At 72.6% G+C, this 57,671-nt stretch carries 45 protein-coding genes (2 of these 45 running past the window's edge); 36 read left to right on the top strand and 9 right to left on the bottom strand.

Features of this window, described 5'->3' with window-relative positions; translation table 11 throughout:
- On the top strand, nt 1-770 hold the 3' portion of the coding sequence (locus ACIGFK_RS31120; protein WP_376660174.1) for an ATP-binding protein. Its footprint begins 643 nt before the window's first position; only the last 770 of its 1,413 coding nucleotides appear in the window; its start codon lies beyond the left edge, outside the window; its stop codon occupies nt 768-770.
- A 187-nt stretch (nt 771-957) separates the two neighbouring features.
- The gene (locus ACIGFK_RS31115) at nt 958-1,941 is read left to right on the top strand and encodes an ROK family protein (protein WP_376660187.1); all 984 of its coding nucleotides are present in this window, start codon (nt 958-960) and stop codon (nt 1,939-1,941) included.
- Nucleotides 1,942-1,970: 29 nt separating this feature from the next.
- On the opposite strand, the gene ACIGFK_RS31110 is transcribed toward ACIGFK_RS31115, so the two are convergent.
- The gene (locus tag ACIGFK_RS31110) at nt 1,971-2,966 is read right to left on the bottom strand and encodes a TAXI family TRAP transporter solute-binding subunit (protein ID WP_376660175.1); all 996 of its coding nucleotides are present in this window, start codon (nt 2,964-2,966) and stop codon (nt 1,971-1,973) included.
- Between the two features lie 152 nt (nt 2,967-3,118).
- Here ACIGFK_RS31110 and miaB point away from each other — a divergent pair, with 152 nt between their 5' ends.
- Both miaB and ACIGFK_RS31100 read left to right on the top strand, forming a co-directional pair.
- Nucleotides 3,119-4,639 carry a tRNA (N6-isopentenyl adenosine(37)-C2)-methylthiotransferase MiaB gene (miaB, locus tag ACIGFK_RS31105; protein WP_400054498.1) on the top strand — a complete coding sequence of 507 codons (1,521 nt, stop codon included), beginning with the start codon at nt 3,119-3,121 and terminating at the stop codon, nt 4,637-4,639.
- Nucleotides 4,640-4,798: 159 nt separating this feature from the next.
- Nucleotides 4,799-5,509, top strand: coding sequence for a hypothetical protein (locus ACIGFK_RS31100; protein WP_386466354.1), 711 nt, complete (start codon nt 4,799-4,801; stop codon nt 5,507-5,509).
- Nucleotides 5,510-5,589: 80 nt separating this feature from the next.
- Here the strand turns inward: ACIGFK_RS31100 and ACIGFK_RS31095 are convergent, their stop codons facing one another.
- Both ACIGFK_RS31095 and ACIGFK_RS31090 read right to left on the bottom strand, forming a co-directional pair.
- A complete protein-coding gene (locus tag ACIGFK_RS31095) occupies nt 5,590-5,838 on the bottom strand; it encodes an antitoxin (protein WP_376660178.1) in 249 nt (82 codons plus the stop codon).
- A gap of 23 nt (nt 5,839-5,861) precedes the next feature.
- Complete coding sequence (locus ACIGFK_RS31090; protein WP_386466351.1) at nt 5,862-6,086, bottom strand: hypothetical protein; 225 nt, start codon at nt 6,084-6,086, stop codon at nt 5,862-5,864.
- Between the two features lie 198 nt (nt 6,087-6,284).
- Here ACIGFK_RS31090 and miaA point away from each other — a divergent pair, with 198 nt between their 5' ends.
- The 6 genes from miaA to hflX all read left to right on the top strand — a co-directional run bounded on the left by miaA (nt 6,285) and on the right by hflX (nt 14,295).
- A complete protein-coding gene (gene miaA, locus ACIGFK_RS31085) occupies nt 6,285-7,223 on the top strand; it encodes a tRNA (adenosine(37)-N6)-dimethylallyltransferase MiaA (RefSeq protein ID WP_376660180.1) in 939 nt (312 codons plus the stop codon).
- Nucleotides 7,224-7,348: 125 nt separating this feature from the next.
- Nucleotides 7,349-7,903, top strand: coding sequence for a hypothetical protein (locus tag ACIGFK_RS31080; RefSeq protein ID WP_376660181.1), 555 nt, complete (start codon nt 7,349-7,351; stop codon nt 7,901-7,903).
- Nucleotides 7,904-7,979: 76 nt separating this feature from the next.
- Nucleotides 7,980-8,855 carry a diaminopimelate epimerase gene (gene dapF, locus ACIGFK_RS31075; RefSeq protein ID WP_376660182.1) on the top strand — a complete coding sequence of 292 codons (876 nt, stop codon included), beginning with the start codon at nt 7,980-7,982 and terminating at the stop codon, nt 8,853-8,855.
- Between the two features lie 140 nt (nt 8,856-8,995).
- Nucleotides 8,996-11,080 carry a RelA/SpoT family protein gene (locus tag ACIGFK_RS31070; protein WP_376660183.1) on the top strand — a complete coding sequence of 695 codons (2,085 nt, stop codon included), beginning with the start codon at nt 8,996-8,998 and terminating at the stop codon, nt 11,078-11,080.
- 133 nt (nt 11,081-11,213) lie between these two features.
- Complete coding sequence (locus ACIGFK_RS31065; protein WP_376660184.1) at nt 11,214-12,656, top strand: M1 family metallopeptidase; 1,443 nt, start codon at nt 11,214-11,216, stop codon at nt 12,654-12,656.
- Nucleotides 12,657-12,789: 133 nt separating this feature from the next.
- Nucleotides 12,790-14,295 (top strand): GTPase HflX, encoded by a 1,506-nt coding sequence (hflX, locus tag ACIGFK_RS31060; RefSeq protein WP_376660185.1) that lies wholly within the window; start codon nt 12,790-12,792, stop codon nt 14,293-14,295.
- A gap of 124 nt (nt 14,296-14,419) precedes the next feature.
- Here the strand turns inward: hflX and ACIGFK_RS31055 are convergent, their stop codons facing one another.
- Complete coding sequence (locus tag ACIGFK_RS31055) at nt 14,420-15,595, bottom strand: trypsin-like serine peptidase (protein WP_376660186.1); 1,176 nt, start codon at nt 15,593-15,595, stop codon at nt 14,420-14,422.
- Between the two features lie 200 nt (nt 15,596-15,795).
- Here ACIGFK_RS31055 and ACIGFK_RS31050 point away from each other — a divergent pair, with 200 nt between their 5' ends.
- The 5 genes from ACIGFK_RS31050 (at nt 15,796) to ACIGFK_RS31030 (ending at nt 24,588) form a co-directional block, all read left to right on the top strand.
- A complete protein-coding gene (locus tag ACIGFK_RS31050) occupies nt 15,796-17,259 on the top strand; it encodes a diaminobutyrate--2-oxoglutarate transaminase family protein (protein ID WP_400054492.1) in 1,464 nt (487 codons plus the stop codon).
- A gap of 678 nt (nt 17,260-17,937) precedes the next feature.
- Complete coding sequence (locus tag ACIGFK_RS31045; RefSeq protein WP_400054523.1) at nt 17,938-19,881, top strand: IucA/IucC family protein; 1,944 nt, start codon at nt 17,938-17,940, stop codon at nt 19,879-19,881.
- A 31-nt stretch (nt 19,882-19,912) separates the two neighbouring features.
- A complete protein-coding gene (locus ACIGFK_RS31040) occupies nt 19,913-20,611 on the top strand; it encodes a GNAT family N-acetyltransferase (RefSeq protein ID WP_400054490.1) in 699 nt (232 codons plus the stop codon).
- A gap of 97 nt (nt 20,612-20,708) precedes the next feature.
- A complete protein-coding gene (locus tag ACIGFK_RS31035; protein WP_376660147.1) occupies nt 20,709-22,565 on the top strand; it encodes an IucA/IucC family protein in 1,857 nt (618 codons plus the stop codon).
- A gap of 52 nt (nt 22,566-22,617) precedes the next feature.
- Nucleotides 22,618-24,588 carry an ATP-dependent DNA helicase gene (locus ACIGFK_RS31030; RefSeq protein ID WP_376660148.1) on the top strand — a complete coding sequence of 657 codons (1,971 nt, stop codon included), beginning with the start codon at nt 22,618-22,620 and terminating at the stop codon, nt 24,586-24,588.
- Between the two features lie 115 nt (nt 24,589-24,703).
- Here the strand turns inward: ACIGFK_RS31030 and lexA are convergent, their stop codons facing one another.
- On the bottom strand, nt 24,704-25,498 hold the full coding sequence (gene lexA / locus ACIGFK_RS31025) for a transcriptional repressor LexA (protein WP_365173116.1): 795 nt from the start codon (nt 25,496-25,498) through the stop codon (nt 24,704-24,706).
- 467 nt (nt 25,499-25,965) lie between these two features.
- Between lexA and nrdR the strand changes: the two genes are divergently transcribed.
- From nrdR to ACIGFK_RS30985, 8 genes are all read left to right on the top strand, one after another.
- The gene (gene nrdR, locus ACIGFK_RS31020; protein WP_326476651.1) at nt 25,966-26,478 is read left to right on the top strand and encodes a transcriptional regulator NrdR; all 513 of its coding nucleotides are present in this window, start codon (nt 25,966-25,968) and stop codon (nt 26,476-26,478) included.
- 140 nt (nt 26,479-26,618) lie between these two features.
- Nucleotides 26,619-29,510 (top strand): vitamin B12-dependent ribonucleotide reductase, encoded by a 2,892-nt coding sequence (locus ACIGFK_RS31015; RefSeq protein ID WP_376660149.1) that lies wholly within the window; start codon nt 26,619-26,621, stop codon nt 29,508-29,510.
- A 177-nt stretch (nt 29,511-29,687) separates the two neighbouring features.
- Nucleotides 29,688-30,083 (top strand): DUF6215 domain-containing protein, encoded by a 396-nt coding sequence (locus tag ACIGFK_RS31010; protein ID WP_386466332.1) that lies wholly within the window; start codon nt 29,688-29,690, stop codon nt 30,081-30,083.
- 50 nt (nt 30,084-30,133) lie between these two features.
- Complete coding sequence (locus ACIGFK_RS31005; RefSeq protein WP_400054521.1) at nt 30,134-30,973, top strand: arylamine N-acetyltransferase; 840 nt, start codon at nt 30,134-30,136, stop codon at nt 30,971-30,973.
- Nucleotides 30,974-31,005: 32 nt separating this feature from the next.
- Entirely contained in the window at nt 31,006-31,611 is a 606-nt protein-coding gene (locus tag ACIGFK_RS31000) for a YdbC family protein (RefSeq protein WP_030713338.1), read from the top strand.
- A gap of 153 nt (nt 31,612-31,764) precedes the next feature.
- On the top strand, nt 31,765-32,424 hold the full coding sequence (locus ACIGFK_RS30995) for a histidine phosphatase family protein (RefSeq protein WP_376660151.1): 660 nt from the start codon (nt 31,765-31,767) through the stop codon (nt 32,422-32,424).
- An 11-nt stretch (nt 32,425-32,435) separates the two neighbouring features.
- Nucleotides 32,436-33,353 (top strand): ADP-ribosylglycohydrolase family protein, encoded by a 918-nt coding sequence (locus ACIGFK_RS30990; RefSeq protein ID WP_376660152.1) that lies wholly within the window; start codon nt 32,436-32,438, stop codon nt 33,351-33,353.
- A 171-nt stretch (nt 33,354-33,524) separates the two neighbouring features.
- A complete protein-coding gene (locus ACIGFK_RS30985; RefSeq protein WP_376660153.1) occupies nt 33,525-35,363 on the top strand; it encodes a DUF4153 domain-containing protein in 1,839 nt (612 codons plus the stop codon).
- Nucleotides 35,364-35,433: 70 nt separating this feature from the next.
- Here the strand turns inward: ACIGFK_RS30985 and ACIGFK_RS30980 are convergent, their stop codons facing one another.
- Nucleotides 35,434-36,987, bottom strand: coding sequence for an MFS transporter (locus tag ACIGFK_RS30980; protein ID WP_376660526.1), 1,554 nt, complete (start codon nt 36,985-36,987; stop codon nt 35,434-35,436).
- Between the two features lie 153 nt (nt 36,988-37,140).
- On the opposite strand from ACIGFK_RS30980, the gene ACIGFK_RS30975 reads away from it, so the two are divergent.
- The 3 genes from ACIGFK_RS30975 to ACIGFK_RS30965 all read left to right on the top strand — a co-directional run bounded on the left by ACIGFK_RS30975 (nt 37,141) and on the right by ACIGFK_RS30965 (nt 39,403).
- Nucleotides 37,141-37,743 (top strand): TetR/AcrR family transcriptional regulator, encoded by a 603-nt coding sequence (locus tag ACIGFK_RS30975; RefSeq protein ID WP_386466390.1) that lies wholly within the window; start codon nt 37,141-37,143, stop codon nt 37,741-37,743.
- Nucleotides 37,744-38,002: 259 nt separating this feature from the next.
- A complete protein-coding gene (locus ACIGFK_RS30970) occupies nt 38,003-38,713 on the top strand; it encodes a ribonuclease HII (RefSeq protein WP_376660527.1) in 711 nt (236 codons plus the stop codon).
- A 51-nt stretch (nt 38,714-38,764) separates the two neighbouring features.
- Nucleotides 38,765-39,403 (top strand): hypothetical protein, encoded by a 639-nt coding sequence (locus ACIGFK_RS30965; protein WP_376660538.1) that lies wholly within the window; start codon nt 38,765-38,767, stop codon nt 39,401-39,403.
- 185 nt (nt 39,404-39,588) lie between these two features.
- On the opposite strand, the gene ACIGFK_RS30960 is transcribed toward ACIGFK_RS30965, so the two are convergent.
- Both ACIGFK_RS30960 and ACIGFK_RS30955 read right to left on the bottom strand, forming a co-directional pair.
- Nucleotides 39,589-40,218 carry a hypothetical protein gene (locus ACIGFK_RS30960; protein WP_376660528.1) on the bottom strand — a complete coding sequence of 210 codons (630 nt, stop codon included), beginning with the start codon at nt 40,216-40,218 and terminating at the stop codon, nt 39,589-39,591.
- A 214-nt stretch (nt 40,219-40,432) separates the two neighbouring features.
- Nucleotides 40,433-42,592 carry a RecQ family ATP-dependent DNA helicase gene (locus tag ACIGFK_RS30955; protein WP_376660529.1) on the bottom strand — a complete coding sequence of 720 codons (2,160 nt, stop codon included), beginning with the start codon at nt 42,590-42,592 and terminating at the stop codon, nt 40,433-40,435.
- A 124-nt stretch (nt 42,593-42,716) separates the two neighbouring features.
- Here ACIGFK_RS30955 and ACIGFK_RS30950 point away from each other — a divergent pair, with 124 nt between their 5' ends.
- From ACIGFK_RS30950 to ACIGFK_RS30920, 7 genes are all read left to right on the top strand, one after another.
- Entirely contained in the window at nt 42,717-43,982 is a 1,266-nt protein-coding gene (locus ACIGFK_RS30950) for a DUF4192 domain-containing protein (RefSeq protein WP_386466319.1), read from the top strand.
- A 236-nt stretch (nt 43,983-44,218) separates the two neighbouring features.
- A complete protein-coding gene (locus ACIGFK_RS30945) occupies nt 44,219-46,207 on the top strand; it encodes a glycogen debranching N-terminal domain-containing protein (RefSeq protein ID WP_386466316.1) in 1,989 nt (662 codons plus the stop codon).
- Nucleotides 46,208-46,276: 69 nt separating this feature from the next.
- Nucleotides 46,277-47,023: an NUDIX domain-containing protein gene (locus ACIGFK_RS30940; protein ID WP_376660532.1), complete on the top strand. Its 747-nt coding sequence runs from the start codon at nt 46,277-46,279 to the stop codon at nt 47,021-47,023.
- Nucleotides 47,024-47,125: 102 nt separating this feature from the next.
- Nucleotides 47,126-48,985 (top strand): ATP-binding cassette domain-containing protein, encoded by a 1,860-nt coding sequence (locus ACIGFK_RS30935; RefSeq protein WP_400054483.1) that lies wholly within the window; start codon nt 47,126-47,128, stop codon nt 48,983-48,985.
- Nucleotides 48,986-49,176: 191 nt separating this feature from the next.
- On the top strand, nt 49,177-50,064 hold the full coding sequence (locus ACIGFK_RS30930) for a FadR/GntR family transcriptional regulator (protein ID WP_376660534.1): 888 nt from the start codon (nt 49,177-49,179) through the stop codon (nt 50,062-50,064).
- A gap of 354 nt (nt 50,065-50,418) precedes the next feature.
- Nucleotides 50,419-52,011 (top strand): RNA polymerase sigma factor, encoded by a 1,593-nt coding sequence (locus ACIGFK_RS30925; protein ID WP_376660535.1) that lies wholly within the window; start codon nt 50,419-50,421, stop codon nt 52,009-52,011.
- Nucleotides 52,012-52,120: 109 nt separating this feature from the next.
- A complete protein-coding gene (locus ACIGFK_RS30920) occupies nt 52,121-53,086 on the top strand; it encodes a S1 family peptidase (RefSeq protein WP_400054480.1) in 966 nt (321 codons plus the stop codon).
- 132 nt (nt 53,087-53,218) lie between these two features.
- On the opposite strand, the gene ACIGFK_RS30915 is transcribed toward ACIGFK_RS30920, so the two are convergent.
- Nucleotides 53,219-53,452 (bottom strand): hypothetical protein, encoded by a 234-nt coding sequence (locus tag ACIGFK_RS30915; protein ID WP_243631750.1) that lies wholly within the window; start codon nt 53,450-53,452, stop codon nt 53,219-53,221.
- 447 nt (nt 53,453-53,899) lie between these two features.
- Between ACIGFK_RS30915 and ACIGFK_RS30910 the strand changes: the two genes are divergently transcribed.
- The 3 genes from ACIGFK_RS30910 to ACIGFK_RS30900 all read left to right on the top strand — a co-directional run.
- A complete protein-coding gene (locus ACIGFK_RS30910; RefSeq protein WP_400054478.1) occupies nt 53,900-56,020 on the top strand; it encodes a type IIA DNA topoisomerase subunit B in 2,121 nt (706 codons plus the stop codon).
- Between the two features lie 147 nt (nt 56,021-56,167).
- Nucleotides 56,168-56,647 (top strand): DUF485 domain-containing protein, encoded by a 480-nt coding sequence (locus ACIGFK_RS30905; protein ID WP_376656747.1) that lies wholly within the window; start codon nt 56,168-56,170, stop codon nt 56,645-56,647.
- Nucleotides 56,644-57,671 carry the 5' portion of a cation acetate symporter gene (locus ACIGFK_RS30900; protein ID WP_376656746.1) on the top strand. The gene runs 565 nt beyond the window's last position, so the window shows 1,028 of its 1,593 coding nt (coding positions 1-1,028); it begins with the start codon at nt 56,644-56,646; the stop codon falls past the right edge of the window. The genes ACIGFK_RS30905 and ACIGFK_RS30900 overlap by 4 nt, the downstream gene beginning before the upstream one ends.

The raw sequence follows: 57,671 nt of genomic DNA, 5'->3' as shown, positions 1-57,671 counted from the left end.
GCCGCATGCAGTCCAGGGTCGCGGCCGCCGGCGGACCTCCGGAACTCCAGCGCCTGGCCCACTCGTTCAACGAGATGGCGGACAACGTCGAAGAGGTGCTGGAGCAGCAGCGGGCGTTCGTCGCCGACGCCTCCCACCAGCTGCGCAACCCCCTCGCGGCGCTGCTCCTGCGGATCGAGCTGCTCGCCCTCGAACTGCCCGAGGGCAACGAGGAGATCGCCTCCGTGCGCACCGAGGGCAAGCGCCTGACCCGGGTGCTGGACGACCTGCTGGACCTGGCGCTGGCCGAGCACGCCTCCGCCGAGATCAGCCTCACCGACGTCGGCGCGCTCACGGCCGAACGGGTGACGGCGTGGCGCCCGTACGCGGAGGAGAAGGGCGTCCGGCTCACCGGCACGGGCCTCAGCGCCGTCACCGGCTGGGCGGACCCCGTCGCCCTGTCCAGCGCCCTCGACGCCGTCATCGACAACGCCCTGAAGTTCACGCCCGCGGACGAGGAGGTCGAGGTGTCGGTCGCCGCGGCCGGGAGCTTCGTCCGGGTGGTCGTCGCCGACCGCGGGCCGGGCCTCACCGAGGAGGAGCTGCTCCGCGTCGGCGACCGGTTCTGGCGCAGCGGCCGCCACCAGAACGTGAAGGGCTCCGGGCTCGGGCTGTCCATCTCCCGCGCGCTGCTCGCCGCCGGCGGCGGATCCCTCGCGTACGAGACGAACCCGCCGCACGGGCTGCGGGTGACGGTCAGCGTCCCGCGCACCGAACCGCACGGCGGCTGAGCCGTCCGGTCCGGGTGTGCAGGGGCGGCCCGCGGGGAGGCTCTCCTCGCCGTACGCACCGTGCCCGCCGCGTCCGGGCCGCCCCGGGCCCGGACGGGAGGGCGCCCGTGGGCAGAGCCGCGCGGGAGTACGGCGCCGCCGTCCGGCGCATACTGAATCCTGACCCCTTCCTGGAGCCGCCACAGTGATCATCCCCACCGCCCCGTTCCCCGCACCGCGAGCCGCCGCGGCGGCCGCTGGCCTGACGGTGGCCATCGACATCGGCGGTACGAAGATCGCAGGGGCGCTCGTGCACCCCGACGGCACCATGACGGCCACGACCCGCCGCCCGACCCCGCGCGGGACCGACGCGGAGGCGGTCATGGCGGCCGTGACCGAGGTCGTCGCGGAGCTGTCGGAGTCGCCGCTGTGGCCCACGGCGGTCCGCTGCGGGATCGGCAGCGCCGGCCCCGTGGACACCTCGCGGGGCACGGTCAGCCCGGTCAACATCGGCGCCTGGCGCCAGTTCCCCGTGCAGGCCCGGGTCGAGGCGGAGCTCGCGGCGCGCGGGGCCGGGCTGCCGACGGTGCTCGCCGGGGACGGCGTGGCCATGACAGCCGCCGAACACTGGCTGGGCGCCGCCCAGGGGCACCCGAACGCGCTGTGCATGGTCGTCTCCACGGGCGTGGGCGGCGGCCTCATCCTGAACAACCAGCTCCACCCCGGCCCCACGGGCAACGCGGGCCACATCGGCCACATCAGCGTGGCCTTCGACGGAGAGCCGTGCGCCTGCGGCGGTCACGGCTGCGTGGAATCCATCGCCTCCGGCACGGCCATCGCCCGCTGGGCGCTGGCACAGGGCTGGACCCCGGCCGAGGACGCCTCCGCCGCGGGAGTGGCCGTCGCCGCCCGGGCCGGAGACCCGGTCGCGCTGGCGGCCTTCGACCGTGCGGGCCGCGCCCTGGCCGCCGCGATCGCGGCCACGGCCACGCTGGTCGAGACGGACATCGCGGTCGTCGGCGGCGGGGTCGCCGCCAGCGGGGACACCCTGTTCGAGCCGATCCGGCGGCATCTGGCCTCGTACGCGGCCCTGTCCTTCGTCCAGGACCTCGAGGTGGTCCCGGCCGCCCTCGGCACCCACGCGGGGCTGATCGGCGCGGCCGCGGCGGCGACGATGCTGCTGCCGTCCTGAGCCCGGAACCCGGAGCCCTGAGCCCGGAGCTAGGGCTTCACGGACCGGTAGTACCGGCGCGCGCCCTCGTGCAGGTCCAGCGGATCGGTGTAGATGGCCGTCCGGAGGTCCACCAGCTGCGCCGCGTGCACCTCGTGCCCGATGCGGTCACGGCTGAGGATCACGGTCCGGGTGAACTGCTCCGTCAGCTCGGGGTCCATGCCCTCGGTGGTGACCAGCAGGTTCGGCACCGCCAGGGTCGCCACCGAGCTGGTGTTCCGCGCCCGCGTGTACGCGTCCTGCGGCATCACCGCCGCCCGGTAGTAGCGCGCCGGGCTTCCGCTGCCCTGCAGCTGCTCCACGAGGTCGCCGAGCTGTACGAGCCGGATCTCGAAGCGCTCTGACAGCTCGCGCACCGCGTTGGTCGGCAGGCCGCCCGACCAGAAGAACGCGTCGATCCGCCCGGCCTCCAGCTCGGCCGGCATGGTGTCGATGCCGATGGACACGGCGGTGACGTCGCGCGCCGGGTTCAGCTTGGCCGCTGCCAGCAGCCGCTCCGATATCAGCCGCACCCCGGAACCGGGCTGGCCGACCGCGACCCGCTTGCCCCGCAGGTCCCGTGCCGACTGCACCGGCGAGCCGGCCGGCACCACCAGCTGCACGTAGTCGTCGTAGAGGCGGGCGCACCCGCGCAGGTAGGCCGCGCCGGGCTTCCCGTCGAGCTGGTACTTGGCGACCGCGTCGGCCGTCGCCACCGTGAAGTCCGCCTCACCGGCGGCCACCCGCTGGAGGTTCTGCTGCGAGCCCTCGCTGGGCTCCAGCCGCACCTTCACCCCGGGCATGTCCCGCTTCAGGGCCTGCTCCAGCAGTTCCCCGTAGAGGTGGTAGACGCCGGTCCGGACACCGGTGCTGAGGGTCAGCTCGCCCTTGAGCTCGGGCTCTCCGAAGGGCCGCAGCCACCACACGAGGACCCCGAGCACGGCAAGTACGGCCACCAGGGCCCGCAGGGCGTGGCGCCTGCTGATCCGGGGCGGTACGAGAGGCATGCCGGCGATCCTGCCACCCCCCTGCCGCCCTGTCACGCCCCGGCCGTCCCACCCGCCCCGGCCTGCGGCTCCGCGACCCGGCTCCGCGGCCGGGCGCCGGCCCCGCCCCACGGCGGACCGGAGGGCTCTCCGGCACCGCCTACCCTTGTTGCATGACCAGCAGCGACCGGAGCCAGGCAGTGGACGTGAAGCGAAGCTACGAGGTGCGCACCTACGGGTGCCAGATGAACGTGCACGACTCGGAGCGGCTCTCCGGTCTGCTGGAGGACGCCGGGTACGTCCGGGCGCCCGAGGGCTCCGACGGCGATGCCGACGTCGTCGTCTTCAACACCTGCGCGGTCCGCGAGAACGCCGACAACAAGCTCTACGGCAACCTCGGCCGGCTGGCGCCGATGAAGACGAAGCGCCCCGGCATGCAGATCGCCGTCGGCGGCTGCCTCGCCCAGAAGGACCGCGAGACCATCGTCAAGAAGGCCCCCTGGGTCGACGTCGTCTTCGGTACGCACAACATCGGCAAGCTGCCCGTGCTGCTGGAGCGCGCCCGCATCCAGGAAGAGGCGCAGGTCGAGATCGCCGAGTCGCTGGAGGCGTTCCCCTCCGCGCTCCCGACCCGCCGCGAGTCCGCCTACGCCGCCTGGGTCTCGATCTCCGTCGGCTGCAACAACACCTGCACCTTCTGCATCGTCCCGGCGCTGCGCGGCAAGGAGGAGGACCGCCGCCCCGGCGACATCCTCGCGGAGGTGGAGGCCCTGGTCGGCGAGGGCGTCTCCGAGATCACCCTGCTCGGCCAGAACGTGAACGCGTACGGTTCCGACCTCGGTGACCGCGAGGCCTTCAGCAAGCTGCTGCGCGCCTGCGGCGAGATCGAGGGCCTGGAGCGGGTCCGCTTCACCTCCCCGCACCCGAAGGACTTCACCGACGACGTCATCGCCGCCATGGCCGAGACCCCGAACGTGATGCCGCAGCTGCACATGCCGCTGCAGTCCGGCTCGGACCCGATCCTGCGGGCGATGCGCCGGTCCTACCGGCAGGAGCGTTTCCTCGGGATCATCGAGAAGGTCCGCGCCTCCATCCCGCACGCCGCGATCTCCACCGACATCATCGTGGGCTTCCCCGGCGAGACGGAGGAGGACTTCCAGCAGACGATGCACGTGGTCCGCGAGGCCCGCTTCGCCAGCGCCTTCACCTTCCAGTACTCCAAGCGCCCCGGCACCCCGGCGGCCGAGATGGAGGGGCAGATCCCCAAGGAGGTCGTGCAGGACCGCTACATGCGCCTGGTCGCCCTCCAGGAGGAGATCTCCTGGGAGGAGAACAAGAAGCAGGTCGGCCGCACCCTCGAGGTCATGGTCGCGGAGGGCGAGGGCCGCAAGGACGGCGCGACGCACCGCCTGTCCGGCCGCGCCGCCGACAACCGCCTGGTGCACTTCACGAAGCCGGAGGCGGAGGTCCGCCCGGGTGACGTGGTCACCGTGGACATCACCTACGCGGCCCCGCACCACCTGCTGGCCGAGGGCCCGACCACGGCCGTACGCCGCACCCGTGCCGGCGACGCGTGGGAGAAGCGCAACGCCGCCCCGGCCCAGCCGGCGGGCGTGATGCTGGGCATCCCGACCCTGGGCGTTCCGGCCCCCCTCCCCGCGGCAACGTCGGGCTGCGCGGCCCCGCAGGGCTGAGGGCAGTCCCAGCCCCGCCGGCGTTCGAGGCGCGGGCTCCGGGGCGGAGCCCCGGGTCCTGAACCGGCACCCGCGCCACACTCGCACGGCCCCCGCGCGAGCGGCACCGGCACCCGCACACCCCCGGCCCGGAGCGCGCTTGGCGCTAGGCTGCGGATCATGCTCGTAGCCGCTGCCGTCTGCCCCGCCCCGCCGCTTCTCGTGCCGGAGGTCGCCGCGGGGGCCGCCGCCGAACTCGGCGACGCCCGTACCGCCTGCTCCGACGCGCTGGCGGTGCTCGCCGCGTCCCGGCCCGACCTGCTCGTCGTCGTCGGAGCCGCCGACCGGGACCACGGCGGGCCCTACCCGCAGGGCGCCCGCGGCAGCTTCCGCGGATTCGGGGTCGAGGCCGACGTACAGCTGGGCGAGGGCGACGAGGGGCCGCGCATGCTGCCGGCCCCGCTCGCCGTCGGCGCCTGGCTGCTGGACCACGCGCGGTGGGGCGCCGCCCCCGTCGAGGGGTTCGGGATCGCGGAGCCGCTGGACGACACCGCGCACTGCCTGCAGGCCGGCCGGGAACTCGCCGCACGGCACGAGCGGGTCGCCCTGCTCGTGATGGGTGACGGCAGTGCCAAGCGGACCCTGAAGGCGCCCGGCTACCTCGACGAGCGGGCCGCCGCCTTCGACGCGGCCGCCGGCCGCGCGCTCGCCGCCGCCGACGTCGCCGCGCTCGCCGCGCTGGACCCCGCGCTCGCCGCCGAACTCCAGGCCGCCGGCCGGGCCCCCTGGCAGGTGCTGGCCGGCGCCGCCGAGGGCGCGGGCCTCGACGGCCGGCTGCTGTACGAGGACGCGCCGTACGGCGTCGGCTACTTCGTCGCCGCCTGGTCCTGAAACGCGCAGGGCGCCGCGCAGACGAGGAAGGGGCGCGGGACCGGCCGTACGCCGGTGCCGCGCCCCTTTCCGCTACCGCGTCAGGAAGCCGTCGGCGGCTTCGGCCCGCCGCCGGGAGCGTCCTTGTGCGCGATCTTGCCCAGGGCGTCCTTCGCCTTGCCCGTCCCGCTCGTGATCCGGTCGCTGTACTTGCCATGGGTCTTGGCGTCCACGGCCCTGGCCATCTTGTCCAGACTCCCGGTGATCTTGCCTTCGTTCCGCTGGGCGAGGTCGCCGACCTTCTCCTTCGCCGGCGCGAGCTTGGCCTTCAGATTGTCCAGCAGGCCCATGGGTCACCTTCCATTGGCGATCGCTACGTACGGGCGCCCTCGCCGGCCTCGCTGTCCACGGCCGGTTCGGCCGACTGCTGCTTGGGGATCTCCACGGCTTCCGCCGCCGGGGCCTCCGCTGCAGCCGCCCCGGCCTCGGTCTCCTCGGTCTCCTCGGCCGCACCGGACTCCGCCGTCGCGGCTTCGGCGGCGACCTCCTCGGTCACGACCGCGCCCTTACGGCGGAAAAGCCGATCAAAAACGCCCATTTCTCCTCCTATAACGTTACTCGTGTGAGTGAAGTTCCGCCTTGGCCGATCAGGCCTCGGCAAGGGCCTCTGCCAGCGCCTCCGCAGGCGCCTCCGCCGGGCTGAACCACGTCAGGGCAACGACCCCGCCCCCACGCCGTCACGTCCCCCGATCGGGTACATGGCCGCGTCTTGACCAGGGGCTGAGAGACTGGGGCGGTGAGGAAAGCAGCCCCCGCCCAGCGGGTCATCGCCGTCGTCGGTCCCACCGCGGCCGGAAAGTCCGACCTGGGCGTCGCCCTGGCCCGCCATTTCGACGGCGAGGTCGTCAACGCCGACTCCATGCAGCTGTACCGGGGGATGGACATCGGTACCGCCAAGCTGACGACCGAGGAACGCGGCGGGGTCCCGCACCACCTCCTCGACATCTGGGACGTCACCGACACGGCCAACGTGGCCGAGTACCAGCGCCTGGCCCGCGCCGAGATCGACAAACTGCTCGCCGAGGGCCGCACCCCGGTCCTCGTCGGCGGCTCCGGCCTCTACGTCAGGGGCGCCCTGGACGTCATGGAGTTCCCCGGCACCGACCCCGAGGTCCGCGCCCGGCTGGAGGCCGAGCTCGCCCTGGGCGGCTCCGGCGCCCTGCACGTCCGCCTCGCCGCCGCCGACCCGGCCGCCGCCGCCGCGATCCTGCCCAGCAACGGCCGCCGGATCGTGCGCGCGCTGGAGGTCATCGAGATCACCGGCCGCCCCTTCACCGCCAACCTCCCCGGCCACGAGTCCGTCTACGACACCGTCCAGATCGGCGTCGACGTGGCCAGGCCGGAGCTCGACGAGCGGATCGCGCTGCGCGTGGACCGGATGTGGGAAGCCGGACTCGTGGACGAGGTCCGCGAGCTGGAGGCCCGCGGACTGCGTGACGGAATCACCGCCTCCAGGGCGCTCGGCTACCAGCAGGTGCTCGCCGCGCTGGCCGGCGAGTGCACCGAGGACGAGGCCAGGGCCGAGACCGTCCGGGCGACCAAGCGCTTCGCCCGCCGCCAGGACTCCTGGTTCCGGCGCGACCCGCGCGTCCACTGGCTCAGCGGGGCCGTCGCCGACCGCGGGGAACTCACCGGACTCGCGCAGTCGTTGGTCGAACGAGCGGTCACAGCCTGATCACGTGATGGCATCGGGACGCCCCGCGGGCCCGTCCGGGGCCTGGGGGCGTGCCATCATCAAACTCCAGCGGGTGCGTCACCCGCAGTGAATGGCGGCGTACTGAATCCGAGTGGGGAGGGCGCGTGGCGATGGAGGCCGGCCCTCGTGACACCGGGCGGGACGACACCCGGCGGGAAGCGGACCCGACGCTTCTCGACCCGCCGGCCGGACCCGGCGGACCGCAGCGGTCCGACGGCCCGGACGTCCCCGGCGCCCTCGGGCTGCCCTCGGGCCCCGCGCGGCTGACCCCCGACGGCCCGGACACCCCGGATTCCACGGAGGCCGAGGCCGCCGCCGGACCCGAGGTCGAGGTCGAGCTGCGCCCCCAGCGGCGCCTGCGCGTGTGGCAGATCATCCCCATCGCGGTGCTGGCCGCCGCCGGTTCGCTCATGTTCGCCTTCCCGCTCGCCTTCGAGTTCGGCGACGGCGGAGCCGTGGTCGCCATGCTCGGGTTCCTCATCAGCTGCTGCGCCGGCGGCTGGGGGATGATGGCCGCCCGCCGCGTCGGCTACAGCTGGCCCGGGCTCCCGGCCCGCGGGAGCGGCCGCCGCCCCGACTGGCGCATGGCCGCGCTGTACGCCGCGGTCGCGCTGGCCGTCGTAGCGCTCGCCGTGTACCGGGTGGCCCGGCTCCGCTAGGCCGTCCGGCAGCCGCCCGCCGACCGCCCCTCGGACAGCCCCGCACCCCTGACCAGGGGATCGGTACGATGGGCCCGTGACGCAGACCACCCTCCCCTTCCTCAAGGGCCACGGCACCGAGAACGACTTCGTGATCGTCCCGGACCCGGACAACGCCATCGAGCTGCCGGCGGCCGCCGTCGCGAAGCTGTGCGACCGGCGGGCCGGGATCGGTGCGGACGGCGTCCTGCACGTCGTCCGGTCCGCCGCGCACCCCGAGGCGGCCCACCTGGCCGACGAGGCGGAGTGGTTCATGGACTACCGCAACAGCGACGGCTCCATCGCCGAGATGTGCGGCAACGGCGTACGCGTCTTCGCCCGCTACCTCCAGCACGCCGGCCACGTCGAGGCGGGCGACCTCGCCGTCGCCACCCGGGGCGGCGTCAAGCGCGTCCACCTCGACAAGGCGGGCGACGTCACGGTCTCCATGGGCCGCGCCGAACTCCCGGAGGGGGAGGTCACCGTCGCCGTCGGCGCCAAGAGCTGGCCCGCGCGGAACGTCAACATGGGGAACCCGCACGCGGTGGCGTTCGTTGAAAGCCTCGACGACGCCGGGAAGCTGTACGACGCCCCCGACTTCAGCCCGGCGTCCGCCTACCCGACGGGAGTCAACGTCGAGTTCGTCGTCGACCGCGGCCCCCGGCACGTCGCCATGCGCGTCCACGAGCGCGGCTCCGGCGAGACCCGATCCTGCGGCACCGGTGCCTGCGCCGTCGCCGTGGCCGCCATCCGCCGCGAGGGCGTGGACCCGGCCGCCACCGGCGAACCGGCCACTTACACCGTCGACCTCCCGGGCGGAACGCTCGTCATCACGGAACACCCCGACGGCCGGATCGAGATGACCGGGCCGGCCGTGATCGTGGCCGCGGGAGAGTTCGATGCGGCCTGGCTCACCGAAACGGTTTTCGCCTGAAGCTTCCCTCTAATGGGTGATCCGTTTCACGCTCGGCGAGAGGTGGACTGCGCCACGTGGTGGGGTCGGTAACATCAGGCACCGGCCCTGAGGGCTCACCCCATGCCCGCCACCGCCGGTCGAAGCCGCCGGAGGTGCCCATGAGTGCAGAGGCCACGAACCCCGAAGCACACCCCGAAGTGCGCCCTGAGCTCCGCAGACGTGGCCGGACCAGGCTCGATCTGCGCCGGCTCGGCCGAGCGGCGCTGCTCGGGCCGACGTCCCGCGACCGCCTCCCGGACGCCATCGGGCACGTCGCCGAGGCGCACCGCGCCCACCATCCGGACGCCGATCTGTCCGTTTTGCGGCGGGCGTATCTGCTCGCGGAGACCTCGCACCGCGGTCAGATGCGAAAAAGTGGTGAGCCGTACATCACACATCCGCTCGCCGTCACCCTGATCCTCGCCGAACTGGGCGCCGAGACAACGACCCTGACGGCCTCTCTCCTCCACGACACCGTCGAGGACACCGATGTGACCCTCGATCAGGTCCGCGCCGAGTTCGGCGACGAGGTCTGCTTCATCGTCGACGGCGTCACGAAGGTGGAGAAGATCGACTACGGTGCCGCCGCCGAACCCGAGACCTTCCGCAAGATGCTCGTCGCCACCGGCAACGACGTCCGCGTGATGTCCATCAAGCTCGCCGACCGGCTGCACAACATGCGCACCCTCGGCGTGATGCGCCCCGAGAAACAGGCCCGCATCGCCAAGGTCACCCGCGACGTCCTCATCCCGCTCGCCGAGCGGCTCGGCGTCCAGGCCCTCAAGACCGAGCTGGAAGACCTCGTCTTCGCGATCCTGCACCCCGAGGAGTACGAGCACACCCGCGCGCTCATCGCGGCCCACGCCGGCGAGAACGACCCGCTGCCCGCCATCGCCGACTCCGTACGGACCGTGCTGCGCGAGGCGGGCATCGCCGCCGAGGTACAGGTACGCCCCCGGCACTTCGTCTCCGTCCACCGCGTCGCCCTCAAACGAGGCGAACTGCGCGGCTCCGACTTCGGACGCGTCCTCGTCCTCGTCGGCGAGAACGCCGACTGCTACGCCGTGCTGGGCGAGCTGCACACCTGCTTCACCCCGGTCGTATCGGAGTTCAAGGACTTCATCGCCGCCCCCAAGTTCAACCTCTACCAGTCCCTGCACACCGCCGTCGCCACCCCCGAGGGGTACGTCGCCGAGGTCATCGTGCGGACCCGGCAGATGCACCGCGTCGCGGAGGCGGGCGTCGTCGCCCTCGGCAACCCGTACGCCACCGCCACCGCCGCGGCCGACGCCGCCGAAGCCGACGAGGAGCGGGTGGACCCGACCCGCCCCGGCTGGCTGTCCCGGCTGCTCGACTGGCAGCAGTCCGCGCCCGACCCGGACACCTTCTGGAGCGTGCTCCGTGCGGAGCTGGCCCAGGACAGGGAGATCACCGTCTTCCGCGCGGACGGCGGCACGCTGGGCCTGCCGGCCGGCGCCAGCTGTATCGACGCCGCCTACGCGCAGCACGGCGAGGCGGCCCACGGCTGTATCGGCGCCCGGGTCAACGGGCGCCTCACCTCCCTCTCCTCCCCGCTCGCCGACGGCGACACCGTGCAGTTGCTGCTCGCGCAGGACGCTTCCTCGGGCCCGGCTGCCGAGTGGCTCGACCACGCGAAGACCCCCGCCGCCCGGATCGCCATCAGCAGCTGGCTCGAAGCCCACCCCGACCGGGCCCTGTCCACCACCTCCGCCGCGCGGGCGCCCCTGTCGGTGGTCGGCGCCCGGGGCGGCGGGGCCAACGCGGTCGCCGACCTGCCGGACGCCCCCGTACGGCTGGCCGGGTGCTGCACGCCGGTGCCGCCGGACGCCGTCGCGGGATTCGTGGTCCGCGGCGGGGCCGTCACCGTGCACCGCATCCACTGCGCGGCGGTGGCACAGATGCGTGCCGTGGGGCGCACCTCGGTCGCCGTGCACTGGCGGGCCACCGCGGACTGCCGGGTCACCCTGGTCGCCGAATCGTTCGGCCGCCCGCATCTGCTGGCCGACCTGACCGAGGCCATCGCCCGCGAGGGCGTCGAGGTGGTCTCCGCGACCGTGGAACCCCCGGTCGAGCAGCGTGTCCGGCACACCTACACCCTCCAGCTGCCCGACGCGGGAGGCCTGCCCGCACTGATGCGCGCGATGCGGGACGTGCCCGGCGTCTACGACGTCAGCCGCGCCTAGCGCACAGGCCGTCTCTGCCGCCGGGCCGGAGGCTCTCCCGGCGTGTCAGCGGGCGGGCCCGGAAGGTCCCGTTCGGGTGGCCCCGTCGCGCGTCGCGGGCGGTCGTGCGGCGGGCGCTGGTAAGCGGTGGTGGATGCAGCTCACCTCCCCGCGCCTGCGCGCCGCCCTGCTCGCCGCGGCCTCCCTCACCCTCGTCGCAGCCGTCCTGCCCCCGCCGAAGCCGCTCGGCATCGGCGACCGGCTGTTCCCGGAGCTCGGGAACCCCGGGTACGACGTGCTCTCGTACGACCTGTCGTTCACGTACAAGGACAACAAGAGCCCGCTCGACGCGGTCACCGTCATCGATGCGCGCGCCCTGCGGCCGCTGGAGCTGATCAACCTCGACTTCACCCACGGCAAGGTGGCGTCCGTCGAGGTCAACGGGGAGCCGGCCCGGTTCGAGAGCGCGGGCGAGGACCTCGTACTGACCCCCGCGCGCCCCGTCGCGGCGCACGTGCCGCTGCACATCACCGTCCGGCACACCAGCGACCCGCGCGGCCGCGCGGACGGCGGCTGGGTGCCCACGACGGACGGCCTGGCCATGGCCAACCAGGCGGACGCCGCCCACCGGGTCTTCCCCTGCAACGACCACCCCGCCGACAAGGCGTTCTTCACCTTCCGGGTCACCGCCCCGGCGGGGCTCACGGTCGTCGCCAACGGGGTGCCCGGCGCATTGCCCGTCCCCGGCGCGGCCGGCGCGACGACCTGGACGTACCGGACCCTGCACCCCATGGCCACCGAGCTGGCCCAGGTCTCCGTCGGCAGCTCCGCGGTCGTCCACGGGACCGGACCGCACGGGCTGCCGCTGCGCGACGTGGTGCCCGCGGCCGACCGGGAGCGACTGGCCCCCTGGCTGAAGAAGACCGCCGGCCACGTCGCGTGGATGGAGGAGAGGGTCGGCCGCTACCCCTTCGAGAACTACGGGGTCCTGATCGCGCGGGCGACCACCGGTTTCGAGCTGGAGACACAGACCCTCTCCCTGTTCGAGAACAGCCTGTTCTCCGGCGAGGGCTACCCCGAGTGGTACGTGGAATCCGTGATGGTGCACGAGCTCGCCCACCAGTGGTTCGGCGACAGCGTCAGCCCCCGGACCTGGTCCGACCTGTGGCTGAACGAGGGCCACGCCACCTGGTACGAGGCCCTGTACGCGGACGGGCTCGGCAAGTACTCCCTGGAGCGGCGCATGCGCGAGGCGTACCAGCGCTCCGACCAGTGGCGGGCCGCGGGCGGACCCCCGGCCGCCCCGAAGGCCGCCGCCCCCGGCGAGAAGATCGGACTGTTCCGGCCGGTGGTCTACGACGGGTCTGCGCTGATCCTCTACGCACTGCGCCAGGAGATCGGCGTCCAGGCCTTCGACCGGCTCGAGCGGCGCTGGGTTTCCGAGCACCGGGACTCCGTCGCGGGCACCGCGGACTTCGTCCGCCTGGCCTCGCAGGAGGCGGGCCGGGACCTCACCGCCTTCCTGGAGCCGTGGCTGTACGGGAAGACGACTCCGGCGATGCCGGGGCACCCGGAGTGGAGCGGGAAAAGCGTGTGACCCCGGCGGAACGGGCATGTCACCATCGACGGGTCCCTCCGGGGAATCCCCGGGCGGTGTGACACGTTGGACGTGACAGCTAACGTGTCCCTGCTGGGCGTGACACTGCTATTCGAATCGACGTAAGGATCCAATGACCTCCTCTTCTTCCCCTTCCCAGGACGAGCGGGACGCACGGGACGTGCGGGACTCGCAGAGCTTCACCGAGAGCCTTCGGGCCGATGCCCTGATGGAAGAGGACGTCGCCTGGAGCCACGAGATCGACGGAGACCGGGACGGCGAGCAGTTCGAACGCTCCGAGCGCGCGGCCCTGCGCCGCGTGGCCGGCCTCTCCACCGAACTCGAAGACGTCACCGAGGTCGAGTACCGACAGCTCCGCCTGGAGCGCGTCGTACTCGTCGGTGTCTGGACCTCCGGCACGGTGAACGACGCGGAGAACTCGCTCGCGGAGCTCGCGGCGCTCGCCGAGACGGCAGGTGCTCTCGTACTCGACGGCGTGATCCAGCGCCGCGACAAGCCGGACCCGGCCACCTTCATCGGTTCGGGCAAGGCGCGCGAGCTGCGTGACATCGTCATGGAGAGCGGCGCCGACACGGTCGTGTGCGACGGCGAGCTCAGCCCCGGCCAGCTCATCGCGCTCGAAGACGTCGTCAAGGTGAAGGTGGTCGACCGGACCGCCCTCATCCTCGACATCTTCGCCCAGCACGCCAAGTCCCGAGAGGGCAAGGCGCAGGTCGCGCTCGCGCAGATGCAGTACATGCTGCCGCGACTGCGAGGCTGGGGTCAGTCGCTGTCCCGCCAGATGGGTGGCGGCGGCGGTGGCGGCATGGCCACCCGAGGCCCCGGTGAGACCAAGATCGAGACCGACCGGCGCCGGATCCGCGAGAAGATGGCGAAGATGCGCCGGGAGATCGCGGAGATGAAGACCGGCCGCGACATCAAGCGGCAGGAACGGCGCCGCAACAAGGTGCCCTCGGTCGCCATCGCCGGTTACACCAACGCCGGAAAGTCCTCCCTGCTCAACCGCCTCACGGGCGCGGGCGTGCTGGTGGAGAACGCACTGTTCGCCACCCTCGACCCGACCGTGCGCCGGGCCGAGACCCCCAGCGGCCGGATCTACACCCTGGCCGACACGGTCGGCTTCGTCCGGCACCTGCCCCACCACCTCGTCGAGGCGTTCCGCTCCACGATGGAGGAGGTCGGTGACTCCGACCTCATCCTGCACATCGTGGACGGCTCGCACCCGGCGCCGGAGGAGCAGCTGGCGGCGGTGCGCGAGGTGATCCGCGAGGTCGGCGCGGTCAACGTGCCCGAGATCGTCGTGATCAACAAGGCGGATGCGGCGGACCCGCTCGTCCTGCAGCGGCTGCTGCGGATCGAGCGGCACTCCATCGCCGTCTCGGCGCGGACCGGCATCGGCATCGACGAGCTGCTCGCACTCATCGACGCCGAGCTGCCGCGGCCCGAGGTCGAGGTGGAGGCCCTGGTGCCCTACACGCTCGGCTCGCTGGTGGCCAAGGCGCACGCCGAGGGCGAGGTGATCTCCGAGGAGCACACGGCCGAGGGGACCCTGCTCAAGGCCCGCGTCCACCAGGAACTGGCGGCGGACCTGGCTCCGTACGTGCTCGCGAAGAGCTGAACCGCCCGGACGCCGGTCCGGCGTTCTGAACTGAACGTCGGACCGGCGCGCCGAACGACCGAGGGCCCCCTGCGCCATGTGCAGGGGGCCCTCCGTCATCCGCTCGTACCCACTTCGGCTCGGGCTACTTGAACTTGCCGCTCACGGCGTCGAAGACACCCTTCGCCTCGGGCCCCAGCCGGGGACCGGCCAGCCAGCCCGCCTTCGACGGGCCGATCGAGGTGTTCGACACCAGCGCCGGCTTGCCGTCGGCGCCCGACGCGACCCAGCCGCCGCCGGAGGCGCCACCGGTCATGGTGCAGCCGATGCGGTACATCACCGGGTCGCTCGCGTTCAGCGAGAGACGGCCCGGCTTGTCCGCGCACTGGTAGGCCTTCTGGCCGTCGAAGGGAGGCGCCGCCGGGTATCCGGTCGCGGTGATGCCCGCCACCTTCGGCACGGCCGGAGCGTTGAACTCCACCGGGAGCGCCGAACCGACCGTCTCCTCCAGCGACTTCCCGCCGCCCTGCTCGGGCGTCACGTGCAGCACCGCGAAGTCGTACGGGGCACCCGCACCGCCGGTCGGACCGCCCGTCGCGATCCACTGGTCGGAGGTCTGCGCCCAGTCGCTCCACCACACGCCGTACGGGGCCACCTGCTCGCGCGGTGCGCCCTTGAGCTGCGCCGTCGGCTTGCCCGCGTTGTTGTAGGACGGCACGAACGCGATGTTGCGGTACCAGCCGCCGGACTTGCCCGCGTGCACGCAGTGGCCCGCAGTCCAGACCATGTTGGACTTGCCGGGGTGCGCCGGGTCCTTCACCACCGTCGCCGAGCAGACCATCGAACCCTCGGGCCCGTCGAAGAAGACCTTGCCGGAAGTCGGAACACTCTGGTGGTAGGGCGGGGCCGCCGCCTTGGCCGTCACCGGAGCCGGGGTCGGGTCGGTCACGCCCTGGTCCTTGCCCGCGTCCGGGTCGACGGCCGGCTGCTTCGGCTGCTCGGCGTCACGCATGCGGTCGGGGTCCCACAGGCCCTCGATGATCGGGTTGATGTAGTCGCCCGCCTCGCGGAGCCAGTCCTCCTTCTTCCAGTTCTTCCACGCACCCCCCTTCCACTTCTCCATGTCGATGCCGTGTTCCTTGAGCTTGTCCTTGAGGTGGTCGGGGATCTTGAGCCCGCCCGAGCCCGGGACCGGACTGGCCTGGGCCACGGTCGGCTTGGCGTCGCCGCCGGCCTCGTCGTCGCCGGGGCCGCACGCGGCGGCGGTCAGCGCGAGCGCGGCTGCGCACAGGATCGCAGTGACCGGTCGGTTCGGTCGCATGTCGGTTCGTCCCCCTGGTGGATTCGAGGCGTCGAGTGCAGCAACCCACTATGCCGTCGAGGTTGGGGACGGCACAGCCGGGGTCGTGGTTCCTGGTCCGGGCGGTGTCTCTCCTCCCGACGGGCAAGGATCTTGCGCCCACCCGTGATCCGGCGGCGTCACCGTCGTTGGTACGTACGGGGGATGGGGGAGCAGCGTTCATGTTCGAGGCGCAATCCGGAAGAGCAATCAGTGCGGGAGGTCCGACACTCGTGGCTTTGACCGAGCCGGCTGCGGCGGAGGATGCCGCATCCGCCGCAGCCGAGGCACAGGTACCGCCCCAGGGGAGCCGGGCACGACGGCCCGGCTCCCCCGATGTCCCCGGTGCCCCCGTCTCCGCCGCAGGGATCCTGCGCAGGCAGTCCCAACGGGAGTCCGCCGCACGGACGTACGCCCGCTCGCTGCCCATCGTCCCCGTGCGGGCCCGCGGGTTGACCATCGAGGGCGCCGACGGGCGGCGCTACCTCGACTGCCTCTCCGGTGCCGGCACCCTCGCCCTCGGGCACAACCACCCCGTGGTGCTCGAAGCCGTCCGGAGCGTGCTCGACTCCGGGGCGCCGTTGCACGTGCTGGACCTCGCGACGCCGGTCAAGGACGCCTTCACCACCGAGCTGTTCGCCAACCTGCCGCCGGAGCTGGCCGCCGACGCCCGGATCCAGTTCTGCGGGCCGGCCGGGACGGACGCGGTGGAGGCGGCCCTCAAACTGGTCCGCACCGCCACCGGGCGATCCGGGCTGCTCGCCTTCACCGGGGCCTACCACGGGATGACCGCCGGCGCCCTGGACGCCTCGGGCGGAGCGGCGGACGTACGGGTGACCCGGCTGCCGTACCCGCAGGACTTCCGCTGCCCGTTCGGCGTCGGCGGCGCCGAGGGAGCCGAGCTGGGCGCCCGCTGGACCGAGAACCTCCTGGACGACCCCAAGGGCGGGGTCCCCGCGCCCGCAGGGATGATCGTCGAACCCGTCCAGGGCGAGGGTGGTGTCCTCCCGGCACCCGACGGCTGGCTGCGGCGGATGCGGGAGATCACCGAGGCGCGGGGGATCCCGCTGATCGCGGACGAAGTGCAGACGGGCGTGGGCCGGACCGGCGCCTTCTGGGGAGTGGGCCATGCCGGGGTGGTGCCCGACGTGCTGGTCCTGTCCAAGGCGATCGGCGGCAGCCTGCCCCTCGCGGTGATCGTGTACCGGGCGGGCCTCGACGTCTGGGCCCCCGGGGCGCATGCCGGGACCTTCCGCGGGAACCAGCTGGCCATGGCGGCCGGCACCGCCACCCTCGCCTACGTCCGCGAGAACCGGCTGGCCGAGCGTGCCGCCGTCCTGGGCGAACGGATGCTCACGGCCTTGCGCGGCCTTGCCTCCGACCACCCCTGCATCGGGGACGTACGGGGCCGGGGCCTGATGATCGGCGTCGAACTCGTCGACCCCGAGACCGGGGACAGCGCCCCCGCCCTCGCCGCGGCCGTCCGCCAGGAGTGCCTGGACCGCGGGCTGATCGTCGAACTCGGCGGCCGCCATTCCGCCGTCGTCCGCCTGCTACCCCCGCTGACCCTGACCGACGAACAGGCCGGAGCGGTCCTCGACCGCCTGGCCGACGCCATCCCGGCAGCCGCCCGCCGGCCCCACTGACCCGTACCCCGAGGACCCGCGATGCCCGACGCGCACCATTCCACCCCCACCCCCGGCTCCGGCGGGGACGACCGGCTGCGACCGGCCCTGCCCCCCAGGGCACAGCAGCAACCGCCCGCCCCCACCGGGCACCCGACAGCGCCCCAGGCCTCCACCGGGCACCCGACGGCGCCCCAGGCCGCCACCGCCGACCCTGCCGACAGCGCCGACCCCGGGGGCCTCGACTCCGCCGAGCACCGCGCGCCGGAGCCCCGCCCCGCCCAGGCCTACCGGCCGGCCACCCCCGCGCCGACACCCCTCACCCGGCCGTGGGCCGCCCCCCTCGGGCCCGACCACCCGCAGGTCACGCCCCCCGAAGCCGCCCAGCTCTGGACCGCCCCTGCCGAGCCGCCCCGCCCCCAGCCCGCGCCCCCGGCACCCGCCCAGCCCTGGGCGGCCCCTGCCGAGCCGGCCCGTCCGCAGCCCGCGCCCGCACCTGCGGCGCCGGCCCAGCCCAGGGCCACGTCCCTCGGGCCCGACCATCCGCAGCCATCGCCCACCGACCCCGCCCGGCCCTGGGGCGCGCCCGCGCACCCGCAGCCCACGCACCCGGGGCCGGCGCAACCCTGGGCCGCGCCTGGCGAGCCCTCCCAGCCCCGGGCCGCGTCCCCCGAGCCCGCGGCCGCACGCCCCGAGGCCGTGTCGGGCGACGGGGCCGACGGGGTGTGCGCCCCCTCCGGCGAACCGGCTCACCGGGCCCCGGAGCCCGAGGACCCGGCGCCGCAGAGCCCGCCGGCGGCCACCGTGCCGCGGCAGAAGGACGGCACGGCCGCGCCCCGCGCAGGCCGCAGAGACATGGCCCGGCCGGAGCAGGCCGGGCCGCCCGAGCTCCTGGACCACCCCGACCCAACGGCCGCAGCCGAGGCCGCGACGGTCGAGAACCTGCTCCGCTGCTGGGTCCGCGAAGCCGGACTCCGCCGCCCCGACGGTCCCGCCGGGACGCCGCTGCGCATCCCCCTTCCCGCTTCCGGCGCCGCCCTGACCGTCGCCGTCCGCCACTGGTCCCCGGCCGGCTGGCACCGCTTCGGCCCGGCGCGACTGGAAGCCGCGCCCACCACTGCCCCCGCCCTCGACGCCGTCACGCTCGCCGCCCTCCTCGCCCGCGAAGGCACTCGTACGCGCACCTCCACCGGCGACGACCACGACCACGGCTCCGCCGACCTGGTGGCCCGGGTGGCCGACTCGGTCCGCCGCACCGCCGAGTTCATCGCCGACCGGCGTGAACGCCCCACCGCCCCGGCCCCCGTCAGCGCGGACCGCTTCCTCACCGCCGAACAGTCCCTCCTCCTGGGCCACCCCCTCCAACCGGACCCGAAGAGCCGCGAAGGACTCTCGGAGACCGAACTCCGCCGCTACTCACCCGAACTGCACGGCTCCTTCCCCCTGCACTGGTTCGCGGTCGCACCCGCCGCCCTCGCCACCCAATCGGCCTGGACGGAACGGGGCCGCCCCGTCTCCGCCGCCCGGCTCCTCGGCCGCCTCGCCCCGGACCTGCCGGTGCCCGACGGCGCCACCCCCCTTCCCCTGCACCCCTGGCAGGCCCGCGACCTGCTTCAACGCCCCGCCGTCGCCGCCCTCCGCGAAGCTGGACTCCTCCACGACCTGGGCCCCCACGGCGCCCCCTGGTACCCCACCTCCTCCGTCCGGACCGTCCACCGACCCGGTGCGCCCGCGATGCTCAAGCTCTCCCTGGGCCTGCGCATCACCAACTCCCGCCGTGAGAACCTCCGCAAGGAACTCCACCGCGGCGTCGAGGTCCACCGGCTGCTGCGCACCGGTCTCGCCGAGCAGTGGCAGACGGGCCACCCCGGCTTCGACATCGTCCGCGACCCCGCCTGGGTCGCCGTCGACGCCCCGGACGGAACCCCCGTCCCCGGACTCGACGCCCTGCTGCGCCACAACCCCTTCCGCTCCTCCGACGACGCCGTCTGCGTCGCCGCTCTGACCTCGCCCCGCCCGTGGCCCGGCCGGACCGGGATGACCTCCCGGCTCGCCGAGACCGTTTCCCGCCTCGCCGCCGACACCGGACGCCCCACCTCCGCCGTCGCCGCCGAGTGGTTCCTGCGCTACCTCGACCACGTGGTCCTGCCGGTCCTCGCCTTCGACGCGCTCGCCGGCATCGCCCTCGAAGCCCACCAGCAGAACACCCTGGTCCTCCTCGACCCGGCCGGCTGGCCGGTCGGCGGCCGGTTCCGCGACAACCAGGGCTACTACTTCCGCGCATCCCGCCGCGCGGAACTGGAACACCGGCTCCCGGGCATCGGCAGCGTCAGCGACACCTTCGTCTCCGACGCCGTCACCGACGAACGCTTCGCCTACTACCTCGGCATCAACAACGTGCTCGGCCTCATCGGCGCCTTCGGCTCCCAGCGCCTCGCCGACGAGCGCGTACTGCTCGCCGCCTTCCGCCGGTTCCTGGGCAAGGCGGCCCACCTCGGCCCGCTCCCCACGCGACTCCTCGACTCACCCACCCTGCGCTGCAAGGCGAATCTGCTCACCCGCCTGGGCGGCCTCGACGAGCTGGTCGGTCCCGTCGACACCCAGTCCGTCTACGTCACCATCGCCAACCCCCTCCACGACTGACACGCCAGCGCCGAGACGGAGAAGAGCCCCGATGCCCTCCACCGAAACCCCTGCCGATCCCGCAGGCTCCGCAACCCGTGCGTTCGGCAGCCTCCGCACCCTCGGCGACACGGTCGAACTACGGCTTCCCGTGCACCGGTTGCCCCTGCTCGCCGAGGCGGACCTGCTCGATTCCCCGGCACTCTGGGGCAGCACGGACACACCCGTCGGCACCTTCCGCCTCGACCCCGTGCGACCCGAGCGGGACCTGGGCCTGCTCACAGGCTGGATGAACGATCCCGAGGTCGACGCCTACTGGGAACTCGCCGGCCCCGAAACCGTCACCGAAGCCCATCTGCGGGCCCAGCTCGACGCCGACGGACGCAGCATCCCCTGCCTCGGCCTACTCGACGGCACCCCGATGAGCTACTGGGAGATCTACCGGGCCGATCTCGACCCGCTGTCCCGGCACTACCCGGCGCGCCCCCACGACACGGGTATCCACCTGCTGATCGGAGACGGAACGAACCGCGGCCGGGGCCTGGGCACCACACTGCTGCGCGCCGTCGCCGACCTGGTGCTCGACAACCGACCTCGCTGCACACGCGTCATCGCCGAACCGGACATCCGAAACACCCCCTCCGTATCAGCCTTCCTGGGCTCGGGTTTCCGCTGTTTCGCGGAAATCGACCTTCCGGAGAAGCGCGCCGCCCTGATGATCCGGGAGCGGGCGCTGCGCAATCTCCTCTGACTGCCGCCCCGCAGGCCCCGACCGCCCCGCCGCTTCGCACCTCTCCCTTCGAAAACTCCGCGCCACGCGGCAAAGTTCCCGAGCTCCGAGGAGACCCGTGCAGAATTTCCCGACGCCCCACGACGCCACGGAACCGCCCGTGCCGCCCTCGCCCCAGCACCCCTGTACGCCCCCCGAACTCAACCGCTCGACCTGGGACTTCGCGGCCCGCCGACTGCTCGCCAAGATGCTCGCCGAGTTCGCGTACGAGGAGATCATCAGCCCCGTCCCGGCCCCTGCCCCGGCGGGCGACGCATGGACCCTCACCCTCGACGACGGCAGCAGCCTCGGCTTCCGCGCCCGCCGCCGCGTCTACGGCAGCTGGCACGTCACCCCGGACACCATCACCCTCACCCCGGCGCCGCCCTCCACCGAGCCGCCCGTCGCCTTCGGGGACCCGTACGCCTTCCTCGTCCGTGCCCGAACCCTCCTCGGACTCGACGGGGCCACCCTCGGCCACCTGATCCGCGAGCTCAGCGCCACCCTCGCCGCCGACGCCAGGATCGACCACACCGCGCTGACCGCCGACGTCCTCGCGGATCTGGACTACGCCTCCCTGGAAGGCCACCAGACGGGGCACCCCTGGCTCGTCCTCAACAAGGGCCGCATCGGACTCTCCGCCGCCGACACCACGGCCTGGGCCCCCGAGGCCCGCACCCGCCAGCGGCTGCCCTGGCTCGCCGCCCACACCTCGCTCGCCGTCTACCGGGGCACCGCCGGCCTGGAGGATCCCGCGCGCCTCTACTCCGCGGAGCTCGATCCCGTCACCCGCGCCGCCTTCGACCAGAGCCTGCGCGACCGGGGCCTGGACCCGCTCGGCTACCTCTACTTCCCGGTCCACCCCTGGCAGTGGGACGAGGTGGTGCTCCCGCTCTTCGCCCCGGCCCTCGCCGCGGGCACCCTCGTCCCGCTGCCCGCCGACCCCGACGTGCGGCTGCCCCAGCAGTCGATCCGCACCTTCCTCAACCTCACCCGACCCGACCGGCACAGCGTCAAGCTGCCGCTCTCCGTCTTCAACACCATGGTCTGGCGCGGCCTGCCCTCCGACCTCGCCCTGGCCGCCCCCGCCGTCACCGCCTGGATCCACTCGCTGCGCGACGGCGACCCCTTCCTCCGCGACGAATGCGGGGTGATCCTCCTCGGCGAAGTCGCCTCCGTCACCGTCCGCCATCCCGTCTACGACGAGCTCCCCGAGGTCCCGTACCAGTACAAGGAGCTCCTCGGCGCGATCTGGCGCGAGCCCCTGACCGGCCGCCTCGCCCCCGGCGAGCGCGCCCGCACGCTGGCCTCCCTCCTGCACACCGACGCCCGGGGCCGTTCCTTCACCGCCGAACTCGTGGCCCGGTCCGGTCTGGCCCCGGAGGTCTGGCTCCAGCGCCTCTTCGCCGCCGTGCTGCCCCCACTGCTCCACTTCCTCTACCGCTACGGCACCGTCTTCTCCCCGCACGGGGAGAACGCCGTCGTGATCTTCGACGAGCACGAGGTGCCGGTCCGGCTGGCGGTGAAGGACTTCGTGGACGACATCAACATCAGCGACGAGCCGCTCCCCGAGCTGGCCTCGCTGCCGGACGAGGTCCGGGCCGTCCTGCTGACGGAGCCCGCCGACTTCCTGCCCCAGTTCATCCACTCAGGTCTCTTCGTGGGCGTCTTCCGCTACCTCTCCGCCCTCTGCGAGGACCGCCTGGACGTCCCGGAGCGCGAGTTCTGGTCCCTCGTACGGGCGGAGATCGTGCGCCACCAGGCCCGCTTCCCCGAGCTGAAGGACCGCTACGAGCTCTTCGACCTGCTCGGAGAACGCATCGGACGGCTCTGCCTGAACCGGAACCGGCTCTACGAGGACGGCTACCGCGACCGCCCCGACCGCCCGCACGCCGTGCAGCACGGCACCGTACCCAACCCCTTGTACCGGCCGTGATTCCTCGCCGGTGCGCTCACTGTCGGTGCGGACCCGTAGGGTTGGCAGTGCTATGACGAAGCCCTCCCTCCCCGACCTGCTGCACGCCGCCGTCTCCGCCGTCGGCGGTACGGAGCGCCCCGGCCAGGTGGCCATGGCCGAAGCCGTCGCCGAAGCGATCGACGACAACTCCCACCGGCTCATCCAGGCCGGCACCGGCACCGGCAAGTCCCTCGGCTACCTGGTGCCGGCCCTCGCCCACGGGGAGCGCGTGGTCGTGGCCACCGCGACCCTGGCCCTCCAGCGGCAGCTCGTCGAGCGCGACCTGCCGCGGACGGTGGAGGCGCTGCACCCGCAGCTGCGCCGCCGCCCGCAGTTCGCCATGCTCAAGGGCCGGTCCAATTACCTGTGCCTGCACCGCCTGCACGAGGGTGCGCCGCAGGACGAGGAGGAGGGCCTCTTCGACCAGTTCGAGGCGGCCACCCCCACGAGCAAGCTCGGCAAGGACCTGCTGCGCCTGCGCGACTGGGCCGACGAGACGGAGACCGGCGACCGCGACGATCTGACCCCGGGCGTCTCCGACAAGGCCTGGGGGCAGATCTCCGTCTCCTCCCGCGAGTGCCTGGGCGCGACGAAGTGCGCGTACGGGGCCGAGTGCTTCGCCGAGGCCGCCCGCGAGCGGGCCAAGCTCGCGGACGTGGTCGTCACCAACCACGCGCTGCTCGCCATCGACGCCATCGAGGGCGCCCCGGTGCTGCCCCAGCACGAGGTGCTGATCGTGGACGAGGCGCACGAGCTGGTCTCCCGCGTGACCGGGGTCGCCACCGGCGAGCTCACCCCGGGGCAGGTCAACCGGGCCGTGAAGCGTGCGGCCAAGCTGGTCGACGAGAAGATCGCGGACTCCCTGCAGACGGCTGCGGAGACCTTCGAACGGGTCATGGAGCTGGCGCTCCCGGGCCGCCTCGAAGTGATCCCCGAGGACCTCGGCTACGCGCTGATGGCCCTGCGGGACGCCTCGCGCAACGTCATCTCCGCGATCGGCGCGACCCGCGACAAGTCCGTCCACGACGAGGACGCGGTCCGCAAGCAGGCCCTCGCCGGCGTGGAAGGCATCCACACGGTGGCGGAGCGGATCACCAACGGCTCCGAGTACGACGTCGTCTGGTACGAGCGCCATGACCGCTTCGGCGCCACCGTCCGGGTCGCCCCGCTGTCGGTGTCCGGCCTGCTCCGCGAGAAGCTGTTCGAGGACCGCTCCGTGGTCCTGACCTCGGCCACCCTCAAGCTCGGCGGCGACTTCAACGGCGTCGCGGCCTCGCTGGGGCTCTCCCCCGAGGGGGTCGAGGGGGACGACGTACCGGCCTGGAAGGGCCTGGACGTCGGCTCGCCCTTCGACTACCCGAAGCAGGGCATCCTCTACGTCGCCAAACACCTGGCCACGCCGGGCCGGGAGGGCACCCGCGGCGACATGATGGACGAGCTCGCCGAGCTGATCGAGGCGGCCGGAGGCCGCACGCTCGGGCTGTTCTCCTCCATGCGGGGCGCCAAGGCGGCTGCCGAGGAGCTGCGCGGCCGGCTCGACAACCCGATCCTGCTCCAGGGCGAGGAGACGCTCGGCGAGCTGATCAAGTCTTTCGCGGCCGATCCGAAGACCTGCCTGTTCGGGACGCTGTCGCTCTGGCAGGGCGTGGACGTGCCCGGTCCGAGTTGCCAGCTCGTGGTGATGGACCGGATCCCCTTCCCTCGCCCCGACGACCCGCTGATGAGCGCCCGCCAGAAGTCGGTGGAGGAGCACGGGGGCAACGGCTTCATGGCCGTCGCGGCCACGCACGCCGCCCTGCTGATGGCACAGGGCGCCGGTCGCCTCGTACGGGCCGGCGGCGACCGCGGGGTCGTCGCCGTACTGGACCCCCGGCTGGCCACGGCCCGCTACGGGAGCTTCCTGCGGGCCACGCTGCCGGACTTCTGGTACACCACGGACCGCAACCAGGTCCGCCGCTCCTTGGCCGCCATCGACGCCTCGGCACAGGCCGAAGGCAAGTAGCCCTCCGGGAGCACGAGAGGCACGGAGCGGCAGCGGCTCAGCCGCGGAAAACGGCATACAGCAACCCCCGGGACCGGCGCAGTGGGTCCCGGGGGCTGGATGGAGGCGGCGGGCGTCAGACCCGACGCAGTACTGCGACGACCTTGCCGAGGATGGTCGCCTCGTCACCGGGAATCGGCTGGTAGGCGGAGTTGTGCGGGAGGAGCCAGACATGGCCGTCCTCGCGCTTGAAGCGCTTGACGGTGGCCTCGCCGTCCAGCATCGCGGCGACGATGTCGCCGTTCTCCGCGACGGGCTGTCGACGCACCGTGACCCAGTCGCCGTCGCAGATGGCGGCCTCGATCATCGAGTCGCCGACGACCTTGAGGACGAACAGCTCACCGTCTCCGACGAGCTGGCGGGGGAGCGGGAACACGTCCTCGACCGATTCCTCGGCGAGGATCGGGCCGCCGGCCGCGATCCGGCCGACCAGGGGAACGTACGACGCGGCGGGCTTGCCCGTGGTGTCCGTGGGCTGCGAGCTCGGCTGGTCGGAGCCGCGCACCTCGTACGCGCGGGGGCGGTGCGGGTCGCGCCGCAGGAAGCCCTTCCGCTCCAGGGCCATCAGCTGGTGGGCGACGGACGACGTGCTCGACAGACCGACGGCCTGGCCGATCTCCCGCATCGACGGCGGGTAACCCCGGCGCTGCACGGAGTCGCGGATGACCTCGATGACCCGCCGCTGCCGGTCCGTGAGCCCGGAGCTGTCGGCGCGGATGCCTGGAGGTCGACCTGGCAGCGAGCGTGCGGGGCGTACGACGGGCTCCGCCTCCGGATTCAGGTTTGCGTCGTTCATGGCATGCACCGGCTCGAGTCGGCTCTGGGAGCGGTTCTGGGCAGTGATGGTGGCACTGTCTGCGGTCGTGGTCACGTCGGCCCCTCTCGAAATGTTCTCCCTAGCTGGACAACGGTAGTAGCTTTCGAAAGGTTGCGCCAAACACACGTTCGAGTGAAAAAACGCAGATCGTCCCGCGTGGGCATTTCAAGAGGTGTATAGACGCTCGGTCGGCCGAACGCGGGTTCGGCTCGGCATCCGCTGCTTACGGTACCCTTCCCGGTCGGGTCGCCGCCGGTGGGGCTGTCCCCAGTGTGGCACCGCGGAGCCCCGTATCCGGCTATCGGACGGTGCGACACGCGGAGTGGGGTGAATCCACCCCAACCCAAGATCTAGTGGTTGGATGGGCGCTGCCACCCAGAAGTTGTGGTCCTCGGTCTGCCGGGGGTCTCGGCATCGCATATGCTTGTGGCTGCTTCGCGGGCCCCCGACAGAGCTTGTCCCTGTCGTTCAGGGGCTCCGTGGGGTGATTCAGTCGTGCCAAAAGGGAGGGTGAGGGAACCATGCACTGCCCCTTCTGCAGGCACCCCGACAGCCGCGTCGTCGACAGCCGCACCACGGACGACGGCACGTCGATCCGCAGGCGCCGTCAGTGCCCCGACTGCTCCCGTCGTTTCACGACGGTGGAGACGGCCTCGCTGATGGTGATCAAGCGCAGCGGGGTGACCGAACCCTTCAGTCGTACCAAGGTCATCTCCGGCGTGCGCAAGGCGTGCCAGGGACGGCCGGTCACCGAGGACGCCCTCGCCAAGCTCGGCCAGCGGGTCGAGGAGGCGGTGCGCGCCACCGGGAGTGCCGAGCTGACCACCCACGACGTGGGTCTGGCCATCCTCGGCCCGTTGCAGGAGCTCGACCTGGTCGCGTACCTGCGGTTCGCATCCGTTTACAAAGCTTTCGACACCCTTGAAGACTTCGAGACCGCCATCGCGGAACTGCGCGAGCCGCGGCCTCATCCCGAAGAGTGCGAGCACGGGGGGACCGGTTCGGTCCCCGTGCCCGCCTCCGCCGCCGACTGACCGGACGGCCCTCGCCGCGGAGCCCAGGCGTCGCGGTGTGGCCGGTCAGTCGAGCGAAGAGACGTAGATACAGATACACAGCACCGTGCCGCGGAATAGCGCTGGCACTTTAGGGCGTTTTGCCCGCATTGGGAGGCGGCATGACAGAGACGGCGAGCAGCTCGGCACGTGGTTCCCGCGCCAAGGGGACCAAGGCCGCCAAGGGCGGCCTGCGTATCGAGCGCATCCACACCACCCCCGGCGTGCACCCTTACGACGAGGTGAGCTGGGAGCGTCGTGACGTCGTCATGACCAACTGGCGCGACGGCTCGGTCAACTTCGAGCAGCGCGGCGTCGAGTTCCCCGACTTCTGGTCGGTGAACGCGGTCAACATCGTCACCAGCAAGTACTTCCGCGGCGCGGTCGGCACCCCGCAGCGCGAGACCGGTCTGAAGCAGCTGATCGACCGGATCGTGAAGACCTACACGAAGGCCGGCGAGGACTACGACTACTTCTCGTCGCCCGCCGACGCGGAGATCTTCGAGCACGAGCTGACCTACGCCCTCCTGCACCAGATCTTCAGCTTCAACTCCCCGGTGTGGTTCAACGTCGGCACCCCCCAGCCGCAGCAGGTCTCCGCCTGCTTCATCCTGGCCGTCGACGACTCCATGGAGTCGATCCTCGACTGGTACAAGGAAGAGGGAATGATCTTCAAGGGCGGCTCCGGCGCCGGCCTGAACCTCTCCCGCATCCGCTCCTCCAAGGAGCTCCTCTCCTCCGGCGGCAACGCCTCGGGTCCGGTCTCCTTCATGCGAGGCGCCGACGCGTCCGCAGGAACGATCAAGTCGGGCGGCGCCACCCGCCGCGCGGCCAAGATGGTCGTCCTGGACGTGGACCACCCGGACGTCGAGGCCTTCATCGAGACCAAGGTGAAGGAAGAGGAGAAGATCCGCGCCCTGCGCGACGCGGGCTTCGACATGGACCTGGGCGGCGACGACATCACGTCCGTCCAGTACCAGAACGCCAACAACTCCGTCCGCGTGAACGACGAGTTCATGACGGCCGTCGAGAACGGCACCGAGTTCGGCCTGCGCGCCCGCATGACCGGTGAGGTCATCGAGAAGGTCGACGCCAAGGCGCTCTTCCGCAAGCTGGCCGAGGCCGCGTGGGCGTGCGCCGACCCGGGCATCCAGTACGACGGTGTGATCAACAACTGGCACACCTGCCCCGAGTCCGGCCGCATCACCGCGTCCAACCCCTGCAGCGAGTACATGCACCTGGACAACACGTCCTGCAACCTCGCCTCGCTCAACCTGATGAAGTTCCTGAACGACGACGGCAAGGGCAACCAGTCCTTCGACGCCGAGCGCTTCGCCAAGGTCGTCGAGCTCGTCATCACCGCGATGGACATCTCCATCTGCTTCGCGGACTTCCCGACGCAGAAGATCGGCGAGAACACCCGCGCCTTCCGCCAGCTGGGCATCGGCTACGCCAACCTCGGCGCCCTGCTGATGGCCACCGGCCACGCGTACGACTCGGACGGCGGCCGCACCCTCGCCGCGTCGATCACCTCCCTCATGACCGGTACGGCGTACAAGCGCTCCGCCGAGCTGGCCGCGATCGTCGGCCCGTACGACGGCTACGCCCGCAACGCCGAGTCGCACAAGCGCGTCATGAAGCAGCACGCCGACGCCAACACCGCAGCCCCGCGCACCGAGGACCTGGACAACGCGATCTGGGCCGCGGCCACCGAGGCCTGGCAGGACGTCCTGCGCCTCGGCGAGAAGAACGGCTTCCGCAACTCCCAGGCCTCCGTCCTCGCGCCGACCGGCACCATCGGTCTCGCGATGTCCTGCGACACCACCGGTGTCGAGCCGGACCTGGCCCTGGTCAAGTTCAAGAAGCTCGTCGGCGGCGGCTCGATGCAGATCGTCAACGGCACCGTTCCGCAGGCCCTGCGCCGCCTGGGCTACCAGGAGGAGCAGATCGAGGCGATCGTCGCCCACATCGCCGAGCACGGCGTGGTCGTCGACGCCCCGGGCCTGAAGACCGAGCACTACGAGGTCTTCGACTGCGCCATGGGCGAGCGTTCCATCTCCGCGATGGGCCACGTCCGCATGATGGCCGCGATCCAGCCCTGGATCTCCGGCGCGATCTCGAAGACGGTCAACATGCCGGAGACGGCGACCGTCGAGGAGATCGAGGAGATCTACTTCGAGGCGTGGAAGATGGGCGTCAAGGCGCTCGCGATCTACCGCGACAACTGCAAGGTCGGTCAGCCCCTCTCCGCCAAGAAGAAGGAGGAGGAGAAGGAGGAGGTCACCGCCAAGACGGAGGAGACCATCCGCGCCGCCGTCGAGAAGGTCATCGAATACCGCCCCGTCCGCAAGCGCCTCCCCAAGGGCCGCCCGGGCATCACCACCTCCTTCACGGTGGGTGGCGCCGAGGGCTACATGACCGCCAACTCCTACCCGGACGACGGTCTCGGCGAGGTCTTCCTGAAGATGTCCAAGCAGGGCTCGACGCTCGCGGGCATGATGGACGCCTTCTCGATCGCCGTCTCCGTCGGCCTCCAGTACGGCGTGCCGCTGGAGACCTACGTCTCGAAGTTCACCAACATGCGCTTCGAGCCGGCCGGTATGACGGACGACCCGGACGTGCGGATGGCGCAGTCGATCGTCGACTACATCTTCCGCCGCCTGGCGCTGGACTTCCTGCCCTTCGAGACCCGCTCGGCCCTCGGCATCCACACCGCCGAGGAGCGTCAGCGCCACCTGGAGACCGGCTCCTACGAGCCGCTCGACGAGGAGCTGGACACCGAGTCGCTGGCCCAGTCGGCCCCGCTCGCCGCGGTGCCTTCGGCCCCGAAGCCGGCCGCGGTCACCGTTCCGGTCCCGGCTCCGAAGACGGCGCACAGCAACGCCGAACTGGTCGAGATGCAGCTCGGCGTCTCCGCCGACGCCCCGCTCTGCTTCTCCTGCGGTACGAAGATGCAGCGCGCCGGCTCCTGCTACATCTGCGAGGGCTGCGGCTCCACCAGCGGCTGCAGCTGACGCCAGTAGGCCGGTAGCCCCCAGGGGCTGCTGACCAGCAGTGCAACGAAGGGGACCGGCCGGTGGCCGGTCCCCTTCGGCATGTCCGCACCCGGGGCCGGATACTCGTTTCCCGCTCAAACGATCACCGGTTAGTCTCCAGCCCGCACGTGTGATCAGCGGGGGAAGGGCGGGGGCGTGGCCGGGAACGGGGCCGGATCCGGGGCGGGTGTGAACGCGGCGGCGCAGGCCGTCATGGCGGTGGTGCTGGTCGGAGGGCTGGCCGCTGCGGCATGGGTGACCAGGGACTCCTTCGATACGAAGGCCGCGGACCGGGAGCCGGCGGTCTGCCCGGCCGGGGAGGAGGGCGGGCCGGAGGCGGAGCGGACCGGGGCGCAGCTGTGCCGTGCCCTCAACCGGCCGGACCTGCCGGCGCTCCTGGGGACTCCGCAGGACATGGTGCGCAACGCCTCGGGGAAGGGCGGCGAGTTCACCCGTACCGACGGCAGGAAGACCGTCTCCCCCGAGGACGCGGCACTGTTCCGCGTCGCGGAGCAGGTGCTGCCCGCGGCCCCGGGGTGGGCCGCCGGATGAGGCCGGACCAGGCCGGGACGCGATCGAGGGTGGAAGCGGAAGTGGGAGCCATGTGGAGCGGTGACGAGCTGGATCTGGACGCGTACCTGGCGCGGATCGGAGTGCGGCCGGATCCGGACGGGAGCGGGGAACTTCGGCCGGACCTTGCGACGTTGTACGAGGTGCACCGCGCCCACACCGCCGCCATCACCTTCGAGAACCTGGACATCCTGCTCGGCCGCCCCGTCGAGCTGGACGTGAAGGCGATCGAGGGCAAGCTCGTGCACGCACGCCGCGGCGGGTACTGCTACGAGCAGAACTCGCTGCTGGCCGCTGCCCTGGAGCGGATCGGCTTCGAGGTCTCCGGGCGGGGTGCCCGCAACCGGACCCGGGGAGACTCCCTGACGGCCGTGACGCACGCCGTCCTCGTCGTCACGGTCGAGGGCGAACCGTGGCTGTGCGACGCCGGGTTCGGCTACCAGGGGCCCTGCGAGCCCGTCCCGCTCGCGCGGCCCGGTGCCGAGGTGCGGCAGGGGGAGTGGACCTACCGCGTCCGGGAGGAGGCGGAGGGCGTCCTCGTGCTGTGCGTCCTGCGCGGGGGAGTCTGGCGGGACTTGTACGCCTTCTCCCCGCAGCGCTACCACCCCGTCGACTACGTGGTGCTCAACCACTACAGCTCCACGCACCCCCGCTCCGCCTTCGTCTCCCGCGTCATCGCGCAGCGGCCGGGCGACGAGGTCCGCACGGCGCTGGTCGGGCGGGAGCTCACCCGGCTCACTCCGGACGGGCGGACCGAGCGGCAGAACGTGGGGCCGCAGGAGCTGATCGCGGTGCTCGACAGGGAGTTCGGGCTTCGGCTGTCCGGGCGGGACGAGGCGGAAGTGGTTCGGATCCACCGCGCCGGGGACTGACCCGGGCGGCGCCGGGACCGTACGATGGCTCGGTGCTGGTCAAGTGGATTCGCTGCACGGTGACGGACCGACGGGGGTTCGAGCGCGGTCAGCGAAAATGGGCGGGGCTGCCTGGTGAGCCGGGATTCCGGGGGCAGGGCGGCGGCTGGAGCCGGGGCCGGCAGGGGGTCGCGCATGTCTTCGCGTTCTGGGAGAGCCGTTCCTTCTACGACTCCTTCATGGCCCGCAGCCATGACCGGCTGGCCGCTTCGCAGAACGGTACCTACACCGACCTGCGCGTCACCCTGTTCGACCACCGCTTCGACGTGAAGACGGGGTTCGAGCCCCGGTTCACCGACGCCGACGTCGTGCGCGTCGCGCACACGAGGGTCCGCGAGGGCCGGGTCGACCACTTCGCCCTCATGCAGGAGAAGGTGTGGAACCCGGCCATGGCGGGCTCGCCCGGGATGATCCGGGGCCTCTTCGGAGAGGCCCCCGGCCGGGAGTTCCTGGTGCTGTCGATGTGGCACGCGGCGGCCGAGCACGGCAAGTACCGCCAGGAGCGTGTGGAGCGGCTCTCCTTGCGCGCCCAGATCCAGGCCGACGTCGAGGCCCTCACCGGTGACGTCGTCGACCTGGAACCGTCCTGGACGGTGTGACGCGTGCTCGCCTGATCGTGTGCTCGTCTGATCGTGTGCAGGCCCGGCGGCAGGCCGGTACGGCGGTACGGAAATGCGATGATCGCCTGACCGGCGGAGCCCTGACCGGCGTGCCCGTCGTTCGGCCCGCCGGTGGCCGAATAGGGTCGTGGGATGTCTCGACCACGTCGCATCGTCCTTGTCCGGCACGGGGAATCGGAGGGCAACACCGACGACTCGGTGTACGAGCGCGAGCCCGACCACGCGCTGCGGCTGACCAAGAAGGGCCACGAACAGGGCGCGGCGGCCGGGGAGCGGCTGCGTGAGCTCTTCGGCGACGAGACGATCAGCGCGTACGTCTCCCCCTACCGGCGGACCCTGCAGACCTTCCGGGAACTGCGGCTGGACCCGACCCGCGTCCGGATGCGCGAAGAGCCGAGGCTGCGCGAGCAGGACTGGGGGAACTGGCAGGACCGGGAGGACGTACGGCTCCAGAAGGCGTACCGGGACGCGTACGGGCACTTCTTCTACCGCTTCGCGCAGGGGGAGTCGGGCGCCGACGTCTACGACCGGGTCGGGTCCTTCCTGGAGAGCCTCTACCGCAGTTTCGAGGCCCCGGACCACCCAGAGAACGTGCTCCTCGTGACGCACGGGCTGACGATGCGGCTGTTCTGCATGCGGTGGTTCCACTGGTCGGTCGCCGAGTTCGAGTCACTGTCCAATCCCGGCAACGGCGAATTCCGCGTCCTCATGCGCGGCCCGGACGGCCGGTACCGGATGGACCGCCCGTTTGAGCGGTGGACCACACCCGAGCCTTACGACCTCGACGGCTAGAGTGGCCCGCAATGACCCCTGACTCCACTCCCGAACGGCGCTATGCACGCGCCATGTCCAGCCTCAGAGGGCTGGCTCTGGGTGACGCCCTGGGCTCCCAGTACTTCGTCCCCGTGAATTACCCGCTGCTCAAGCGGCGTGAACTGCCCGCCGGTACCGAGACGTGGCAGTGGACCGACGACACCGAGATGGCCTGCTCGGTCGTGGCCGTGCTGGCCGAGCACGGCCGCATCGACCAGGACGCGCTAGCCGGCTCCTTCGCGCACCACCACGACTTCGACCGGGGCTACGGGCCCGCGGTGAACCGGATGCTGCGGCTGATCCGGGAGGGCGAGGACTGGCGCACGCTGGCCGCCGAGCTGTTCAACGGGCAGGGCTCCTGGGGCAACGGCGCCGCCATGCGGATCGCCCCGCTCGGCGCCTGGTACGCGGACGACCCCGAGCAGGCCACGCATCAGGCGGAGATCTCCGCCTACACCACCCACCAGCACCGCGAGGCGGTGTGCGGGGCCATGGCCGTGGCCGCGGCGGCCGCGCTCGCGGCGGCCCCGGCCGGCCCGCCGAAGGCCTCCGACCTGCTGGACGGGGTGATCGCCCTGGTGCCGCGCAGCGCGGTGGGTGCCGGGCTGCGGCGGGCGCGGGACATGCTGGACTACGGCGACGCGACCACGGTCGCGGCGGTCCTGGGCTGCGGGCGGCGCACGAGCGCCCACGACACGGTGCCCTTCGCCCTGTGGTCGGCGGCGCGTTCGCTGGAGGACTACGAGCGGGCGTTCTGGACCACCGCGCAGGTGGGCGGCGACGTCGACACGACCTGTGCCATCGTCGGCGGCGTGCTCGGCGCCCGCGGCGACGAGGTGCTGCCCGCCGCGTGGCTGGCGCGCACCGAGGCCCTGCCGGCGTGGCTGCCGGAGGCTGCCGCGAGCTAGGTCCTGACCGAGTCGGGCCGGGGGCACCCCCGTTGGGGTGCCCCTTCCGTTTGTCACGGTCCTGACACAGGCTCTTTTGATCCTGTTCAAAACCTCTCTGCCCCGGCCTACGCTGTCCGCTCAGCCGCCCCGAACCGAAATGCCGGGGAGGCCTGCAGGGAGGGGAACCCGATGCCAGAGAACACCGACGGCGTGGATGAAACCGCGTCCGAGTCCGCCGGTGGGGCGGCGAAGCCGGGCGGAGCTCCGGCTCCGGCGACCGGTCCGCAGGCCGGGGCGGGGCCCGGTGCCCCGGTTCCGGGCGCCTCGGGGTCCGGTGCCCCGGCGCCTGGTGACGCGGCGCCCGGCACTCCGGCGCCCGGCGCTCCGGTTCCCGGTGCCCCGTCAGGGGCGCGGCCCGGTGCCGTCGGCGCGCCGGCAGGGCCGCAGCCCGGGATGTCCCCCGAGGCCGCCGCGCAGATGGTCTGGCAGACGCACCAGCAGCGGGCGCGCGCAGCAGCCCTCGCCAAGGCCTCCGGCCCGCCCGCGTGGGCCGTACGGATACGCCCCGCCGAAGCCGCTCCCGTGCGGGCCGCGACGCTCGTCGCCGCCCTCGTGGCCGGCCTCGCCACCGCGCTGCTGCTCGGCGACGGCCTCGGCCCCGGCCTGCCCCTCGCGGTGCTGCCCGCGGTCGTCGCCGCGTACTTCGCCGCCCGCGCTGCGGGCCGGGCGCCCCGCCCCTGGACCCTGGTCTGGGCGGTCGGCTGCCTCGCGCTCCTCGTCGTACCGGCCCTGCGCGACTCCGCCTGGCCGGCCACGCTCGCGATCCTGGCCGCCGTCCTGCTCGGCGCACTCGCCCTGCACGGCAGCCGCACCTGGCACGGGGTGCTGCTCAGCCCGCTCGGCCTCTTCGGGTCCGCCGTGACCGGCACCGGCTGGGCCTGGGCGGGCCTGCGGTCGCGCAGCGGGGGCATCAGCAAGGAGCGCTGGCTGCCCGTGCTGAAGGCGACCGTCGTCGCCGCCGCACTGCTGGTGCTCTTCGGCACGCTCTTCGCCTCCGCCGACGCGGCCTTCGCCGATCTGGTGGGTGACCTCATGCCCGACGTTTCCGTCGGGGAGGGCCCCTTCCGGACCGTGCTCTTCGTCCTCGGCGCCGTCCTCGCGCTCGCCGCCGCCCGCACCGCCGCGGCCCCGCTGCGCTGGGACCGGATCGAGGTCGCCCCGGGCAAGCCGCGCTCCCGCGTCGAATGGGCGCTCCCGCTCATCGTGCTCGACCTGCTCTTCGCAGGCTTCAACGCCGTCCAGCTGGCCGTCCTGTTCGGAGGCTACGACAAGGTCCTGAGCAGCACCGGGCTCACCTACTCGGAGTACGCCCGGCAGGGCTTCTGGCAGCTGCTCTGGGCCACCGTGCTCACCCTCGTCGTGATCGCGCTCGCCCTGCGCTGGGCCCCGCGCGACGGAGCGGGCGACCGCCGCTTCGTGCGCGCCGTCCTCGGGGTGCTGTGCGCGATGACGCTGGTGGTCGTGGCCTCCGCGCTGCGCCGCATGGACCTCTACGTGGACGCGTACGGGCTGACCAGGCTGCGCGTGTCGGTCTCCGCGATGGAGCTGTGGCTCGGGCTGGTCATCGTACTGATCATGGCGGCAGGGGTGTTCGGTGCCCGTTGGCTGCCGCGCGCGGTCGCGGGGAGTGCCGCCGCAGGCGTCCTGGCCTTCGGCCTGCTGTCTCCGGACGGGATGGTCGCCGAGAGCAACGTGGCCCGCTACAAGGCCGACGGCAAGATCGACCTCGCCTACTTCCAGTCCCTGTCGGCGGACGCGGTGCCCGCCCTCGACGGGCTGCCCGAACCGCAGCGGTCCTGCGCCCTGCGGGGGATCAACGACGAGATGTCGAGGGCCGGAGACGTCCCTTGGTACGCGATGAGCCTGGGCGAGTACCGCGCCCGGAAGATCCTGCGGGAGCGGCCGGTGACCGCTTCGTACGCGGAGTGCTCGCGGCTCGGCGCCTTCGGCAGCCGGATCGAGTACTAGGAGCCGGTGTTACGAGGGCCCGGGCGCGGGAGCGATCCCGCGCCCGGGCCCTCGTACGGCCGGGCGGTGCTCAGGCGGCCGGACCGGCCTTCTGGGCCGCGCCGTTCAGGGCGTCCAGGTCGCTCTTGCGCACCCGGATCACCAGCAGGGCGGTGGCCAGGGCCAGACCCGCCATCGCCACGGCGGCGAAGAACGCGGTGGAGATGCCGTGGGCGAGCACGAGGTCGCCCCAGGGGTCGGGCAGCCGGCCGGACTCCTTGGCCGCGGCCAGCTGACCGGGATCGGCCTGCGCGATGAAGGCCTGCGTCTGCTTGCCGGCCTCCTCGCGGGTGGCCGTGCCGAAGACGGTGACCAGGATGGACAGGCCGAGGGAGCCGCCGACCTGCTGGCTGGCGTTGAGCAGCCCGGAGGCCGCACCGGCCTCCCTGGGTGCGACGCCCGAGACGGCGGTGAGGGTGAGCGTCACGAAGTTGAGGCCCATGCCGAAGCCGAACAGCAGCATGGGCCCGAGGACCCCGGAGACGTACGAGGAGTCCGTCCGGATGAAGGTCAGCCAGGCCAGACCGGTACCGACGAGGGCCGTGCCGGTGACCATGAACGGCTTGGGGCCGAGGCGCGGAAGGAAGCGCTGCGAGAGGCCGGCCGCCGTGATGATGGCCGCGGTCACGGGCAGGAAGCCGAGCCCGGACTGGATCGGGGTGAAGCCCAGCACGTTCTGCACGAACTGGACGATGAAGAAGAACATGCCGAACATCGCCGCGGCGAGGCTGAGCATGATCAGGTAGGTGCCGGCGCGGTTGCGGTCGGCGAACATCCGCAGCGGGATGATCGGTTCGCGGGCCTTGGACTCGATGGCCACGAACAGCGTGAGCAGGACGACGGCCGCGAAGAACGAGCCGAGGGTGAGCGAGTCGCGCCAGCCGTCCTCGGAGGCGCGGATGAATCCGTAGACGAGCGAGGCCATGCCGCCGGTGGAGGTGAGTGCTCCGGCGACGTCGAAACGTCCGGGGTGGCGCTCGGACTCGTTGATGTAGAGCGGGGCGAGCACCGCGATCAGCACACCGATCGGCACGTTGACGAAGAGCACCCAGCGCCAGTCGAGCCACTCGGTCAGCATGCCGCCCGCGAGCAGGCCGATCGCGCCGCCGCCGGCCGAGACGGCGGCGAACACCCCGAAGGCCCTGTTGCGTTCGGGTCCTTCAGGGAAGGTGGTGGTGATCAGTGCGAGCGAGGTCGGCGAGGCGATGGCACCGCCGACGCCCTGGAGGGCGCGCGCGGCGAGCAGGTGCCAGGGCTCCTGGGCGAATCCGCCGAGGAGCGAGGCCAGCGTGAAGAGCAGGATTCCGGCCATGAAGACGCGGCGCCGGCCCAGGATGTCGCCGGCCCGGCCGCCCAGCAGGAGGAGGCCGCCGAAGGTCAGGGTGTAGGCGCTGAGCACCCACGAGAGGTCGGTCGTGCTGAACTCGAGGGCGGTCTGGATGTGCGGGAGTGCGATGTTCACGATGGTCGCGTCGAGGACGACCATCAGCTGACAGGCGGCGATGACGGTGAGCGCCACTCCGGGGCGCCCTTCGCGGCGGGCCGCTCCCGGTATTCGGGGTGTGGCGAGTTGAGAACTTGTCACTGAGGATCCCCCACCAAAGTGAAATAGTGAACGCATTCGTTCACTTCGGCCTACGGTAGGAGTCCAGCCTTAGGGAACGCAAGCGTTCACTAAGGCTGAAAATGCGTGCGAGGGGCGCGCGATGGGCGTGCAGGCCGGTGGGAGGTTCGGATGATGGTGGGTTCGCGCTGGTCGGAGGCGCCATCGGGGCGCAGGCGTGGTCCCGAACTCGAACGGGCGATTCTCGACGCCGCGTTGGAGCAGCTGAGCACGGTCGGCTGGAACGCGCTCACGATGGAGGGCGTCGCGGCGGGTGCGCAGACGGGCAAGGCCGCGGTCTACCGGCGCTGGGCCTCGAAGGCGGACCTGGTGGCCGATGTCCTGCGGTCCGGCCTGCCGCCCATCGGTGTGATTCCCGACCGCGGATCGATCCGGGAGGACCTCTTCCTCCTGTGCGTGCGGATGCGCGACGTCATGGCCTCGCGGGCCGGCCTGGCCCTGCGGTCGGTGCTTCACGAATGTGACCACGCGCATGCCGGACGCTTCCAGGGAGTCATCCAGTCGGGGCTGCACGAGCCGGCGCAGCAGCTGATCAGGGAGCTTCTGGCGCGCGGCATCGAGCGGGGCGACGTCCGGCCGGACGCGATCAGTCCGTACGTCGTGGACGTCATCCCGGCGCTGCTGATGTACGGGGCAAAGATGCGCGGCAGCGAATGGAGTGACCCGGACATCGGGGCGATGATCGACGAGGTGATGGTGCCGGCGCTCAGAGTGTGAGACGGGGCGCGAGGTGCGGAGGAGGAGCGGAAACGGCGCGGGAGCCGCGCGGAAGGGGCACGGGAGCGGCCGGAAGTGCCCCGGGAGCGAGGCGGGGCCTGGGCGGAAGCGCCCTGGTGGGCGGCCTCCCGGCGCCCTCGCGATGGTCCGGGAGGGGGTCGCGCGGCGGCCCGGAACGGGTCCCTCCGCGGGCCGCGCCGGAGCGGGAGGCGGGCCGGGGTGTGCAGGCGGCGCGGGGCGGCGTAACCTTGCTGGCGCCATGCCGTACGAAGCACCCACCCACACCGTTGAACGCTCCCTCCGTGCAACCACCGGCGCCAAGGTCATCGCCGGGGTCGACGAAGTCGGACGAGGGGCCTGGGCCGGTCCCGTCACCGTGTGCGCGGCGGTCACCGGTCTGCGTCGGCCGCCCGCGGGGCTCACCGACTCCAAACTGCTCACGCCCAAGCGGCGCGACGCCCTCCTCGAGGTCCTGGAGGGCTGGGTCACGGCGTACGCCCTCGGGGACGCCTCCCCGGAGGAGATCGACGAGCTGGGCATGACCGCGGCCCTGAGGCTGGCGGCGGAGCGGGCCCTGGAGGCCCTCCCCGTACGGCCCGACGCGGTGATACTCGACGGCAAGCACGACTATCTCGGCCCGCCCTGGCGGGTTCGGACGGTGATCAAGGGCGACCAGTCCTGCGTCGCCGTCGCGGCGGCCTCGGTCATCGCCAAGGTGAGGCGTGACCGGATGATGGCCGAACTCGGCCAACAGGGTGACGGAATCGCAGACTTCGGTTTCGCCGCCAACGCCGGATATCCCTCGCCCGTACACCGGGCGGCACTTGAGGAACGGGGGCCCACCCCGTACCACCGGCTCTCGTGGTCGTACCTCGACGCGCTGCCCCGGTGGCGTCACTTGAAGAAGGTGCGACGCAGCGAGGAAGCGATGGAGCTGGAAAACGGAGGCCAACTCGGCTTCGATTTCTGATCGCACCCATGTGCCACCAGCCGGTACGTTTCGTACCGGTGTTTGATAGACATCAACTCGCCTCTCACACCCGCCATCGAGGAGCCTCAGATTCACGAGAGTGCCCAGGGTCCCCGCGTCACGCCGGCCGCCAGCCGCACCGCGCCGACCCCCCGTCCCGTACCTGGTCCGCGTCCCGTAGCCGTCCCGCGGCCCGGACGCCCCGGTCCCGTCCGGCCCGCACCGCCCGCGCAGCGCGCCCCGCAGGCCACCCCCGGACCCGTTCCCGCAGCCCCCGCCGCTCCGTCCGTCTCGGCCGCGGTGCCGCAGGTCCAGCTGATCCCGGCCTCCGCCGAGGGTGCGCTGGACGCGGCCGAAGAGGCCGTCGACCTGCTGCTCGACACCGGGCGTGCGCCCGGCGACATCCTGGTGCTCACGACCGGCGACCCGCACCCGTGGGCCGCGCACGAGCTGTCCTTCGGCGAGGCCGCGTACTGGGCCCTCCACGACGCCGGGGACGACGTCTTCTACGCGGACGCGGCGCAGGTCCAGCGCGCCGCCGGACGCCCCGTCGTGGTCCTCGCGGCCAACGGCGGAGCGGACGGCGTGCTCGCCGGAACCCTGCCGGTCGCGCTCGCGCGGGCCGGTGCGCTGCTGATCGTGTGCGGCGACCCGCAGCAGATCAACTCCGTTCTGGGTGCGGGCGTCTGACGCCCCGTACCCGGGTACGGGCGTGGGGCGGGGCGGGGCGTGAGCCCGCCCCGCTGAAGCCCGAGGCCTGATCCGCCGTACGCCCGCTCCAGGGTGTACGGCCGTTAGGCCTGCCCATGACACACCCTCCCGTGCGCGACGCACCCGTGCGCATCCGCCTCCTAGGAGAGGCCCGCGCGGGGTGGTCAGCGTGCCGCGGTCCGGCGCAGGGCCTCGGCAGCGCCGCCGCCCGTGTGCAGGGCGAGGGGGGCGAACTCGGCCACGGTGTCACCGAGGCGCTGCGGCAGTGAGTCGGAGGTGGGCCGTCGGCCGCCCCGGCCGTCGCCCAGTACCTGCCAGCCGTCGCGGGTCAGCGTGATGTACGCGCCGCACCGCAGTCCGTGCAGGGTGCAGGCGTCCCGCAGCCCCCACATCCAGGCCCCGTCCTCCTCGGTCCACCGCTCGTCGCCCTCGCGGCAGTACAGGAGCACCGCGGTCCGCACAGGGGTGCGCCGCCGCAGGTCGTGCGGGAGGACGCGGCGCAGCCGGGAGAGCAGCGCGTTGCGGTATTCCCAGCCGTCGGCCGAACCGGACCGCTGTACGAAGGAAGCGCTCGCCACGAGTTCCTCCTCCGGGCCGAGGACGGCGATGACCGCGGTCGACGGCGTCGGGGCGTGCCGGGAGTGCAGACCGCTGACGACCTCGCGCGGACTACGGAGCAGGGGAATGCCCGCCGCCGTCCATTCGGCAGGTTCCAGCAGTCTGCCGTGCCGGCTGGTGCCGCCGGTGGCCATGGTCAGTGACGTGGTCGAGGGCGGGGCGGATCCGAAGGTCACGGTCCTCCCTTCGGGTACCGCCCGCGGACGGGCACTGCTGGAGTTCGGGCACGCCGCAGCACGGCCCAGGAGAGCGCCGGGGAGCCGAGCGGGAGCAGTGCAATTCTCGCGTGGCCTCCGAGCATGCGGCAACGAGCAATTGCCGCCGCCGACCGGAATCCAACGGTATGCCGTTCATATCCTTGCCCCGCCACGCCGAAGATGACGCATCCGGCTACCCCTGGAGCGCCAGCACCAGGGGGAACACCTCGCGCGCACCCGCCCGTCGGAGCAGCCGGGCGGCCACGGCCAGGGTCCAGCCGCTCTCCGCACGGTCGTCCACGAGGAGCACGGGACCTGCTGTTTCCGCCAGTGTCGCGGCCAGGGCGGGTGGCACGGTCAAGGCCTGGTGGAGTCCGCGCACTCGCTGAGCGCTGTTGGAGGACGGCAGCCCGAACTCCGGGGCCTGGTCCGTGTACTCCATCGTCCCGAGCAGGGGCATCCGCCCGATCTCCGCGATCCGCGCTGCGAGCGAACCGACCAGCAGGGGCCGGGAGCGGGAGGGCAGGGCGACCACGCCCACCGGCCGCGCGGGGGCTTCCGGATCTCCCGAGGCCCAACCGCCCGGGCCCTTGGCCCAGTCGGCCAGAACCGCCACCACGGCCTGCGTCACATCGTCCGGAATCGGCTGGTCCGCCGTGTGCGGGGCGAGCATCGGGCGCAGCCGGTTGCCCCAGCCGATGTCGGACAGCCGGCCCAACGCCCGGCCCGTCGATGCCTGTTCCCCGGCCGGGATGCGCCCCTTGAGGTCCACGCCGACCGCTGCGAGGCCGGTCGGCCACATCTTGCGGGGCTCCAGCTCCACGCCGGGCCGGCCGAGCTCGCCGCGGGCGGTGTCCAGCGCGGTCGTGGAGACGTCCGCGGTGAACCGGGCCCCGGCGCAGTTGTCGCAGCGGCCACAGGCCGCGGCCTCCTCGTCGTCGAGCTGGCGGCGCAGGAACTCCATCCGGCATCCGGTGGCGGCCGCGTAGTCGCGCATCGCCTGCTGCTCGGCGGCCCGTTGGCGGGCCACCCAGGCATAGCGCTCGGCGTCGTACACCCACGGCTCGCCCGTCGAGGTCCAGCCGCCCTTGACGCGGTGCACGGCGCCGTCCACGTCGAGCACCTTGAGCATCGTCTCCAGGCGGGTGCGGCGCAGGTCGACCAGCGGCTCCAGGGCGGGCAGCGACATCGGCCGGCCGGCCTGGGCGAGGACGTCGAGGGTGCGGCGCACCTGCTCCTCCGGCGGGAAGGCCACGGAGGCGAAGTACTGCCAGATCGCCTCGTCCTCGCGGCCCGGCAGCAGCAGCACCTCCGCGTGCTCCACGCCGCGGCCCGCACGGCCCACCTGCTGGTAGTAGGCGATGGGGGAGGAGGGCGAGCCCAGGTGCACGACGAAGCCGAGGTCGGGCTTGTCGAAGCCCATGCCGAGAGCGGAGGTGGCCACCAGGGCCTTGACCCGGTTGGCCTGGAGGTCCTCCTCGGCCTGCTGCCGGTCGGCGTTCTCCGTCTTGCCGGTGTACGAGGCGACGGTGTGCCCGCGGTGGCGCAGGTACGCGGTGACCTCTTCGGCCGCCGCCACCGTCAGCGTGTAGATGATCCCGGAGCCGGGGAGCTCGCCGAGGTGGTCGGCCAGCCAGGCCAGCCGGTGCGCGGCGTCGGGGAGGGTCAGCACGGCCAGGCTCAGGCTCTCGCGGTCCAGCGGGCCGCGGAGCACCAGCGCGTCCGTACCCGCCCCGGTGCCCAGTTGTTCGGCGACGTCGGCGGTCACGCGCGCATTGGCCGTGGCGGTGGTGGCCAGGACCGGGACGCCCGGCGGGAGGTCCGCGAGCATGGTGCGCAGTCGGCGGTAGTCGGGGCGGAAGTCGTGTCCCCAGTCGGAGATGCAGTGCGCCTCGTCGACCACGAGCAGGCCGGTCGCTGCGGACAGCTTGGGGAGCACCTGGTCCCGGAAGTCCGGGTTGTTGAGCCGTTCCGGGCTCACCAGCAGGACGTCGACCTCGCCCGCCGCGACCTCCGCCTGGATCCCCTCCCACTCCTCGGGGTTGGCCGAATTGATGGTGTGTGCGCGGATCCCGGCGCGGGCCGCGGCCTCGACCTGGTTGCGCATCAGCGCGAGGAGCGGGGAGACGATCACGGTGGGGCCGGCCCCGGCCGCCCGGAGCAGAGACGTGGCGACGAAGTAGACGGCGGACTTGCCCCAGCCCGTGCGCTGCACCACCAGCGCCCGCCGCTTGTGCGCGACGAGGGCCTCGATCGCGAGCCACTGGTCCTCGCGCAGCCGGGCGGTGCCCGTGGGGTCGCCCACGAGACGGGCCAGTACGGAGTCGGCCGAGGACCTCAGGTCTGCGTTCATGCCCCCATGCAACCCGATGCCTCTGACATCGCGCCAATGCGGCTCCGGCCCTGTGAATGTTGAAACTCGAACGGAGTTATCCACAGGCCTTTCGGGATCGGACGGCCCACGGGATCTTCGGGGCATGACGAACAGCCACGCATCACACGACCCGTCCGAGCGGCCCTCCGTGGATACGGCCGGAGCCGCGACCGAACCGCAGATCACCCTGCGCAGCCCGGCCGAACTGGCCGACGCGCTGCCCTACATGCTCGGGTTCCACCCGACCGATTCCCTCGTCATGGTCGCCGTGCACGGTGAGGGCGGCCGCTTCGGCGGCCGGCTCCGCGTCGGCATCCCCACCGCCACCGCCGAATGGGAGGACACCGCACGGCAGGTCGCGGACTGCCTGATCCGCGGCAGCGCACGGCGCGGAGGCAAGCCCGACGGCATCGTCGTCTTCCTCTGCCAGGAGCCGCGCGGGGAGGAGAGCGGGCAGCGGGTGATGACCCGGCTGCGCCCGCTCGCCCAGCGCATCAGGCGGGCCTGCGGCGCGCTGGACGTGCCCGTACTGGAGGCCCTGTGCCTCTCCGCGGGCCGCTACTGGTCCTACGTCTGCCCCGACGGCCCCTGCTGCCCGGCCGAAGGCAGTCCGATGCCCGCCGCCGGGACCTCGGTGCTGGCCGCCGAGGCCACGTTCGCGGGGCTCCGGGTCCGGGGCTCCCTGAAGGAGATCGAACGGCGGCTCGCTCCGCTGACCGGGCCCGTCGCCGAAGAGATGGAGCGGGCCCTCGACCGGGCGGCCGGGGCCCTGGTCCCGAAGATCCTCGACGGGGCGACCAGGGAGGAGGTCGGCGCCGAGACCATCTCGCTCGCCGGGAGCCTGATGCGGCGCATGGCCCTCGCCCTTCCGGCCGAGGGCGGGCCGCTCGCCGACGACCGGGACGACGCGCTGCTGACCCACGACGAGGCCGCGGCGCTGATCCTCGGCCTCCAGGACCGCCAGATCCGGGACGTCGCCGCGGAATGGATGGAGGGCGAGGAGGCGGCTCCCGCCCTGAGGCTCTGGCGTGCCCTGGCCCGGCGCTGCGTCGGGGCCTACGGCGAGCACGCGGCGGCCCCCCTCACCCTCGCCGGCTGGGTCTGCTGGTCCACCGGCGACGAACCGACTGCCCGCATCGCCCTCGGCCTCGCCCTGCGGGCGGACGCCGAGTACCGCTTCGCCCAGCTCCTCCACCACGCCTGCAACGAGGGCATCGACCCCGAGGGGCTCAGGCAGTGCCTGCGGGAAGAGCGCGGCCGCCGCGAGCCACGGCGCGCACGTGCGAAGGCGGGGACCCGCCCGCCCGGCCGCCGCAAGCGGAGCGCCACCCGCCGCGAGTCCCGCCGCACCGTGAGGAGCGACCGGTGAGCCCGCGCCGGCAGACCCCGTGCCGCACGCGGGCGGGCCTCCTGCGGACCACCCTCGGCCTGATCCTGCGGCGCGGCCTCCGGCCCGGGCTTCCCGGCCCGGCGCCGGGGCCCGTGACCCGCCCGGCGCCGGGGACCGTGACCCGCGCGGGGGTGGGGGCGTTCCCACGGAGGGTGGCGGGGACCCGGCCGCGCCGCCGCCCAGCCGAACCGACCGGAGCGCAGACAAGGCGACACATGTCCCACCCCGCACCTCCCCGCCCCGCCGCGGTTCCCGGCGCCCGCAGGTCCGAACTGCCGCCTGTGCACGGAGCCGTCATCTGCGTCGCCGCGCCCTGCCTGGTCATCTCCCCGGAGCACGGGCAGCTGACCGGGCGGGGGATCGACGGGATCTACCGCTCGGGGCGGCGGCTGCTGTCCCGCTGCATCCTGCGGGTCGGCGGCCGCGACCCGGTCGCGGTCCGGGGGCGCAGCCTCGGAGCCGACCGGGCGGCCTTCACCGCGACGGTGCGGACCGGGGCCGAGCCCGGACCCGACCCGGACATCGGGGTGGAACGGGTCCGGCACGCGGACGGCACCGAGCGGATCACCCTGCGCAGCTTCGCCGTCCGCCCGGTCCGGCTTCCGGTGGAGGTGCTGCTCGGTACCGACCTGGCCGAACTGGCCGCGGTGGCCGCCGGTGCGACCGGGCCGGAACTGCCCGCCGGGGTGCACGCGGCCGGGCTGCGCTGGAGCACGGGCGGGGCCCAGGCCGTCACCGCCGCCGATCCGCCGCCCGACGACGCGCTGGCCTCGGCCGGGCTGCTGCGCTGGCAGCTCGAACTGGGCCCCGGCGAGGCCCGCACCATCGAGCTGCGGACCACGCAGGACCGCTCGGCGCGGGCACCCGCCGGACAGGTGGCCAACCCGCTGGCCGGGGCCCGGGCCGAGGGGGACGACCCGAGGGCCGAGGCGTGGTTCGGGAGCAGCGTCGCCGACCTGGGCGCGCTGCTGCTGCGGGACCCGGAGCAGCCGGGGGACTGCTTCGCCGCGGCGGGCGCGCCCTGGCGGCTGGGGCTGGCTCCGGCCGAAGCGCTCTGGGCCGCCAGGATGGCACTGCCCCTCGGTACCGGGCTCGCGGCGGCCACCTTGCGCGTCCTGGCCCGCACCCAGACCGGCGGGCGTGGGCCCGAGGCCGGGAAGATCCCTGGTCCCCTGCGGGGAGCGGGCCCGCAGCTCCCCCCGGGGTGCACCGGCACGGAGGCGACGCTGGCCTTCCCCGCGGTGCTCGCCGAAGCCCGGCTCTGGGGGATGCCGGAGGAGGAGCTGGCCAAGCTGCTTCCGGCCGCCGAGCGGTGTCTGGAGTGGCTGCGCGCGGCGCTCGGGGAGGACGGCTTCCTGGCCGACCCCGATCCCGGGCCGCGGCGCTGCGAGACCCAGGCCCACGCCCACCGGGCCGCCCTGCTGGGGGCCGACCTCCTTGCCGCCTGCGGGCGCCCCGGGGCCGAGGAGTGGCGGGAGCGCGCGGCTCGGCTGCGGGAGCGGTTCCGGGCCGGGTTCTGGATCGACGGCCCGGACGGGGGCCGGCCCGCGGCGGCCCTGCACCCCGACGGACGGCCGCTGCCCCGGCTCACGGGGGCCGCCGCCCACCTCCTCGACACCGGACTGCTCGGCGGCGGGCGCCTCGCCCCGGGGCTCCTGGACCGGACGTGCACCGAGCAGCTGGCCCGGCTGCTCGGAGCCCCCGCCATGGACTGCGGATGGGGGCTGCGGAGCATGGCAGTCAAGGAGCCGGGGCACAACCCGTTCGGCCACCGCTCCGGGGCGGTGCGCGCGTACGAGAGCGCGGTGGCGGTGGCAGGTCTGGCCCAGGCGGGCTTCGAGAAGGAGGCCACCGGCCTGCTCGGCGGCCTGCTCGACGCGGCCGAGGCCTTCGGGTACCGGCTGCCCGAGATGTTCGCGTCCGAGCAGCGCACCACGGCAGGCGTCCCGCTCCCGCACCCGGCGGCCTGCCGGCCGGCGGCCGTGGCCGCGGCGGCGGGGGTCCACGCGCTGACCGCCCTCGCCGGAATCCGCCCGGACGCCCCCGCCGGCACGGTCGCCCTCGTTCCCCTCCCCGGCGCTCCCCTCGGGGAGCTCCGGCTCTCGGGCCTGAGGGTGGCGGGCGAGCCGTTCGCCGTCCGGATCAGCAGGCTGGGCCTGGCCATGGTGGAGGAGGCGGCCGATGCGCTCCAACTGGGAGGCTAGCGCGCAGAACAGTGGTTCCAAGGTCACCAAAGAGCTGTTTATCGTCAGGCAGACGACTATGATCGCGGCATGTCGCCCTACGACCCGTCGGCCTTTCCGCCCTTCGCCGTCACCGTCGACCTGGTCGTGCTCACCGTGCGGCGCCACGCGCTCTGCGCGCTGGTGGTCCGCAGGGGTGAGTCACCGTTCCAGGGACGCTGGGCGCTGCCCGGAGGATTCGTCCGAGGAGACGAGGACCTGGGCGCGGCCGCGGCCCGGGAGCTCTCCGAGGAAACCGGGCTCTGCGCCCACGACCCCGCCGTACCGGGCGCGGGCAACGGGGCGCACCTCGAACAGCTGGCGACCTACGGCGACCCGAAGCGGGATCCGCGGATGCGTGTCGTCAGCGTGGCGCACCTGGTGCTGGCTCCGGACCTGCCTGCGCCGCGCGCCGGCGGGGACGCCAACAGCGCCCGCTGGGCCCCGGTCGACGAGCTGCTGGCCCCCTTGGACCAGGCGTCCGCGGGGCTCGCCTTCGACCACGCCCGGATCCTCGCCGACGGCGTGGAGCGCGCCCGCTCGAAGATCGAGTACTCCTCGCTGGCCACCGCCTTCTGCCCGCCCGAGTTCACCGTCGGCGAGCTGCGCAGGGTCTACGAGGCCGTCTGGGGCGTCGCTCTGGACCCGCGCAACTTCCACCGCAAGGTCACCGGCACACCCGGATTCCTCGTGCCGGCCGGAGGGACGACGACCCGTCAGGGCGGGCGCCCGGCACAGCTGTTCCGGGCAGGCGGGGCCACACTGCTCAACCCGCCGATGCTGCGCCCGGAAGTCTGACGCTCCGAAGGGCCGGTTGCGCCGAAAATCGGACATATCGCGTTATCTTGTTTGCGGTACTCACCCTGCCGCAGAGCGGTCTCACCCCCCGCGAGAGAAGCGATGCTCCAGGCCATCGGACTCACCAGCACCTCCCGCCACAACGCCCCGCCCCGTGTGGACGACCTCACCTTCGAGGCCCGCCCGGGGGCCGTGACCGCCCTGCTCGGCGAGCCGGGATCGGGCAAGACCACCGCGCTGCGGCTCATGCTCGAACTCGAGCCGGGGCGCGGCGTCACCTACTTCCGCGGCCGGCCGCTGCACCGGATCCCGCACCCCGGCCGTGAGGTCGGCGTGCTGCTCGGCGACGTCCCCGGCAATCCCGCACGGACCGTCCGCAACCAGCTGCGAATGCTCTGCGCAGCCTCCGGCGTGCCGGCCTCACGGGCCGACACCATGCTGGAGGTCGTCGGGGTGGCCGGGCTGCGCGACCAGCGGCTCGGATCGCTCTCCCTCGGGATGGAGCGCCGGGTCGCCCTGGCCGCAGCGCTCATCGCCGATCCGTGCACCCTGCTCCTCGACGAACCGGGCGCCGGACTCTCCCCCCGTGAACGCGGCTGGCTGCACGGGCTGCTGCGCGGCCACGCCTCCCTCGGCGGAGCGGTGCTGTTCACCACGGACGACGCCAAGGAAGCCGCCCGCAGCGCAGACCGGGTCGTCAGCATCGCGGGGGGCCGGCTCGTCGCCGACCAGGACGCCGCCGAGTTCGCCCGGACCCGGCTGCGGCCGAGGGTCGCCGTGCGCACCCCGCACGCGGCCCGGCTGGCCGATGTGCTGGGCCGCGAGGCCCGGGCGGCGCACCGCGCGGTGGAGATCGTCGAGGAGAGCGGCAGCCGCCTGTCGGTGTACGGGAGCAACTGCGCCGAGGTCGGCGAAGCGGCCTTCCGGCACGGCGTGCTGGTCCACCGCCTCGCCGATGAGACGGGCGATGCCGGCGCGCCGACGCCACCGCTCCCGCACGCCCGCCCCGCGGCCGGATCCGCGCCTTTCTCCGGCCCGGCCCCGGATGCGGTCCCGGGCGCCGGTGCGGCCTCCGCCGAGGTGCCGGGCGAGGCCGCGGGAACGGCAGCCGGTGAGGCCGCCGAAGAAGCGGCGGGCGGGCATCCGCGGCATGCCCGGGCACAGCGTCCCGTCTCCGCGGTGCGCCGCGTGGGCGGACCGCTCCGGCCGCTGCGCTACGAGCTGCTGCGCGTCTTCGGCACCGCCACGCCCGTCCTCACCGCCGCGCTCGTCGTCGCCGTCTCCGTCCTCACCACCCTGGTGCTGGCCAGGGCCGGGCACACCCCGCAGAACCGGCTGCTCGCCGCCTGGCCGGAGCTGCTGCCGCTGCCGCCCGCCGCGCTCGGGGCGGGGCTGCTCGGCGCCCTGGCCTTCGGTGAGGAGTACCGCTATCCGGCGCTCGCCGCGGACCGCGGCACCGTGCCCCGCCGGATGGGGCTGCTCGCCGCCAAACTCGGCGTCGCCGCAGCCCTCGCCCTCCTGCTGGGCACCCTGGCCGTCACGGCGGACGCCGCCGCGCTGGCCCTCGTGTTCGACAGCGGCCCGCTGCGCACTCCGGCGGAGTGGCTCGCCCCGGCCGCCAGCTGGGCCGGCCTGCTCATCGGCTGCGCCTGGGCCGGCGTCCTGGCCTCGGGCGTCTTCCGGTCCGCCACCGCCGGCCTGGCCGCGGTGCTCGCCGTACCGGTGATCGTGGTCCCGCTGGTACGCCGGGCGCTGGAAGGCTCGTCCGCGTACCCGATGACCGGACTCGGCCCCCGGCTGCGGGGTCTGGCCTGGGTGCAGTGGCCGCCGGAGGCCGACCGCCTGCTCCTCGGGGCCTTGCGGGTGATGGCACAGCCCGTCGGAACCGCGCTCGTGCTGTCGCTGATGGTCCTGTTGTGCGCCTATGGGTTCACCGGACTGCGCAGCAGAGTCCGTTGGTGATCGTTCAGGAGCAGGAGGAGTCCTGTCCGGGACCGTTGCGTTCCGCCTCGCGTCAAGCAGACCGCAACTCCCCATAAAAGGCCCGGTTCTTTACGATAAGTCGTCAATTGCGTAGGTGGCACCGATCACCCTTTCGTGTGCTTTTCACCAAAGACCTCAAGGGTGATGGAGGCGCGGCCGACAAAGGATTCGTGAGTACCCTTGCGCACACCATGATGACCGCCGCCCGCCATGCCGACTCCGGCCTCGCCGGCCCGGGCGAACTCGACCGCTACCCCTACGCGGAGGCCCCCGGGTCCGACCGCGCCGGAGCGCCCCAATGGGACGGTGCCGACGTCGAGTTGAGCCGCGTGGGCCGGCGCGCGGCCGGCAGCCGCGGCCGCGGCCTGCACGGCCAACTCGTCCAGCAGCTCGGCCAGATGATCGTCTCCGGCGACCTCGGCGCGGACCGCCCCCTGGTCCCCGAGGAGATCGGCCAGCGCTTCGAGGTCTCCCGCACGGTCGTCCGCGAATCGCTGCGGGTCCTGGAGGCCAAGGGCCTCGTCAGCGCCCGCCCCAACGTGGGCACCCGGGTCCGGCCCGTCGCCGACTGGAACCTGCTCGACCCCGACATCATCGAGTGGCGGGCCTTCGGCCCCCAGCGCGACGACCAGCGCCGCGAGCTGAACGAACTCCGCTGGACCATCGAACCGCTCGCCGCCCGCCTCGCCGCGGGCCACGGCCGCCCCGACATCCAGCAGCGGCTCGCCGACATGGTCGAGATCATGGGCCACGCCCTCGGCCAGGGCGACGCGATCACCTTCGCGCGCGCCGACAACGAGTTCCACGCGCTGCTGATCCAGGTCGCGGGCAACCGCATGCTGGAACACCTCTCCGGCATCGTGTCCGCCGCCCTCCAGGTCTCCGGCAGCCCGGTCACCGCCTGCGACCGGCCGAGCGAGACCTGCGTCGCGCACCACGCCCGCATGGTCGAGGCCCTCGCGTCCGGTGACGCGACGGGCGCGGAGAACGCGATGCGTCAGCTCCTGACAGTGCATCCGGAGGTCGAGCGCGTGGTCCCCGCCCCGCGCGAGCACTGAGGGGCGGACGCGCGGGGGTGCACGAGCTGTCGCCGGGCCCGGTCGGGTCCGGCGACACCGGTGTGCGGCCCCTCCGGGCGCCCGGGCCGAGCCGCGCCCGGACGTATGGACCTATGACCGGCATCAATCCATACGAGGTGTGACTTGGGCCACGAAGATTGGGCGTAACGCTCTGCGAGGTCCCGCGATGACCTAAGAGGTGATGGCCGACGGAGGGAACAGCAGCCCTTGTGGGTGCTGTGCAGCTCCCCGGCCCCTGCCCGCGCCCCCGGCCCATCCCCAGTCGGTGGTCGTCGGCTCCGGTCCAGCACCACGAGGCCCGGGGTCGGAAGCCGTTTCCATCGTTCCGAGAGGTTGTTCGTGTCGGCCAGCACATCCCGTACGCTCCCGCCGGAGATCGCCGATTCCGAGTCTGTGATGGCGCTCATCGAGCGGGGCAAGGCCGAGGGGCAGATCGCCGGCGATGACGTGCGTCGGGCCTTCGAGGCTGACCAGATTCCTGCGACCCAGTGGAAGAATGTTCTGCGCAGCCTCAACCAGATCCTCGAGGAAGAGGGTGTGACGCTGATGGTCAGTGCCGCGGAGTCGCCCAAGCGCACCACCCGCAAGAGCGTCGCAGCGAAGAGCCCGGCCAAGCGGACGGCCACCGAACCCGTAGCCAGGAAGACGGCGGCGAAGACGACGGCGAGCACCGCCGACGCCGCGGCCCCGGCGGCCGGGACCGTGGACCCGGAGGCGGCGGACGCCCTCGCGGCGGAGGAGCCCGGAACCGAGCCCGCCGCGAAGAAGACGGCGGCGAAGAGGACGGCGGCGAAGAAGGCCGCGCCCGCACGGAAGACCGCCGCGAAGAAGACCGCGGCGAAGAAGACCGCAGCCAAGAAGGACGCCGACGAGGCCGGTGGCGAGGAGGCCCCCGAGGAGGGTCCCGACGCCGCGAAGGCCGAGGCCGACGAGGAAGAGGAGGGCGGCGAGAACAAGGGCTTCGTCATCTCCGACGACGAGGACGACGCCCCCGCCCAGCAGGTCGTGGTCGCAGGTGCCACCGCGGACCCGGTCAAGGACTACCTCAAGCAGATCGGCAAGGTCCCCCTCCTCAACGCCGAGCAGGAGGTCGAGCTCGCCAAGCGCATCGAGGCGGGTCTCTTCGCCGAGGACAAGCTGGCGAACTCGGACAAGCTGGCGCCCAAGCTCAAGCGCGAGCTGGAGATCATCTCCGAGGACGGCCGCCGCGCGAAGAACCACCTGCTGGAGGCCAACCTCCGCCTCGTGGTCTCCCTGGCCAAGCGCTACACCGGCCGCGGCATGCTCTTCCTCGACCTGATCCAGGAGGGCAACCTGGGTCTGATCCGTGCGGTCGAGAAGTTCGACTACACCAAGGGCTACAAGTTCTCCACCTACGCGACGTGGTGGATCCGGCAGGCGATCACCCGCGCCATGGCCGACCAGGCCCGCACCATCCGCATCCCGGTGCACATGGTCGAGGTCATCAACAAGCTCGCCCGCGTGCAGCGCCAGATGCTCCAGGACCTGGGCCGCGAGCCCACCCCGGAGGAGCTGGCCAAGGAACTCGACATGACCCCCGAGAAGGTCATCGAGGTCCAGAAGTACGGCCGCGAGCCGATCTCCCTGCACACCCCGCTCGGCGAGGACGGCGACAGCGAGTTCGGCGACCTCATCGAGGACTCCGAGGCCGTCGTGCCGGCCGACGCCGTGAGCTTCACGCTCCTGCAGGAGCAGCTGCACTCGGTGCTGGACACCCTGAGCGAGCGCGAGGCCGGCGTGGTCTCGATGCGCTTCGGCCTCACGGACGGCCAGCCCAAGACCCTCGACGAGATCGGCAAGGTCTACGGCGTCACGCGCGAGCGGATCCGTCAGATCGAGTCCAAGACCATGTCGAAGCTGCGCCACCCGTCGCGTTCGCAGGTGCTGCGCGACTACCTGGACTGACCGGCGGGCGACGCCGGGGACCGTACGTGAGTGGCCGTGCGCGGGTGCGCACGGCCACTGGTCATCCCACTCTGGGTGGAGTCATGCACACTCGGAGTCAGGAGGCCTCATGCGTCGTCCCATTGCCCGTGCTCTGGCGGGAGCGCTGACCCTGGCGGCGGGAGCGGTCGCGGCGCCGCTGGCCCAGGCGCCCCGGGCAGCCGCAGACAGCGTGGTGATCGGGGGCAAGCCGGTGAAGGTGGCGGACAGCCCCTGGGTGGTGGCCCTCGCCAGCCGTGACCGGTTCGGGGGTACGCGGGGCGGGCAGTTCTGCGGGGGCGTCGTCGTGGCCCCGACCACGGTCGTGACCGCGGCGCACTGCCTGGGCAGCCAGGTGCTGGGCGGCCCCGTCGAATCCGTCCCCGACCTCCGGGTGATCGCCGGGCGTACGGAGCTGCGTGCGACGGACGGCAGGGAGATCGCGGTGCGTGCGGCCCGGGTGAACCCGGCGTACGACCCGGGGAGCAATGCCGGGGACCTCGCCGTGCTGGAGCTCGTCGAGGCGGTTCCGGCGCAGCACGTGATCCCGATGGCCGGGCCGGGGGACACCGCGTACGCGGCGGGCACGGAGGCCGCCGTGTACGGCTGGGGCGACACCAGCGGCTTCGGTGACTACGCGTACGCGCTGCGTGCCGCGCGGGTGACCGTACTGGCGGACGAGGTCTGCGGGCGGGCCTACCCGGGGGACGCCGACGGGCAGTACCGCGCGGAGTCCATGGTGTGCGCCGGGGACGGCAGGGGCGGCAAGGACGCCTGCCAGGGCGACAGCGGGGGACCGCTGGTGGCGAAGGGCAGGCTCATCGGGCTGGTGTCGTGGGGGCGCGGCTGCGGGCGGGCCGACAGTCCCGGCGTGTACACGCGGATCGCTCCGCTGGCGGAGTTCGTGACGGCCCCGGTGACGGGCGCGCAGCCGGGCGGGGTCCAGGACGTCGCGGGCGGTGCCCCGAGGCGCTCCGTACCGCCGGCAGGGCCCGTGGAGGGGCATCGAACGGATGAGCCGGTCCGGGAGGAAGCGCCGGAGGCCGGCGGCCCCTGATCCGGGACGCCGGCCTCCGGGCCTGGACGGGCGCTCACGTGAGGACGGGCGGCCACCCCTGGGTCTCAGGGGTGCCGCCCGTCGACCGGCGTGGCCGGTCCTGGCTCGTCGGATGCGAGGTACAGGCCTGTGTCAGCGGTCCTCGGTGTCGGCATTGGCAGCCGGAGCGGACGTGAGCCGCTCGGTCTCATCCTGTATTTCCGCGGCGATCTTCTTGAGTTCCGGCTCGAACTTACGCCCGTGGTGGGCGCAGAAGAGCAGTTCACCGCCGCTCAGCAGGACGACGCGCAGATATGCCTGGGCGCCGCAACGGTCGCATCGGTCAGCGGCCGTCAGCGGGGTCGCGGGTGTCAGAACAGTAGTCACGTCGCCTCTTCTCTAGCTCGACGAGCTGTCGTACCAGGGTCAACATCCAACCAGGCCGAAAACGTTCCCGCTCGCGGCTTTTCCTCGAAACTTCCTTCCGAAGCTGGCCGGCTGCTGCCGGTTGGCGGCGAAGGAGCCGTATTGCGTTGCTTTACGGTTTCGCGTTGTCAGTCGTGCGCTTGTCGCAGTTCCATCCTCCCCCGGCTGAGCGCCAGGTTGTTCATGAGGACGTGCCCGAACCCTAAATGGTTCATGCGCGGAAGGGAACGTGATGTTTGCTTCACCCGCACGGGGGATCGAACATCCGTGCGGATCTGGACTAGGCTGAGGAATGCGCGAGGGTGGCGTTGCATCGGCTCTACCTGGCCTCGGTACCCTTCCACCGGCACCCGAGCCACCCCTGCGCCCTACCGGGCCAGAAAAGAAATTCAGCGAGGAGCGAACTGCGTGACCGCCGACACGTCCGTGCCTTCCAGCGCGCTGCTGTCCGGAGCAGACCGGGACGGTTCCAACTACACCGCGCGGCACCTGCTCGTCCTCGAAGGGCTGGAGGCCGTCCGCAAGCGTCCCGGCATGTATATCGGCTCGACCGACAGCCGGGGCCTCATGCACTGCCTCTGGGAGATCATCGACAATTCCGTCGACGAGGCCCTGGGCGGCTACTGCGACCACATCGAGGTGATCCTCCACGAGGACGCCTCCGTGGAGGTCCGGGACAACGGCCGCGGCATCCCCGTGGACGTCGAGCCCAAGACCGGCCTGTCCGGCGTCGAGGTCGTCATGACCAAGCTGCACGCCGGCGGAAAGTTCGGAGGCGGCTCCTACGCGGCCTCCGGCGGCCTGCACGGCGTCGGCGCCTCCGTGGTCAACGCCCTCTCCGCCCGGCTGGACGTCGAGGTCGACCGGGGCAGCTCGACGCACGCCATCAGCTTCCGCCGCGGCGTCCCCGGCATGTTCACGGAGCAGGGCCCCGACAGCCCCTTCGATCCGGCCAACGGCCTGCGCAAGGTCAAGCGGATCGCCAAGGGCAAGACCGGCACCCGGATCCGCTACTGGGCCGACCGCCAGATCTTCCTCAAGGACGCCCGGCTCTCCCTGGAGACGCTCTACCAGCGCGCCCGCCAGACCGCCTTCCTCGTCCCCGGCCTGACCCTGGTCGTCCGCGACGAGCGCGGCATCGACGGGGCCGGCAAGACGGAGGAGGTCTTCCGCTACGACGGGGGCATCAGCGAGTTCTGCGACTACCTCGCCCAGGACAAGGCCGTCTGCGACGTGCTGCGCCTGACGGGCTCGGGCACCTTCAAGGAGACCGTCCCGGTCCTCGACGACCGCGGCCACATGACGCCCACCGAGGTCACCCGCGAGCTCGGCGTGGACATCGCCCTGCGCTGGGGCACGGGCTACGAGACCAACCTCAAGTCCTTCGTGAACATCATCGCCACCCCCAAGGGCGGCACCCACGTGTCCGGTTTCGAGCGCTCCGTCACCAAGACCGTGAACGAGGTGCTGCGCTCGGCGAAGCTGCTGCGCGTCGCCGAGGACGACGTGGTCAAGGACGACGCGCTCGAGGGTCTGACCGCCGTCGTCACCGTGCGCCTCGCCGAGCCGCAGTTCGAGGGGCAGACCAAGGAGGTGCTCGGCACCTCGGCGGCCACCCGCATCGTCGCCGCCGTGGTCGCCAAGGAGCTCAAGGCCTTCCTGACCTCCACCAAGCGCGACGACAAGCAGCAGGCCCGCGCCGTGATGGAGAAGATCGTCGCGGCCGCCCGGACGAGGATCGCCGCCCGCCAGCACAAGGAGGCGCAGCGCCGCAAGACCGCGCTGGAGACCTCCTCGCTGCCCGCGAAGCTGGCCGACTGCCGCAGCGACGACGTGGAGCGCAGCGAGCTCTTCATCGTCGAGGGCGACTCCGCCCTCGGCACCGCCAAGCTCGCCCGGAACTCCGAGTTCCAGGCACTCCTGCCCATCCGCGGCAAGATCCTCAACGTCCAGAAGTCGTCCATCTCGGACATGCTCAAGAACGCCGAGTGCGGGGCGATCATCCAGGTCATAGGAGCCGGCTCGGGCCGGACCTTCGACATCGACGCCGCCCGGTACGGCAAGATCGTCCTGCTCGTCGACGCCGATGTCGACGGCGCGCACATCCGCTGCCTGCTGCTCACGCTCTTCCAGCGGTACATGCGGCCCATGGTCGAGGCGGGCCGGGTCTTCGCCGCGGTGCCGCCGCTGCACCGGATCGAGCTGGTCCAGCCCAAGAAGGGCCAGGACAAGTACGTGTACACGTACTCGGACAACGAGTTGCGCCAGACCCTGCTCGAGTACCAGCGCAAGAACATCCGCTACAAGGACTCGATCCAGCGCTACAAGGGCCTCGGCGAGATGGACGCGGACCAGCTGGCGGAGACCACGATGGACCCGCGCTTCCGCACCCTGCGCCGGATCAACATCGGCGATCTGGATTCGGCGGAGACGGTCTTCGACCTGCTCATGGGCAATGAGGTGGCGCCGCGCAAGGAGTTCATCACCAGCTCCGCGGCCACCCTCGACCGCTCGCGCATCGACGCCTGACGCGTCAGCCCGGCACGGCCCCACGACGGGCGCTCTTCACTCCATCACCTGAAGGAGTGAAGAGCGCCCGGACACCAGTCTCGAAACGTCCCTTCCGCACATCCTTGTGAGCACGCGGCCAGTGCGGCAGCGGACAAGGAGAGTTCGGTGGACAAGCACGATGGTCCCGATGCCGGAACGATCCGGCTCGACGACCCCTGGTACGACGCGCTGGCCGTCGGGTGGGGGGAGAGCGAGAGCGAGCCGCCCGGTCCGGCGCCCGCCCACCCCGCCCCCGGAGCGTCCGACATCTACCTCGAAGTGCAGCGCAGCGCGGCCTTCCAGGAAGTGCGCAGCCGCTACCGGGGGTTCGTCGTCCCCGCGACGGCGGGGTTCCTGCTCTGGTACGTGGCCTACGTGGTCGCCGCCACCGTCGCGCCCGGAGTGATGGCCCGGCCGGTGTCCGGCGCGATCAACGTCGCCATGGTGGCGGGGCTCGGCCAGTTCCTCAGCACCTTCCTCCTGACCTGGGCCTACGCCCGGCACGCGCGGCTGCGCCGGGACCGGGCGGCACTCGACCTGCGCTGGACCGTCTTCGAGCAGGAACGCGACCAGGAGCGGACCCGCGCGAGGGGGAGCGGCCGGTGACCACCGAACACCAGAGCCTCGCGCTGATCCTGTTCAGCGTCTTCATCGCAGTGACCCTGGGCATCACCACCTGGGTCAGCCGCAACCGGCACGGATCGGCGGAGGAGTTCTACGCGGGCGGGAGACTGTTCTCGCCGATGGAGAACGGTTTCGCCATCGCCGGCGACTACATGTCCGCCGCCTCCTTCCTCGGAATCTCCGGGCTGATCGCCCTCTTCGGGTACGACGGCATGCTCTACTCGGTCGGCTTCCTCGTCGCCTGGCTCGTCGTGCTGTTCCTCGTCGCCGAACTGGTCCGCAACTGCGGGCGCTTCACCCTCGCCGACGTGATCGCCGCGCGCATGAGCGAGCGGCCGGTGCGGATCGCGGCGGGTACTTCCTCGGTCGTCGTCTCCGTGCTCTACCTCGTCGCCCAGATGGTCGGCGCGGGCAGTCTGGTCGGTCTGCTGCTGGGGAGTTCGAGCCCCGTGGCCCGGACGCTGGCCGTGGTCGGGGTGGGCGCGCTCATGGTCGTGTACGTGTCCTTCGGCGGGATGCGGGCCACGACCTGGATCCAGATCGTCAAGGCCGTGCTGCTGATGGGCGGGGCGATCGCCCTGACCGGGCTCGTGCTGCTGCGGTTCCACGGGAACTTCGACCAGCTCCTCAGCAGCGCAGCCGAACGCAGCGGGCACGGGGCCCGCTTCCTGAGCCCCGGGCTCAAGTACGGCGGGGACTGGACCGCCCGCATCGACTTCATGAGCCTCGGGCTGGCCCTGGTCCTCGGGACCGCCGGCCTGCCGCACATCCTGTCGCGCTTCTACACGGTGCCCACCGCGAGGGCGGCCCGCCGCTCGGTGGTGTGGGCGATCGGCCTGATCGGCGGCTTCTACCTGATGACCATCGTGCTCGGCTTCGGAGCCGCCGCGCTGCTCGGGCCGGACCAGGTACGGGCCTCCAACGCCTCGGGGAACACGGCCGTTCCGCTGCTGGCCGCCTTCCTCGGCGGCGGCGCCGGATCCACGGGGGGCACGGTGCTGTTCGC

It is taken from the genome of Streptomyces sp. NPDC085524, from assembly GCF_044541755.1.
Classification (GTDB): Bacteria; Actinomycetota; Actinomycetes; order Streptomycetales; family Streptomycetaceae; genus Streptomyces.
Note: the sequence above shows the minus strand (reverse complement) of the source record. Positions and strands in the feature narration are given on the sequence as shown.

Bases quoted from the DNA above. Each gene is read 5' to 3' on its own strand.
- nrdR (WP_326476651.1), top strand. From the start codon at position 25,966: ATGCACTGCCCCTTCTGCAGGCACCCCGACAGCCGCGTCGTCGACAGC.
- ACIGFK_RS31090 (WP_386466351.1), bottom strand. From the start codon at position 6,086: ATGGGCGTTTTTGATCGGCTTTTCCGCCGTAAGGGCGCGGTCGTGACC.
- ACIGFK_RS30940 (WP_376660532.1), top strand. From the start codon at position 46,277: ATGTCGCCCTACGACCCGTCGGCCTTTCCGCCCTTCGCCGTCACCGTC.
- ACIGFK_RS31030 (WP_376660148.1), top strand. From the start codon at position 22,618: ATGACGAAGCCCTCCCTCCCCGACCTGCTGCACGCCGCCGTCTCCGCC.
- ACIGFK_RS30920 (WP_400054480.1), top strand. From the start codon at position 52,121: ATGCGTCGTCCCATTGCCCGTGCTCTGGCGGGAGCGCTGACCCTGGCG.
- ACIGFK_RS31040 (WP_400054490.1), top strand. From the start codon at position 19,913: ATGCCCTCCACCGAAACCCCTGCCGATCCCGCAGGCTCCGCAACCCGT.
- ACIGFK_RS31055 (WP_376660186.1), bottom strand. From the start codon at position 15,595: ATGCGACCGAACCGACCGGTCACTGCGATCCTGTGCGCAGCCGCGCTC.
- ACIGFK_RS30945 (WP_386466316.1), top strand. From the start codon at position 44,219: ATGTCCCACCCCGCACCTCCCCGCCCCGCCGCGGTTCCCGGCGCCCGC.
- ACIGFK_RS31065 (WP_376660184.1), top strand. From the start codon at position 11,214: ATGCAGCTCACCTCCCCGCGCCTGCGCGCCGCCCTGCTCGCCGCGGCC.
- ACIGFK_RS30950 (WP_386466319.1), top strand. From the start codon at position 42,717: ATGACGAACAGCCACGCATCACACGACCCGTCCGAGCGGCCCTCCGTG.
- ACIGFK_RS30975 (WP_386466390.1), top strand. From the start codon at position 37,141: ATGGTGGGTTCGCGCTGGTCGGAGGCGCCATCGGGGCGCAGGCGTGGT.
- ACIGFK_RS31050 (WP_400054492.1), top strand. From the start codon at position 15,796: ATGTTCGAGGCGCAATCCGGAAGAGCAATCAGTGCGGGAGGTCCGACA.
- ACIGFK_RS31110 (WP_376660175.1), bottom strand. From the start codon at position 2,966: ATGCCTCTCGTACCGCCCCGGATCAGCAGGCGCCACGCCCTGCGGGCC.
- ACIGFK_RS31100 (WP_386466354.1), top strand. From the start codon at position 4,799: ATGCTCGTAGCCGCTGCCGTCTGCCCCGCCCCGCCGCTTCTCGTGCCG.
- ACIGFK_RS31005 (WP_400054521.1), top strand. From the start codon at position 30,134: ATGTGGAGCGGTGACGAGCTGGATCTGGACGCGTACCTGGCGCGGATC.
- miaB (WP_400054498.1), top strand. From the start codon at position 3,119: ATGACCAGCAGCGACCGGAGCCAGGCAGTGGACGTGAAGCGAAGCTAC.
- ACIGFK_RS31070 (WP_376660183.1), top strand. From the start codon at position 8,996: ATGAGTGCAGAGGCCACGAACCCCGAAGCACACCCCGAAGTGCGCCCT.
- ACIGFK_RS30955 (WP_376660529.1), bottom strand. From the start codon at position 42,592: ATGAACGCAGACCTGAGGTCCTCGGCCGACTCCGTACTGGCCCGTCTC.
- hflX (WP_376660185.1), top strand. From the start codon at position 12,790: ATGACCTCCTCTTCTTCCCCTTCCCAGGACGAGCGGGACGCACGGGAC.
- ACIGFK_RS31015 (WP_376660149.1), top strand. From the start codon at position 26,619: ATGACAGAGACGGCGAGCAGCTCGGCACGTGGTTCCCGCGCCAAGGGG.
- ACIGFK_RS30990 (WP_376660152.1), top strand. From the start codon at position 32,436: ATGACCCCTGACTCCACTCCCGAACGGCGCTATGCACGCGCCATGTCC.
- ACIGFK_RS30985 (WP_376660153.1), top strand. From the start codon at position 33,525: ATGCCAGAGAACACCGACGGCGTGGATGAAACCGCGTCCGAGTCCGCC.
- ACIGFK_RS30970 (WP_376660527.1), top strand. From the start codon at position 38,003: ATGCCGTACGAAGCACCCACCCACACCGTTGAACGCTCCCTCCGTGCA.
- ACIGFK_RS31095 (WP_376660178.1), bottom strand. From the start codon at position 5,838: ATGGGCCTGCTGGACAATCTGAAGGCCAAGCTCGCGCCGGCGAAGGAG.
- ACIGFK_RS30995 (WP_376660151.1), top strand. From the start codon at position 31,765: ATGTCTCGACCACGTCGCATCGTCCTTGTCCGGCACGGGGAATCGGAG.
- ACIGFK_RS30935 (WP_400054483.1), top strand. From the start codon at position 47,126: ATGCTCCAGGCCATCGGACTCACCAGCACCTCCCGCCACAACGCCCCG.